Source organism: Streptomyces sp. NPDC050448, assembly GCF_040655295.1.
Lineage (GTDB): Bacteria > Actinomycetota > Actinomycetes > Streptomycetales > Streptomycetaceae > Streptomyces.
In genome coordinates this window covers 1-51,486 of sequence record NZ_JBFAJR010000047.1, presented here as the reverse complement: position 1 = coordinate 51,486, position 51,486 = coordinate 1, and the positions used below count along the sequence as shown (strand labels likewise).

Below are 51,486 nucleotides of genomic sequence, written 5' to 3'. Positions count from 1 at the left end.
CGCCAACCAGGCAGCGACCGAACCAGTGAACCTGAAACCACGTCAACCCGCCCCGACCAGCTAGTCAACACCTCCCGCGCAACGGGGGAACCTCACTCGCACCTGACGAATGAAGGTAGCGCCTACAAAACCGCGCTGTCAGCAAGACAATCAAAGAGACGCCCAGGACCCAGAAACAGTCGGGTCACAGGGCGTATGCACCCCAACGAACAAGTGCCAGCCCCAGATGATTGGGCAGGCGCCTTCGGCGACGCGACCGTCGCCGCAATGCTCGACCGACTCCTTCACCGCGCCGCCGTAGTCGGAATCGACGGACCTTCCTACCGGCTCCGCTCGCACCAGTCCCACTCCGACAACCTCCGCAAAGGGGTGACCGGACGTGCTGGTTGAGCTCCGGGCCTGCCCCATCTGCTGGACCCAGTTCCAGGTCAACCCCCAGGCAACCCGACACACCTACTGCACCCCGCGCTGCAAAGCCGAAGCAGCCAGGCGACGACGCCGTGAACGCGACGAAGCCATCAATACAGCGGAAACCGCGGTGGTCACGCGGCAGTCACCCGCACCCACATTCTTGGCGCCCACTGCCATCCGCAACTGCCCGCACTGCGACAAACCCGTCACCATCGTCGCGCTTCTCGCTACCCCCGAGGCCGCGCGGCCCACCATCCCCGCAGCAAGTCCCGACGTCATCCCCATGCGTCGCAGCTGAGCGCCTGCACGTCACTGACCTTGTCGGCCCCAGGCGGCGGCAGGGTCAGTCGGCGATTCCGAACGAGGCACCGATGTTGTTCCACATGAAGGCGTCCTTCCAATCCGGGCGCCCCTTGGCCCAGCCGCTCAGGGCGACGATCACCTTCTCCTGGGAGATCGTCCGGGTCTGGTAGTGCTCTGCCGCCGTCCCGTCACGGAACTCCAGCCGATAGGTGTTGTCATCCCTCAGCCACACCTGCACATACCAATCGCCGGTCGCCTCATCGTCGACTCGCTCGACGATCACGAAGGCGTTGCCCCGGCCGAGGTTCGCCACCAGCCGGCTCAAGGCAGTGGGCCCCGGACTCCTCACCTGACGACCGTGCTCGTCTCTCGCTTGCAGCATGGCCCGATCATCCCCCACAGCTCTGACACCACTCGAAGAGCAGCCACGTCACGCCGGCTCTCCGCTCCCCACGTTCCCCAGTTGGTTCACTCCGTGAACCAACTGGGGCGAAGAGTAGCTCTGAGGAAAATTCGGGATCGGCATCAAGGCTGAGAGCAGGGCACGGTCGCGGTTGTACTTCAACGCGGCGAACAGCGCGTTGAACATCTCGTCCGGGATGTGACGCGGGAGCTGCTTGGACACGCGCGGCCGGTAGCGGCCCTTCCCTTCATGCCTGAACGGTTCCATCGGGTTGTGGTGGGCATTGGCCCGGCCTCGCCGGAAGCGGTCCAACGGGAAGGGGTTGATGATCGGCCCGGTGCCCTCTTCGAGGTGGAATTCGTAGAAGGACCGCAGCACGGTCTCGCTGTGTGCGCGGGTGGTCGGTGCGTACTTCCGGCCCGGCGTCGGCTTGCCCGTCACCGGATTCGGTGCCCCTGGCTCGGCCCGCTTCGCTCCGCTCGGCCTGGGGATGGTGGTGCCCTGGCGTTGGTGGCGCCAGTGGATCCGGACCGGCTTGTCCGCGAGTTGCAGCCAGCGGGAGAAGTCCCGGGCCTCGCTGCGGGTCGCCCGGTCCCAGGCGACGTCGACCGCCCACAGGAAGCGGTACCACCTGAGCAGATCCATGCCGTACGACCGGACCGTGGTCACCGGCCTGCTGGCCGCCTGCAACTCAGCGAAGAACGACGTGACCGGCACGACCGGTAGACCAGCCCGATCAAGCAGCCGGTAGGGCTCCTGCGGTTCGCCGGTCTCGACTAACCGGCCTACTTCGGGCAGCAGGAAACGTGTCAGATCCCGCCCGGGATCGTTCAGATCAACCATGGCGGGAAGCTAGCAGAAACAGGCTCTGACCTGCTAAAACGCAAGAGTTAGTTCAGTCAATGGACCCCTGACCTTGGCGATGTTCTGGTGGACGATGCCCTGTTCGTCCTCGGTCAGCTGGCGGTCCCGGAGGCCCGGGACGGCCCGGCCGGCGGCGGCGGCGACGAAGGAGTGGCAGGCGGTGACCAGGTCCAGGAACTCGACGGTGCGGTTGATCTGTTTGACCGCCGGTGCGACGGGGCTGGTCCGTTCGAAGTGCTCGCGGGCCTGGCGGCCGCGTTCGACTTGGGCGTGGTTGACCTGGTGGCGGGCGGTGTCGTCGCTCATGGCCCTGAACGCGACATCGGGGCGTCGCAGCAGGCCGGTGGTCACGGTGGCGGCGATGGTCTCGTCGCGGGTGAACTCCTCGACCACCCTGACCCGGTCCTCGGCGGTGACGTGCGCCGAGACCGCGGGCCGGCGGAGCAGGTCGGTGGTGACCACCGCGGCGACTTCCTCGTCCTGGGCCAGGGCGTGGATCGCGCTGATCTTCTCCTGCTTGGAGACCGGGTTCTCGACCTGCCAGCCGAGCACGCGGCTCGCGTCGTCAGCGGTCCACCGGGGCTTGCCGGCCGGGGGCTGTTTCACGAGCGTGAATCGCTCGGTCTCGTTCTCGATGCTCGCCAGGATCCGGTAGACGGTGAAGGGGACGCCCTTCTGGCGGTGCTCCTCGGGCCAGCGGGCGGCGACCCAGCGGGCGTTGTTGACGGTGCTGTACTTGAGGCCGATGTCCTCGGCGAGCCGGGTCAACGACTCCTTGACGGTCCATCCGGCCTCGGGCCGGGCCCCGTCGCGGAGCCGGGAGGGTTCGATCTCCAGGGCGCGGTCACCGATCGTGAACTGGCCGCGGGAGTGCTGGTCGACGACTTCGCGGAGCTCGGCCACGATCTGTTCGTATCGTGACGGGCTGACGCTTCCGATCTTCTCGTTGTCCTCGGGCATGGTGTGTCACCACCCAGCGCGGGCCCTGGCACGGCCGTCTTCCTGCCGTGACGGTACAAAGCCCGCTCGTTACCGAGAGTCAGACCGCAAAGAGGGAGATCACAATGAAAGACCGCAAATGTCCGGCAACTGGCCAATCTTGGACAACTGATGCGTTCGCGCTGCGGTTACTGTGACCGGTCCGCGAACGGATCGTTCCGCCGCCGCCAAGCCCTCACCTTGCACTTCGGCGAGCAATACACGGCCGCGAATCGCCGGTCCACCCCCGCGATCCAGCGGGCCCCGCACTCGCGGCATTCGCCCTCACCGACCCCGCCCTGCACCGCGGCAAGACGCCGGCGCAACCGACGCTCCACCCGCCACTGCCTGGAACGACAGGCCGCCGAGCAGAACACCGCCTCCGGCCTGGCATCCGGCCGAAGCCGGTCACCACAAGCCCGACAGGCCCTCTCCGCAGCTTTCTCGGAGCCCTTCGACACCGGCCCAGCCTAGGCCCTCCGCCCACCCCACGGAGGGGATACGAAACAGGCAGTGAGCTTGTCGTTTATGGTCTGCCGTCGAACGAGACTCGAACTTGGTCGACATTTCCCCGGTTCATCGGACGTGTGGGAGGCCGTGGTCCGATCCTGTGCTCAGCGACAACGCAGCACGGAGGCCGGGATCGTGGGACTGGTCGAGCACAGCGTTCAACGAGACGCGCTCGCGGTGATGGCGGAGTTCCGGTCGGAGTTGTACGCGTGCCTGGTCTCCAGAAGCGACGTCCTGTTCGAGCTGTGTGACGCGCTGCTGTGCACCGACGGGCCGGTCCGCACACTGGTGGACCTGGCCCTCGCGCCTGAGCACCGGAGGAGCCATGGTGCCTTGTACTCCGGGATCAACCAGGGTCGGATCGATGTTGCCCGGCTACGGCGGGCACTGGCCGGCGTTCCACTGCCCCGGGCCGGCGATGGCCGACTGGTGTTGGCCGTGGACGTCTCACCGTGGCTGCGGCCGGACGCCGACACCTCGTCGGACCGCTCCTTCTGTCACACCTTCGGCCGGGGCCTGGGCAAGCACCAGATGGTGCCCGGCTGGCCGTACTCGATCATCGCCGCTCTGGAGACCGGCCGGACTTCGTGGACCGCGCTGTTGGACGCCATCCGGTTGGAGCCTGGCGCCGATGTGGCTGCGGTCACCGCCGAACAGGTCCGCGACGTCGTCCGACGCCTGCTGGACGCCGGACAGTGGAGGGCCGGCGACCCAAGCATCCTGGTCGTGCTGGACGCGGGCTACGATGCGCCCCGCATCGCCCACCTCCTGGCCGACCTGCCCGTGGAGGTTCTGGGGCGGCTCCGCTCGGACCGGGTGATGCGCAAGCCTGTGCCGGTGCCGTGGATCTGCCCGCCGCAGGGCGGCCGTCCGCCCAAGCACGGCGGCGAGTTCGTCTTCGGCGATCCCAGCACCTGGGGTGAGGTGGGCTTGCTCCGCTTTGACGGACATCCGAGATCAGGGGCTTGGGCCCCGGAAGGATGATGTTCATCATGGAGAGCATGGGGAAGAAGAAGGTGCGTCCTCGGCGCTCGTTCACGGCGGAGTTCAAGGCCGAGATCGTCGGTCTGTGCCGGCGTGGTGACCGTTCGGTCGGTCAGGTCGCCAAGGACTTCGATCTGACCGAGACCGCGGTGCGGGGCTGGGTGAGGCAGGCCGAGGTCGACGCGGGCGACCGGGACGGCCTGACCAGCAGCGAGCGCGAGGAGCTGGCCGCGCTCCGGCGCGAGAACCGCAGGCTGCGGGAGGACGTAGAGGTCCTCAAGCGTGCGACGGCTTTCTTCGCGACGGAGACCCGGTGAACGTGGACGCGTTCATCGAGGCGGAGAAAACTGCAGGTCACAGCGTCAAACGGGCGTGTGAACTCTTGAAGGTCTCCCGAACCGCCTACTACGACCGCCGTGCCGGCGCCCTCGGTCCCCGCGCGGCGCGAGACGCTGAGCTGACCGAGCGGATCACCACCGTGCACCGGCAATCACGCGGAACCTACGGGTCTCCGCGCGTCCATGCCGTCCTCAAACGCGAGGGTGCCGACTGCGGTCGCAGGCGGGTGGCCCGCCTGATGCGGCAAGCCGGCCTCGCCGGCCGGCACCGCAGGCGACGCCATCGCACCACCATCACCGACCCGCACGCGGCAACCCGTCCTGACCTGGTCCTTCGCGACTTCCGGCCCGACCCGGCAGCGGTCGACACCCGCTGGTGCGGCGACATCACTTACATTGCCACCGACGAGGGCTGGCTCTATCTGGCCACTGTCATCGACATCGCTTCGCGGCGCGTCGTCGGCTGGGCCACCGCCGACCACCTGCGAACCGAACTGGTCGCCGACGCCCTCAAGGCCGCCTGCCGAACCCGTCGACCGTCCAGCCCGGTGATCTTTCACTCGGACCGCGGCTGCCAATACACGAGCCGCGAACTCGCGATCCTGGCAGTGGAGTTCAACGTCCGGCTGTCAGTCGGCCGGACCGGTCAGTGCTGGGACAACGCCCTCGCGGAATCATTCTTCTCCACCCTGAAGAACGAACTGGGCGACACCCGCCCCTGGCCCAGCCGGGCCGCCGCCCACACCGCGATATTCGACTGGATCGAGAGCTGGTACAACTTGCACCGGCTCCACAGCAGCCTCGGCTACCGCAGTCCCGCCGAATACGAGACCGACTTGGCGGCCTGACCACCACACCACAGGTGTCCGTCAAAGCGGAACAAGCTCACTGTACGGCTGCAACGCCACACCGGCCCAGCGGTGGAGCATCCCCACGGTGACCACGGCCAACCTGCCGTTCTCCCCGTAACCCTGCAACACGAACCAACTCAGAGCGCTCGGCCGGGCAACCCCGGCCGAGCGCTCTGCGTTTTGCCACGAACGACAACCGGGGCCAGGACATCGACCACGACACCACCTGCTGCAGCCGGCGCCGTAGCCGCTACGGGAACCTCTTCTGGTCCCCCGGCACCGGCGGAACCGGAACGAGCACCGTCGGCAATCCGGTCCTGATCAGCAATAACTGAAACACGCACAGCACACTACGCTTCGCCCACCTCAACGGTGACGGCAGCAGCGACACCATCGGTCGCTCACCCCTACTGCCGAACCTTGAGGTTTCCCGGCTATTCATCGCCGGGCGGACGTGTCAGAGCAGCGCCGACCGCCACGGCCCGGATCGCCTCGGAGCCGTCCCTGCGGGCGCGGGGGGCAGCATCGGAGCGCTTTGTCTCAGCCGCAGAGCTGGGGTTCATACTCGCAGGCGCGGGAATCAGCGGCCATCTGCCGAAGGCGAACTGGAATCGAAAGGGTTCAGGAACCCGGTCAGGCGTGGACTTCGAGGAGGAGTTCGGGGAGGTCGACGGTGGGGCTGCGGGCGTCGACCGCTTCACGCAGGTCTTGAGGCTGGCCGGTTCGGTGAGCCTGTCCAGGCCGGTGAGGACGAGGTGGTCGCGCAGCTTGCCGTTCTCCGTGCGCTGCTCGATGCGTACGTGCGGGTTGTCGGCGAGCCCGGCGGCCAGGCGCCTGTAGTCGTCGAGTTCGCTGCACCAGCGGGCCAGGTCGACCCCGGGCTTCTGGGACAGGCCGAGGCTTCGGCACACCCGGGTGCGCGCGTTTTGCACCAACCCGGTGGGGCGGTCGGCGGTAACGACAGCATCCGGGACCTGTCGGCTTCGAGCCGGCCCGGTCGGCCGCACCGCCCGCCCCGGCCTGGTCGCGGGGCGCGGGGCGCGGGGCGCGGGGCGGCCAACGACCGGGATCCGTCGGCCAGGGGCCGACAGTCGGCATGGTGAGGGGTCAGCGGGCGCTGCCGATGTTGCGGTCGGCGTCGGAGCCGCTCAGCATCAGGGTGGTTTCCTCGATGCGGTGGAAGCGGCCGTCGGGGGCGAGGTCCGCGAAGACGTAGACCTCCATGGTGACGGTGGTGCCGTCGTTCTTGGTGATGTGGCAGGTGTGCCGGTCGGCGTACTTGTTGCCGTCGTACAGCTCGTCGTGGACCTCGACCGTGCCGCCTGCGACGATGCCGCGCAGGTGGCTGATGTGGTCGAGGAACTCGGCGCGGTCGGCCCACTCGCCGTCCGTGCGCTGGCGGTACCCGGGGGTGAAGTGGCGTTCGGCGGCCTCCTCCAGGGTGATGTCGTGGTTGAAGAGCAGGTCGTTGAGGGCGGTTTCGATACCGGTGCGGTTCATGACGGCTTCCTTCGGGTGTGGGTCGGGGCGGGTCTGCTCGGGTCCGGTCGGGGGTGTGCCGGGGCGTCAGGCGACGGTGGCGAGGGTGGTGTCGAGCCAGTCGTAGATGCGGGCGAGAGCCAGGCGCATGGCACCAGGGTGGCAGTGAGCACCGGCGCCTTCCTCAGCGGTGAACAGCAGCAGGGTCTTGGAGCAGGTCAGGTGCTCGTAGAGTTGCTCGGGCTGGCCCTTGAAGAACTCGTCCTCGGCGGCGTCGCACACGAGGGTGGGGCACTGGATCAGCTCGGCGATGCCGCCGTCGAGGGTGTAGTCGAGGTAGGCGGCGCTGAAGGCCCGGGGAGTTTCGACGCCCATCACGTACATGCCGTGGTTGATCGCCCAACGCGCGGTGGCGTCCTGGGCGGTGATCTGCTCGAAGCGTGCGTCGAGTTCGGGAGCGGAATCCGCGCGCAGGAGCCGTTCGGCCTGGTCGCGGTCGCCGGGGATGTGGCGGGTGGATATCTGGCCGAGGTCGTAGACGCCGTCGACGGCGATCAGGGCGGCGAGGCGGTGCTCGAAGGCTGCTGCCCTGGGGGCGAGTACGCCGCCCATGCTGCTCCCGAGGAGCGCGATGCGGCTGTTGTCGACCTCGGGCAGCGTTTCGGCGAAGTCGACGACCGGGGTGATGACGTTCTCCCAGTCCGGGCGGAAGACCAGGCCCTGGTGGTGGCGGGGGCCGGGCTGCCCTGGGCCGTCGAAGGTCAGGACGGTGTATCCGCGCTCCACGGCGGCCAGCGCGCCGCTGAAGTGGAGTTCCTCGGCGGTGCCGTCGAAACCGCTGTGCATGATCAGGGTGGGGCGGGGCGTGCCGGTGTCGTCGGCCCGGTAGAGGTAGCCGGGCAGGGTGGTGCCCTCGTAGGGGATGCGGACCGGCTCGATGCGGGGGGCGTAGAGCGCGGCCGCGGCCTGGAAGCAGGCCACGCTGCGGTTGTAGGTGTGGTCGTGGCGGGGGTCGCACGGGTGGCCGTGCTGGAAGAACTCCGCCGACCGGTAGTAGTTCGAGGCGCGCAGGAACCCGTCCCGGGCGCTGACGGTGTGGCCCGCGTCCAGGGCCCGCTGGGCCTCGGCGGCCACTCGGTCGGCGGTCGCCGTCCACTCCTCGTGCCAGCTGTCGTAGTCGCCTTCCTTGATGCGCGCGCTGGTGGAGACGACCTCGCCGAAGTCGGCGCCCCCGTACGCGATGTGGCTCATCGAGCGCAGGGTCTCGTACCAGAACTGGGGGTTGTCGGGGAACAGCAGCGACTTCATCACACTCTCCTTAAGCACAGATCTGTGCGTATGGCAGGACTGTAGACCCCTCGGGCACCAGTAAGCAAATAGATGTGCTTACGATGTGTGGGTGACTTCGAAACAACCGGCCCCGCGCCTGCGCAAGAGCCCCGAGCAGGTCCGCTCGGCCGTCCACCAGGCCGTCATCGACCTGCTGTCCGACCCCGAGGGCGCGGACCTCACCATCCCCGCGGTCGCGCAGCGCGCCGGGGTGAACCACACCAGCGTCTACCGGCGCTGGGGCAGCCGGGAGGCACTCCTGGCCGACGTGGTCGTCACCCGCCTCGAACGGGACTGGCCGCTGGCCGACACCGGAACCCTGCGCGGCGACCTGACGGCATGGGCCGAAGCCGGCGTCGCGAGCATCCGCACCCCTGAAGGGCGACTGCTCGTCCGCGCCGTCGCCCTGTCCATGCCGGGCAGCGCCACAGCTCAGGGGGAGCGCGCGCAGCAGTTCGAGCGCCGCATCGGCGCCATCGAGCGCATCCGGGACCGCGCCATCGCCCGCGGAGAGGTCCCCCCACCCCTCGACCAGATCCTCGACCAGCTCGTCGCGCCGCTCTACCTGCGGGCGATCTTCGGCATCGACCCGCCGGCCTCCGGCTACCCAGAACTCCTCGTGGACCGTCTCCTCGGCAGCACGGCCACGCCGCAGCCGACCTGAGCGCGGACCACGCCTGCATCCCCAGCCCCCGGGGACCGCGCCGTCGCGGCACGGGCGGCGCATCCGCCAAGTCCACCGTTCCTCGGGGTGTGGATCGACCCCGCGGGCGCGCGCGGCGGGGCCTAGATGCCAAGGAGGCGGCGCGCCGCACGCGACGGTACCCAGGCAGCGAGGAGGTCGTCGCCCCGGCCACCCACACCATCAGCTCCACGCACCACCCGTCGGCGGACCTCCTCGAGGACGGTGCCCCGGCGGCCACCGTCGCCGTGAACCTCACCGTGCTCCTACCACCCCGGCGCTCCCGCTGCCCCCGGGGGACGGCCATGCCTGCGAGCAGCGCGCCGCCCGCCCCGAGGTCCGACCAGGCGCCCTGCCAACTCAGTCGGGCGGTGCGGATGAGCTTCCGCGACAGGCGGAGGAAGGCGCCCGGGTGCGGGTTGAGCGAGGTCGAGAAGGAGAGTGCAGGAGCGAAGGCCTCACGTGCTGGACAGCCGGTTCCGAAACCCCCTTGCCCAATGGTCAAGAATCGTTGACCATTGGGCCATGCCTACCGATGATCTTCCCGAGACGTTCCACGTCACCACTGACGAGCAGCTGCGCGCCGTCTCCAATCTCACGCGCCACCGGATCATGGCCGTGCTCCGCTTCGAGCCCGCGACGATCACGCAGATCGCCGAGCGGGTGGGCCTTGCGAAGGGGAGTTCCAGCTACCACGTACGGCTGCTCGAGCGGGCCGGCCTGGTGAAGGTGGTACGAACGCGGAAGGTCCGGGGGGTCACCGAGCGGTACTACGCAATGGCCGCGCGGGCGATCGTGCTGCCGGATCCGGGCGAGGGAGGGCCGGCTGTGCTGATGCGGCATGCGGTGGCGGACCTGGAGGCAGCGCCGGTGGATGGCGAGCGGCACGTACGGATGGCGCATCTGCGGCTCACCGAGGAGCAGTTCGCGGAGCTGGGGGCTCGGCTGCACGCACTGGCGGACGAGTACCGGGAGCTGTCCGATCCGTCGCTGCCGGACGCGTCACTCGTCTTCGCACTGTTCCACCCGGCATCGCGCGAGCAGGCCGAAGGGGACGCCAAGTGACCTCAGGCGTTCGGAAGTTGCCGACCGGGTTCGGACGGCTGTGGACTGCACAGACGGTGTCCTCGCTCGGTGACGGGGTGACGCATGCCGCGCTGCCGCTGCTCGCGTTGGCCTTGACGCGGGATCCGATGGCGCTCGCCGTCGTCACGGCCGCCGGAACGCTGCCGTGGCTGCTCTTCGGGGTGCTCGGCGGTGCTCTGGTGGACCGCTGGGACCGTCGGCGCACGATGTGGATCACGGACGCGGCGCGTGCGGTGCTGCTCGCGATACCGGCGGCAGCGGCCGCGCTCGACGTGCTGAGCATTCCACTGCTCGCGGCCGTCGCCTTCCTGCTCGGCCTTGGCGGACTCTTCTTCGACACGGCCGCCACGGCCTATCTGCCGGATCTGCTCGGCCGCGACCCCGCGCTCCTGGAGCGCGCCAACTCCCGCCTGCGCGGCGCCCAGACCGCCGCGTCCGGCTTCGCGGGGCCGCCTGCGGGCAGTGCCCTGCTCGTGCTCGGACGGGCGGTTCCGCTGCTCGCCGACGCGGTGTCGTTCGCGCTCTCCGCACTGCTCGTACGGTCGCTGCCTGCCGCACCCCGGCCCGTACCGCAGGCCCGTGAGTCGCTGCTGCGGCAGGCGCGGGCCGGCGCCTCGTACGTATTCCAGGATCAGTTGCTGCTCGGGCTCGCGCTGCGGCCGGCGGTCGGGAACATCGCCTTCCTCGCCGTGGAGACCGTACTCGCCCTCTTCGCGCACGATCGTCTCGGCATCGGCACCTTCGGCTTCGGCCTGCTCCTCACGGCGGAGGCCACCGGTGGTCTGCTCGGCGCGGGCATCGCCTCCTACCTTGGGCGACGACTCGGCACCGGCACCGCACTGACCTGCACGGCCGCAGTCGAGGGACTCGCCGTCCTGGGCCTTGCCGCCGCCCCGAACCCGTACGTCGCCGGCCTCGCGCTCGCCGTCTGCGGAGCGGGCATGGGCGCCACGATGGTGCTCGGCCCCTCCCTCCGGCAGGCGATCGTCCCCGCCCACCTGATGGGCCGGGTCGCCTCCACCTCCCGCATGCTCGCCATGTGCGCCGCCCCGTTCGGCGCCTTCCTCGGCGGCTGGCTGGCGACCACCTACGACGTACGCACCCCGCTCTACACTGCCGCCGGCCTCCTCCTCACCATGACCGCCGTCACGTCGACCATGACCAGCAACCGCCGGGTTGAGGCGGCGCTGCGTGCCGCCGCCCCGGCCGGTGATCCAGATCACCCGGAATCCTGGGATCCCGTTCAGGAGGGTGCCATTGAGGCTCCGCGAGGTCGTTGAGGCCAGCTCGGCGTTCCTCGCCTCGGCCCGGAGCGTCGGGCGCCTGGCCTTCACGGGATGCAACGAGTGGCCCAGCGGGCCGGGTGCGCCGCCGTCACTCCTCGTCGTCCTCGACGGCCTCCGGGTCCAGGACCTCGCGAACGCCGGATCGTCGCGGCGCCAGGCGCGGTCAGTGATGCCGGCGGCGCCGGGTTCCTCGGGATCGGTCCCCGCCAGGAGCAGCGCGAGGGCCGTATCGGTGCGGGCGGCGGTGAAAACCGTCCGGCTGGAAGCGGTGAACACCGGGTGTGGGCTCCAAGTCGCGGGCGTACGGCTGCCTGCGGCAGCGCCCGTGCCTCTCGGTGTGCTCCAGGTGCGCGCGGACCGCCTCCCCCGAACAGCGGTTGACCCGCCGTCCGACACGTCCCTAGATTCACCGGACACGCACTGTGCGTAACCAACTGTGACGTACGGTCACGGTTGCGCACACCGACCCCGTCCCAACGTCTGTGGGAGTCGCCATGTCCTGCACGTCCATGCTGCTGCTCAAAGGAGCCTTCCGAGCGGCAGCCTCCGAACCGGATGGTGACACCATCCTCTTCCTCCCGGACAACGTCGCCGACTGGAAGCTCGTACCCGGGTCCAACAAGGTCCTGCCGAGGAGCGACGGCCGCGCCCCCATCCGGCTGGAAGCCATCGACGCGCTGGAAACCCACTACGGGAACGATGACTCGGCCTCAGGAAAGCAGCACCAGCCGCTGGCCCTGGCGCACCAGGCCCGGGACGAGCTGCTGAAGTTTCTCGGCTTCACCAACGTCGTCCGCGACGGCGACGAATTCGTCAAGAGCACCACCCCCGACAGCGTGCCCGGTTTCATCCTCACCCGCGGCGCCGACATCTTCGGCCGGTGCATCGCCCTGATCGGCACCGCCAAACAGCCGGCCTTCAACGGCTACGAGATCGACGTCGACGAGAGACTGCTGAAGAAGACCGCCAACTACCACCTGGTCGACTTCGGGCTGGCCTACCCGACCTACTACGTCGGCTTCCCCAACCACCTGCGCGACTCCCTCACCGCCGCCGCCCAGGCGGCAAAGGACTCCGTGCCCAAGAAGGGCGTGTGGGAGAAGGACGCGACCACCAAGGGGGCGGAGGTCACCGGGATGGACTCGCTCACCGCCGACACCGGGGCCGTGATCCTCCCGAAGCTGTTCCGCCGGCTGAAGGACTACCTGGACGTCAACCCGGCGGACCCCTCTCTGGCCTGCCTCCCCGCCTACCTGGCCGGAGCCGGGGACAAGTTCTACATCCAGGGGAATCCGAAGCAGTTCAACGGCATGCACAACATCGTCGAGGTCAACGGCAAGACCGTGAAGATGCTCCACCCCGCCGAGGACATCACCTTCGACGAGAAGTGAGCGGGAGCCGACCGGCCATGACCCACGCCGCAGACTTCCTCGCCCTGTCCGAACTGCTCACCGCCGAACCCATCCTGGACCCCGCGATGGCCGACGCCTACCGGCAGCGGCTCACCAGCGCGTTCCCACCGGCCTGCCCCGCCTGATCGACGCGTACCACCAGGCGGCCACGCAGGCCGATCCGGCCGCCGCCCTGCAGCCCGCGCCCGACGACGCCGACACCGCGCTGGCTCGTACCGCCAGGGAGACGATCGCCGTCTGGTACACCTCCGAGTTCGCCTCGCCCGACGGCCGGACGGACCCGCCCGACGCGGCGCAGCACTTCCGCGCCGGTCTGATCCGGAAGGTGATCAAGGCTCACCCGATCTCCGCTGCCCCCTGCCGCCCGAGCCGAGCGGCTACGGCCACTGGACCCAGCCCTGAGCCGAGGGCACGCAGACGGACACCCAGTACGACGTCGTGATCACCGGCGCCGGCGTCGCGGGAGCGCGGGAGCGCTGTGCGCCTGCGAGCTCAAGCAGCAGGGCTTCAGCCTGGACGAGATCAATGCCGCGGCCAGGGGCGGCATGATCTACGGCGGGGCGTTCGGTGCCGCCGGCGGCGTGACGCAGGCCCGCGTTGAGGGCAGCCTGTTCCCCAAGGCCGAAGTGCCGCTGATGCTGCGGCCGCCGTCGCTCCGTCCCGACCTGGTCGAACTCGGGCCGGCGGCCCGGCCGTGCAAGAGCACTGCATGTGTCGGAGAGCCGATCGACGTGGCGACCGGCGCCCTGCTGATGACGCAGACCGACCTGACGCTCCCGGCCGGCCTCCCCCTGGTCTTCGAGCGCACGCATCTGTCGTCGTACCGCGGCGGAGTGCGCTTCGGCCCCACCTGGGTCTCCACCCTGGACGAGTGCATTCAGCGGATTTGGTCGGCCGCCCAGGCGGCCCACTCGCGGCGCATCGCGTTGAAGCGGAGGCCGTACTCGAGGGCGATCTTGCCGTTCACCGACAGCGGGTCGTCGCCCCAGCCGATGGAGTCGGCCAGCCGGCGCAGGCCCTCGTATTCGTGCTCCGACATTTCCATGAGCTCCGTGAGGTAGCCCCGCGCCCGGTCGGGGGTGATCACGTTCAGGAAGAAGACCCGCAGGAGGATCTCGTTGCGGGTGTTGCGCTGGGGCTTGATCTCGGTCAGCCAGTGGCGTAGTTCCGTCAGGCCCTCGTCGGTGAGGGTGTACTCCTTGCGGCCGCGCGGGCCCTGCGCCGAGACGCTGATCAACTCGGCTTCGGCGAGCTTGCACAGCTCTGCGTACATCTGGCTCTGGGTGGTGGGCCAGACGTTGGCCAGCGAAGTCTCGAAGCGTTTCAGCAGGTCGTAGCCACTGGCCGGGTGCTCTGACAGGAGTCCGAGGAGGGCGTGTCGAAGGCTCATGCCTCCACCATATATTCCAGTCTTGACATGTCGAGGATGGACCTTCTAATTTTGACATGTCAGAGCAGGGGTAAAAGCAACCCGGGGGTCCCGATGTCGTACGTCCGCACCTTTCTTCCGTGGATCGTCTTCGCGGTGTTCCCGTCCGCCCAATGGCAGTGGGGTGCGCTCGCCGGTCTGCTGGTGGCGGTGGCGGTGACCGTCCAGCAGCGCCGGGCCGGGGCCGGCTTCGACGCGTTGATCATGGAGACCGGCTCAGCGGCCTTCTTCGCCGCCTTGACGGCCATCGCCTACGCCGACCCCCACTCGGCCGTGCACGCCTACTCGGCGGCCCTCTCCTCGGCCACCCTGGCCCTCATCGCCGGGGCCTCACTGCTCGTGCGCAAACCGTTCACGCTGGGCATCGCCAAGCGCACCACCCCCCGCGAGGTCTGGGGCCTCAAGCCTTTCGTCCGGATCAACGTCGTCATCACCGCCGCGTGGACCGCTGCCTTCGCCGTAACGGCGGGCGCACTCGCGGCCCTCGCCCACGCCGGGCACGGCCACTCCACGGCGGCGACACTCGTCCAGGCCGCGGGGTTCGCCATCCCGATGCTCTTCACCGTCCGCTACGTCGCCGCCGCCCAGGCCAAAGCCCAAGCCGGTACCCGGTGAGCACCCCCGCCCCCGGCACCTCCCGGACAACTCGTTCCGCCCGGCGAGGAGATCACCGCACACGACCTCGCCGCCACCGGGCAGGGCCCGGACGGGCCGAGCGGCTGGTACCTGCGTAACCGGCCCCACCCGGCCGCCGCCACCCACCGGAATCTCGGCGGCCCGGCGGTACTCGTCGGTGCGAGCAGGCGAGGGCGCAGAGCGCACCGATCAAGTGGGGAAGGCGTTGCCGTGGCTGCCGCGGGCTTCCTCGGCGAGGGCGCGGAGCTTCTCGGCGGGTATCCGCGAGAACTCATGCGCCCCGAGCTCGATCAGGCTCTCGGCCTGAGTGCGAACGGCGTCGCGAACGCCGTTCTGCTCGCGCCCGCCTACTGGTGGGGAGCCACCTGGGGGAAACGCGGGCTCGCCCTGGTCGGGGAGCGGCGGGGGCGGAGACGGAGGTGGTTGGGTGCATGGATGAGGTACTTCGTGACGGTCCTGGCGAGTCAGGCGGACTACGACGCGATGGCGGGGAAGGCCTCGCCCGCCTTCCCGCTGTGGAGCCGCGACGAGCTCACGGCCATGGTCGCCTTCATGAGCGCACTGAACGCGGAACTCAGCGCCTCCGGGGAGCTCCTGGACGCCCAGGGGTTCACCGCGCCCGCAGAGGCCCGGTTCGTCACCGGCTCCCCCGGCCGCGAGCCGGTCGTCACCGACCACCCGTACGGTCACACCGAGGTGCTGACCGCGGGCTACTGGCTGCTGGAGTGCTCCGGCCTCGACCGTGTCACCGAGATCGCGGCCCGGATCACCCAGTGCCCGGTGCCGGAGGGTTCCCCCGAGTACCCGGTGGTGATCCGGCCGATCGGTGCGGACCCGTCGCTCTGAGCCTTCAGCGGTGGACAGTCCCTGAGCGGTGCCCGGGGGTGCGGAGCCCTCGTGTCCCTCCCTCCGCACCCCCCTCCCCTGCGCAGGGGCTGAAGCGCCGTTTGGACCCTTCGGTCCCTGACCCTTCAGTCACTGAATAAACCTGCAGGTCAGGGGCTCGGGCTCGCGGGAACAGGGACTGAAGGGACCCAACTTTCTAGTTATAAGCCAGATATGAACATGGGTACCTCTACCTGCTCTTTCTTGCGCTCGCGCATACACGCACGCACGTAAAGAGTGGAAGTAGTGATTCTGAGTCCCTTCAGTCCCTGAGATCGTGGACGCAAGGCTCTGACCTGCTGTTTTATCGAGGGACTGAATCGGCAGGGACTGAACAGGGACTGAGGTCGTTCAGTACCTGGGAGGCCGGTCCCGGGCTGGGGCCGGCGGGTGGGGTCCAGGGTTGCCACGTGAGGGGCGGACATACGCAGGGACCCTCGAGTCCCGGTGGAGGCGGGGCTGAACGGCGCCGTCCACGGGCAGGCTCGGGCCACGACACGCCCGGGCGTGCACCGGGATGGATCGGGGAACTTTTGCGGACGAACTGGGGTAGAACTTCAAGGACCAGAGGGACTGAAGGGACTGAACTCTCGATACAGCGCTTCTGGCGGGAGGAGCCTGCGCGATGTCTGCTGTACGCTCCGCGATAGCGAATCTTCAGTCCCTCTGGTCCCTGAAGTGCAGGTTGAACGAGCACCTCGGAGAGCAGCCCGGGACAGGAGAGACCGTCCCTGAATACCCGTCAAGGAAGAGCCAGTGCCCGTCTATTCCCAGAACCTGCCTCAGGGCGTGAGTGGCGGGACAGCACTGGACGTGGCGACCTGGATGGCCCTGCGCGGGTATCCGGTCCATCCCTTGGCCCCCGGGACCAAGACGCCCGCCCCGAACTGCCCCGACTGCCGGGGCGGCCTGCATTCCCCGCAGGACTGCACTTGCCGTTCCCAGGGACGTTGGTGCCACGGGTTCCATGCGGCCACCACGGACCTGCGTACGGTGCGGGAGTGGTGGGGAGCCGAGCCCGATTTCGGGATCGGGGTCTCGTGCGGGCCTGCCGGACTGGTGGTCATCGATGTGGATGCCCACGGTGCCTCCTTGCCGGGCCGGGAGCGGCTGCTGCCCGGGATCCCCGTCGATGAGCGGGTCGACCTGACCGGACTCGGCAGCGGATACGACACCTTGGCGCTGCTGGCCGCGTACCGCTCCCGGCCCGATCCGTGTGCGGACACCTCGACCCTCCGCGTCCGTACGCCTTCGGGAGGGATGCACATCTGGTACCGGGTGCCCAAGGGCGGCCCGCGCTTGCGGTGCTCCAGCGGATCGAGCTCGAAGGTCGCGCTGGCCTGGCAGGTCGACGTACGCGCCGTCGGCGGTTACATCGTGGCACCCACGACGCGCACGGCCGCCGGCGTGTACGAGGCGCTGCCCGGCGCGCGGTTGCCCGCGGCCCTGCCGCTGTGGCTGACCGCCGAACTCGTCAGGACCGGCCACGGCGTCGACACGGTCCCTGTGGCGCCCGTAGAGGCTGTTACGGGCCCTGTGGCGGGTCCGCGCGGCCGTGCGCCCCGACGGGGTGGGCAGCCGGTGCTGGCGGGGCTCCTGGAGGAGGTGCGGGCCTGCGGGGCCAGCCCGGCCGGAACGGCCTTCAGCGAGAAGCTCAACCGCGCGGCCTTCACCGCCGGAGGGTTCGTCGCGGGGGGCCACCTCAGCGCCGGGGAATGCCGCCGGCTGCTCCTCGAAGCCGCGGATCACGCACGACCCCACCAGGCGCGCCGCAACGTCCTCATCGTCGAAGCGGGACTGCGTGCCGGAAGCGACCGACCGATCCATCCCAAGGAACGCCCATGAGCAGCGCCGGAAGCACGGGGTTCAACGCCCAGGCAGCGGCGGATCAGCTTGCCGCGTTCAGCATGGAGAGCGCCGCGCCGCCCGCGCCGCCGAGCAGGCGGCTGCCCGCACAGCAGAGCGGAGCCGTGGAGGCCGGCGGCGCCGGGGACTTCGTCTCGATGGGTCTGCTGCAGAACCTCAGCGACCGCGGCAACGCCAAGCTGTTCGCGCACCTCCACCACAACCGGTTCCGGCACGTGGAGGGACTGGGCTGGTACGTGTGGGACGAGTACCGGTGGAAGCGCACCGGCGGCGAGAAGGCCGCGATCTGGGCCGCCGGGGACATGGCGGAGGAACTGCCGACCCACGACGCCCGGGGTGTCTTCACCGACCGGGAGCTGTCGCAGCACCGCAAGCGCGCCATGTCCACCTCGGGCGTGAAGGCGATGCTCACCCAGGCCAAGGCGTCGCCCGAACTCGCCCTGGACCCGGACATCCTGGACGGCGACAAATACGCGCTGTGCACCCCCGCGGGTGTCGTGGACCTGCGTACCGGTGACCTGCACAAACCGGACCCGACCCGGGATCTGCACTCGCGCGCCACCTACCTGGCCCCCGAGGCCATGCCCACGCCCCGGTTCCACGACTTCCTGAACCAGACCTTCGGCGACGACGACAAGGGCAAGGAGATGATCAACTTTCTTCATCTCCTGCTCGGCTACTCCATCACCGGTGACGTCGGCGGCCAGGTGCTGCCCTTCCTCTACGGCGTCGGTGCCAACGGCAAGTCGGCCCTCCTCGATGTCGTGATCAAGATCCTCGGCGACTACGCGGACGTGGCCCCGCCCGGCTTCCTGATGGAGCGCGGCAAGTTCAACGAGCACTCCACCGAGCTGACGGAACTGCACGGGCGGCGCCTGTTCGTCTGCAGCGAGCTCAAGCCCCACGACAAGTTCGACGAGGCCCGGGTCAAACTGCTGACCGGCGGCGACCGGCTCAAGGCCCGGCGGATGCGGCAGGACTTCTTCAGCTTCGAGCCCACTCACAAACTCTGGCTGCTCGGCAACCACCGCCCGGAGGTCGGGACCGGTGGACACGCCTTCTGGCGCCGGATCCGGCTGATCCCGTTCGAGAAGGTCGTCCCCGATCACCGCAAGATCGACAACCTGGCGGAGGCGCTCGTACAGGAAGAGGGGCCGGGCATCCTCCACTGGATGATCCAGGGGGCCAAGGCCTATCTCGCCACCAAGCCGGCCCTGACCGGGCCGAGCGTGGTCCGTACCGCCACGCAGGCCTACGCCACCACCGAGGACCACATCGGCCGGTTCCTGGCCGAGTGCTGCACCACCGGAGCGGATCTGCCCGATCCGCGCGATCTGAAGGTGGAGCAGGGAGCCCTGTACCGCGCGTACAGTGCTTGGTGTCTTGATGGGGAAGGCCTGCGTCCGGCCACCACCCGCGCGTTCGCCACCCGGATTCGCGCCGAGGTCGGGGTCGCCTCGCCCAGCGAGATGCTCCGCTCGAATGGGCAGAAGTTCTACCCCGGACTGGCCCTCCTGGCCGACGAAGTGCAGACCCCGCGCGACGCGAACAGGGCAAGCACGACGTGACCGGCCGACGTGTGCCGCCGCCCCGGGGCAGGCACGCCTACGATGGACAAGGACGATGAACAGACCCACCAGCCGACGGTGGCCCGCACGGGCCTGCCGGATATCGGCTTCGGCGCCGCTCGCGGCGTGGAGGAACCAGGGGCCTGGAAGGGCCGACGTGAACGAGGAAGGATCCAGGCCATGAGCTCGCTACTGACTTCAAGCGATCTCGCCCACGAGGACAAAGTGGTGTGGCTGGAGGACCCTGAAGAGCTCGATTACGTGCGCCAGGCCCTGGACAAGACCCCCCGCCGCCGGGGAAAGCCGCGCTATCACCGCGACGGGCGCATGATCGGCTTCACCGAGCTCGGCGACACCGCTGAGGCGGATCCCGACAGCGGCCTGCAGAAGCGACGCGTCTTCTACCTGCTGCCGCACGACCGGGACGCCGAGCCCGACGGCCTCTACCGGGAGGGCGCGCCGGGGGAAGCCGTGGACCCCCGGACGATCGAGCCCCGGGAGGTCGGCCGGAAGACCGTACGGTCGCAGCGGGGCCTGTCCACGCCCACGGTTGCCTGACTCGGTCCTTCAGTCCCTTGGGTCCCTGCCCGGTTCCGTACGAGCCGTACGAACTTTGAGGTCGCGCGCGAACGCAATGCCGAGTCTCGGTCACTTCAGACCCTGTGGGTTCAGGGTCGGAGTCGGCCGGTACGGGAAGGATTGCGGCGGGTGGGAGTCCTCCTGCGCCAGGCCTCTTACGAGGCCCAGGGCAGGATGCGGGTGCCTTCGGTCCCGGGGACGGAGGCCACGCCGTCCGAGCGCATGGCGACGTGGGCCTCGGCCGGCTGCGTGGCGTGGACCTGGCGGACCACGTCCGGCGGGAGGACGAAGATCTGGCCGGCTGCACCGACGACCGGATCGAGGCCACGCTGATTCCGGAAGCCGACCACCTCCGCGCCCTGCTCGGCGCCGCCCTGGGCACCCACCCCACCGCCGCGGCCTCGTGACCTCGCTGCCGTCCGAGAGCGCGTGACGGGGAACGACCCGGCCGGAGAACCGGGCTGGGTCAGAAGGCGAAGTCGACGTAGTCGATGTCGGTGAACTCGACCAGGAGGCCCGTGGCGCGGGAGCCGTTGTCCTTGAAGTACATCTCTTGGAGGGCTTCGGCCGCGATCTGCTGGAGCCGGGACTCGGCGGCGCCGGCCGCCTGGGCGCTGAAGAGACGGGCCGCGTACTCCGGGGGCAGGTGCTGGGTGATGCGGCGCATGCGGCCGTCGTCGGTGGTGCCGGGGGCGGCGGTGAAGCCGAAGCGGGCGCGGGTCTCGATGACCAGGCCGGTGGTCGAGGCGGCCCTGTCGCGGGCGCGCTTGCGGACCAGGGGCTGCCAGCGGCGGCGGACCTCGGACTCGAGACGGGCGGCGAGGGCCGGCTTGGGCTGCCTGATCTGGTCCTTGACGTAGCGCTCGACGGTGCGCTGGGAGATGCCGAGCAGGCGGGCCGCTTCGCGGGTGGACTTGAGCTGCTTGACGAGGAAGCGCATCTGGGCGCCCGCCGACTTGGGGACGGAGCGGGTGAAGTGCAGTTCGTCCGCGCGGGTCAGGCTGTCGTCGATCTGGGTCATGGGGGACTACTCTCCGTCGGCTGCCGCGTCGTGGCCCTTGATGTGGCGCGCGGGGTTGTGGTTCTCGTCGAGCATCTGCACGGCCCAGAGGAGGGGCTGGGTGCCCTCGTGCTTGACCATGCCAGGGCTGACGCCGAGGCGGAAGCCGCCGGGCAAGGGCTTGCCTTCGGGGGTGCGGGGGAGGAAGTCGAGGGGGCTGGGGCCGTCGGAGAGGTACACCGCGCAGTCGGAGAGGACGGCGATGGGGTACTGGCCGGCGGCCGTGGCGAGCTTGTTCATCTTGCGGTGCATGTTGACGCGGGCCGTGGAGATGACGGCGGCGCGGATGTCGGGGCGCCAGGTGGGGCGTTCGAGGGCGGGCCAGGGTTCGCCCGGGCGGTAGCCGGCGCCCTGGGGGCGTTCGCGGAGCTTGCCGATGCCGCCTTTGACAGTGGACTTGATGGCCGAGAGGACCGGCTTCAGGACGGGGTCGGAGTGCTGTTGAAGCTCTGCCATCGCCGTCAGGAACTCGGGCTCGGGGAGCGTCGAGGTGATGCCGAGGTCCGCCATCGTGGCCATGTAGGCGTCGCGGAGGCGGGTGTACCAGGCGTCGAGGTACGGACCGTGGTCGAGGCGGAGCCAGGCCTCGGTGGGGTGGACGGCGTGGCCGAGCTCCTGGGCGTAGGCGAGGGTCGGGGTCGCGTACCAGGCGGGGCCGGTGGGGGGTCGGCCGTGCGGGGTGAACGGGCTGGGGAGGCGGGGGTCGAGGGCGATGGACGAGAGGTCCGCCAGCCAGCAGCCGGGGAGCTTCGGGTCGAAGCGGGGGCCGGTGCGGTGGGTGGCGGGGCCGAGGCCGACGGGGAGCCGGTTGGCCGCCGCGGCGAAGGCCATGTTCACGTCGATGCCGACGGCGTGGGTGCGGGTGCACTCGGCGTCGGTGAGGAGCTGGGGGTCGCGGATCCAGTCGTACGCCTCCTCGTCGAGGACCTCGTCCGGGGTGCGCTGGTGGGAGCGGGGGTAGAGGGCGGCGACCACCGGGTGCTCGTCGGGGGCCTCCGGGGGGGCCGGGTCGACGGGGCGGGTGAGCGAGCCGGGGACCGGGGCCGAGACCCAGGTGTTGGTCGCTTCGTCCTTCGCGGCACGGGTGGGCGGGCGCAGGGCCGTCATGAGTTCGAGGCCCGTGACGGCGGTGGATCCGCGGGGGGTGAGGACGCGGGAAGCGTAGGTGGTGAGGAGCTCCGCGAGCTCCGGGGCGGGGAGGCCGGGGGTGTCCTCGCCCCAGGCGCGGGGGTCGAGGGCGCCCCACGGGAGGATCGCGAGCTGGACGCACTGGCGGCCGGCGGAGGGGGTGGCGGGGCGGTAGATGCGGGGCCAGGGACCGAAACCGCGGCGGGTCAGCTGCCACTTGGCCTTGGTGAGCTGCTTGATGACCGGGTGGTTGTCCGGGAGGCGCAGGCCGCGGCGGTCTTCGAGTTCGAGAGGGAGGCCGAGGAGCTCCAGCGCGGGGGCGGTGAGGACGAGGAGGGGGTCGCCGTCCTTGCCGTTGCGGTGAAGGCGGGGGGAGCGGAGGCCGGCGTCGGGACCGAGGGCCCAGGTGAGGAGGGCCGGGAGGCCGCCGGTGGTGGGGTGGTCGAGGACGAGACCGGCGGTGGTGTGGGCCTGGCCGGTGCCGGTGAGGACGGCGAGGGGGCCGTTCCCTTCCAGGGGGGTGGAGTGGGGCCGGCGGCGGGGCCGTTGGTGTGGGGCCGGGGGGTGGGCGTTAACGCCGTTAACGGTCGGGGCCGGGGCCGCCGCCGGGGGCTCGGCCGGGGGCTCGGCGTTAACGGCGTTAACGCCGTTAACGGTCGGGGGCGTCGGAGTGGGGCCCTGCGGGGCTGTTCCCGTACCCGCCCCTTCCCGAGACCGGGGCTCCGCGTCAGACCCCGGGGAGGTGGGGACCGCGGCGGCTGCGGTGCGCGGGGCGGCCGGTGTGGTTCGGGGCTCGGCGTCGGAGGGGGCGTTAACGCCGTTAACGCCGTTAACGCGTGAGGTCGGGGGGGCGGTGGCGTCGACGGTAGGCGGAGTGGCGTTAACGCCGTTAATGGCCGATGCCGGGGGCGGGGCGGTGTCAACGGTGGGTGCCGCGGGCTGGGCGCCGTTAACGGTCGGGGCCGGGGCCGCCGCCGGGGCCGCCGCCGGGGGCTCGGCCAGGGGCTCGGCGTTAACGGCGTTAACGCCGTTAACGGGGTGGAGGGTGGAGAGGCCCTCCAGGAGGCGGGCGTACGCGGCTCGTTTGGGAGGGCGGGGGGCCGTGCGGCCCGTTTCCCAGGAGGTGACGGTTTCGCGGCGGACGGAGAGGGCTTTGGCGATCTGGTCCTGGCTCAGGCCGGCGGCTTCGCGCAGGCGCTTGCGCTCGTCCGGGTGCGGGAGCGGGTCCTGGGCGGCTGCTTCTTCGAGCAGGGCGTCGACCGCTGCGAAGAGGCTCTCTTGTTCGTTGGGCATCGGTACCTCCAAGGGCAGCCTATGCGAAACGCACGACAGAACGCACATGAAACGCACGTGGGGGCGTTAACGGCGTTAATGCCGTCAGCGCCCCCGTCGTGGGTGTCGCCTCGAATGCCCGCTCAGAGCCGCAGCAGCAGGAGCTCGGTGACGGCCTTGAGGTCGTCCGGGGTGAGGTGGGCCGTCAGGGCGTCCGCGATCGTTTCCGGAGTGTCCGTCGCGATCGTGATCCGGGGCGTGGGGGGAGCGGGGGGCGAGGGGGGAGACGGGGGAGCGTTAACGGCGTTAACGCCGTTAACGGTCGGCGCCGGGTGAGCGCGTTGGCGGGGAGGGGTGACGGTGTTGAGGGTCTCGTCTGCCGCCGCCTCCTGGTGCTCCTGGGGGAGGCGGCCGATGCGGCGGGCCGGTTCGACCTTGAGCTCGCCCGTGTCGACCTTCTCCTGGAGGCTCGGGGTGAGGTTCAGGAGGGTGAGGCGCTGGGAGACCCAGGCCGCCGTCTTGCCCAGGCGCTTGGCGACCTGGGCCTGGGAGCCGTGGACGTCGACGAGTTCCTGGAGGGCGCGGGCCTGGTCCATGGGAGCGACGTCCACGCGGTGGACGTTGGCGATCAGCGCGGATTCGAGGATGTCCGCCGCGGAGGCGGACAGGGCGTCGTTCACGTGGATGTGCATGGTCTTCAGGCCGGCCAGCTGGGCCGCCGCGAGGCGGCGGTTGCCGTCGATGACCACGTACGGGGCGCGCCCCAGCCCGTCGGTCTGGCCCGGGTGGGCTTCCATGAAGGCCATGCGGGTGGCGACTGCGAGGGGCTGGAGCTGGCCTCGGGAGATGAGGGACTGGGCCAGCTCCTCGAGCTCGGTGAGGTCCTCGCGGAGGTTGAACGGGTTGTGGGCGAGGGCCTCGATGGGGACCTCGGACGGGGGGACCACGCCCGAGGTGGGGGCGCCGGTGGCCTCCGCGATCGCCGCGCGGCGGGAGCTGACGCCGACGGGCTGGGCCCGCGCGAAGGATGCCGAGACTCCGAGTTTGTCGGCCTTGCTCATGAGATCTCCCTAGCGAGGGCGCGCAGTGCGACCGCCTGCTCGCCCTTGGGCGAGTACACGAACAGGGGCTGCTTCACGCGGACGGCTTCGCGCTGTTCCTTGAGGTCCGGTACGACGGCGACGACGCGCGGATCCTTTATGTCCCTCCAGGCCTGGAGGGAGGAGGTCGCGATGTAGCCGCGGCGGCCGTCGTAGAGGTTGACGACGAGGCCGAGGTAGTCGATGTCGAGGCTGAGGTCGTCGCGCAGGTCGTTGATCTGTGAGGTGAGGAGGTCGTACGCGTCGGCCGACGAGTCCTCCGCCTGTACGACGATCAGGGCGCCCGAGGCTCCCGGCTGTTCGGCGTCGCGGCGGCGCCCGTAGTAGATGGCGGCGTCCATGCTGAGGCCGAGACTCGGCGGGCAGTCGATGAGGATGACGTCGTAGTCGGATTCGACGGGGGCCAGGGCGCGTTCGAGGGCGGCCTCGCGGGCGCGGACGGTGGAGAGGCGGACGTCGAGGAGGAAGGCGTCCGTGCAGGCGGGCAGGATGTGGAGGCGGTTGCCGAAACGCTCGTCCGGGATAGGGACGATCAGATCGGCGAGGGGGCCCTTGGCCTCGCCGGCCATGTGGCAGGTGAGGCTGTCGCCGCCGATGGGCAGCGGCTGCTGGCCGAGCTGCTTGGTGAGGTGGCCCTGCGGGTCGAAGTCGACCAGCAGGACGCGCATGCCGAGGCCCGGGAGGTCTTCCAGGTCCAGAGGGGTGGTCTCGGGGTGGGGCCGCTCGCTCTCCTTGCCGTCCCCGGCCGCCCCGGACGCCTCGGAAGCCGAGAGGCGGGCCGGTTGGCGGGCGATGCGGACCGGGTGGAGGGACTCGGTGTCCTCGGCGAGGGCCTCGGCGGTGCCGGCGGTGATGGCGGTCTTGCCGACGCCGCCCTTCTGGTTGCACACGACGATGCGGCGTACGACGGAGGGCCGCTTGACCGTGGGCGCCGGGTTCATCTCCAGCCAGAGGCGGACCGCTTGGGCGAGGCCCTGGATCAGGGAGACGCCGCGGTCCTTGGAGTCGACGCGGAAGGCCCCCCACTGGCCGGCGGGCAGCCAGGTGGAGAACGATTCGGCGCCCGAGGTGTCGACGGGGGAGGGGGCGGAGGCGAGAGCGCTCCAGTGGGCGATGCCCTGGTGGACGGCGTCCTGGATGTCCACCCGCAGCTGGGCTGTGCGGATTTTCAACTCCTGGCGGAGCCACGGGGGGAGCTTGGAGACGACCTTCTCTCGGTCGCTCGGAGAAGAGGGCGAAGTCATGAGAGGGACTTTACTAACGTTCGTGGACTGATGTGGACGCCACGCTTGAGTTTTGCTAACGAAATGGGGTGGGTGCTGGCTCCGGGTACGCGACAGGGCGGCCTCGCACACGCCGTAGCGAGCACCCCCGTGGTTCGCCACGGCGTGTGCGAGGCCGCCCTGGATACGTCGTCAGCCGACCGGAACCGCCGCGGAGTCCGGGGCGGCCAGACCGAGTTCGGCCCGGCACTCGGGCGATCCCGCCGGGTCGAAGGCGGGGATGCGGTCCGCGGGCACGATGCCCGGGAGGAGGAAGTTCCACAGATCGATGACCCGGGTGTGCAGGTCGTCGCGGCCGGTGCGGACGTGCGAGGTGACCTGGATTCCGGTGAACGAGCCGACGAGGAGCGTCGAGAGGTCGTACGCGTCGAGCGACGGGACGATGTCACCGCGCTCCTGGGCCGGCTTCAGGCAGCCGTGGGCGGTCTCGATCCAGGCGTCGTACGGTGTCGGGTCCGGGTTGGTGAAGGAGCCGGACTCGATGACCAGGCGGATGCCGGCGCGGATCCGGACGTTGGCGCGCAGCCCGTATGCCATCTGGTGCGTGAGGTCGATGACCGTCTGCAGGCCCGGTTCCTCGATGGCGGGTACGCCTTCGGAGACCTGGAACTGCTCGTCCATCAAGGCGCGGGCGAGGGCTTCCTTGGACTGGAAGTGGAAGTACAGGGCGCCCTTCGTGACTCCGGCGTACTTGACCACGTCGCTGAGGCTGGCGCCGCCGAAGCCGAAGCGGTCGAAGGCGATGGCCGCGCCGTCGAGGATCGCCTGCCGCGTGATCTCGGCGCGTTCCTGACGGGCCCTTGCCATGTAGTGATCTCCTGCCGCTTGCCGCTTGCTGTTGAGCCCTTGGTGTTCGCCGTTTGTTCAAGGGTCAATCTACTGGGGCGGCTCCAAAGAAAACCAGTCGACAAGTATTTTTAAACGAGGGGATGCTGATGGTTTGTGGGGGGCTGGGATGATTTTGGCTATTACTTTTTGGGAGGGTGGGGCCAGCTTCGGGCCGTCTCGGACCGTTAACGACGTTAACGCCGTTAACGGTCGACGGGGTGTTCCCCCACCCCGTCCCGGGCAAGGGCGGCGCGCTCGTCGGTCTCGCCGAGCTTCTTCGCGATCTCGGGGTGCATGTCGAGGCAGACGCCGCTGGCGTTGATCTGGCTGGCGCGCTTGTGGGCGAGCTCGAGGGTGCGCTCGTATGGTTGCTGTTCGCTTCGTTGCCTTCGCTGCTCTGACGGATGGGCCGGCGTTAACGGCGTTAACGCCGCGACCCCTGGAAGTGTGGGGCGGTTCGTTGCCGGGGTCGGGGCTTCAGCGGAAGCCTGTGGTGGGTGGGAGCGTCACGTGATCCGCTCGAAGCCGTGCTGATTGCCGTGCCCGTCGTCGTTCTCGCGTGCGGCGTGGCCACTGCCGTGATGCGCAGGCTCGGACAACCGGCCGTGGTCGGGGAGATCCTGGTGGGGATTCTGCTCGGTCCGTCGTTGCTGGGTTGGCTCTGGCCGGTAGGGAGCCGCTGGCTGCTGCCGGGCGAGGTCCTTCCGTACCTCGCGGTACTGGGGAACCTGGGGCTGCTGGTGTTCATGTTCCTGGTGGGCCTGGAGCTTGATCTCGGGCTGCTGCGGGGGCGCGGGCGGGCCGTGGTGGTGGTGAGTCAGGCGAGCGTGTGGATCCCGCTGGGGCTCGGGAGCCTGCTGGCGCTGGCGATGTACGGGGCCTTCGCGCCGGAGGGGGTCGGTCGAGCCGAGTTCGTGCTGTTCGTGTCCGTCGCGATGAGCGTGACCGCGTTCCCGGTGCTGGCGCGGATCCTGAAGGACCAGGGGCTGTACGGGACGCCGGTGGGGGCAGTGGCGATGGCGTGTGCGGCGGTGGCCGACGTGGTGGCGTGGTGCCTGCTCGCGTTGGTGGTGGCCATGGCGCATCCGCTGGGGGGAGGGGGCGGGTGGGGGATCGTCGGGACGGGGGTGTCGGCCGGGGTGTTCCTCGCGGGGATGTGGTGGGGGGTGCGGCCCGTGCTCGATTGGGGCGTGAAGCGGTGGGGCCCCGATTCCGCCTGCGATTCCGCCTCCGGTGCCGGTGCCGGTGCGGTGGTGGGGTTGTGCAGTGGGCTCTGCCTGGCGGCGTACGCCACGAGTGCGATGGGGGTGCACGCGCTGTTCGGGGCGTTCGTGTTCGGGGCGGTGGTGCCGAGGACTGCGGTGGTGGAGGGGGCGGCGGAGCGGATGCGGGAGTTCGCGGTGCCGGTGCTGCTGCCGCTGTTCTTCGTCGGGAGCGGGCTGAAGACGGATGTGGGGCTGTTGGGCGGTGGCACGGCGTGGTGGTGGGCGGGGGCAGTACTGGCCGTGGCGGTCGCCGGGAAGTGGGGCGGGGGAACCGGGGCCGCGCTGCTGGCGGGGCACTCGGTGCGGGACGCGGTGACGCTGGGGGCGCTGATGAACTGCCGGGGGGTGACGGAGCTGGTGGTGCTGAATGTGGGGCTCGGGCTCGGGGTGATCGGGGCGGGGCTGTTCACAGCACTGGTGCTGATGGCGTTGGTGACCACAGCGGTGACCGGGCCGGTAGTACGGGCGTTGCGGGAGCGGGAGCCCAAGGGGGCGGTCAGCCTCCGGCGTTAACGGCGTTAATGGTCCGCTGCCCCGCGTCTGCCGTCCGGCGTTAACGGTTCGCCCTTCGGTGGGCTTGGGGGGGCGCGGGCGTTAACGGCGTTAACGGTCCGTCGGGCTGGGTGCTCGGCGTTAACGGCGTTAACGGTTCGCCCTTCGGTGGGCTTGGGTGGGGGCGCGGGCGTTAACGGCGTTAACGGTGGGCGGGCCTAGCATGCGGGGCATGAGTGATCTTGGGGAGTGGGCGCAGGGGTTTCGGGTGGATGTGGCCGAGCGGGAGCTCGAGGAGCTGGCGGAGCGGTTGGATCGGGTGCGGTGGCCCGATGAGCTGCCGGGGGTGGGGCGGGCGTACGGGATGCCGCTCGGGGAAGTGCGGGAGCTCGTGCGGTACTGGCGCACCGGGTACGACTGGCGGGCGGCCGAGGCGCGGTTGAACGAGTGGCCGCAGTACACCACCGTCATCGACGGGGCTCAGGTGCACTTCGCGCACATTCGGTCGCCCGAGACGGATGCCACGCCGCTGTTGATGACCCATGGCTGGCCCGGGTCCTTCGTGGAGTTCCAGCGGGTGGCCGGGCCGCTGACCGACCCGCGGGCGCACGGCGGGGATCCCGCCGATGCCTTTCATCTGGTGCTGCCCCACATCCCGGGCTTCGGCCTGTCCGGGCCGACCCGGGAGACCGGCTGGGAGTTCAAGCGGGTCGCGCGGGCCTTCGGGGTGCTGATGGAGCGGCTCGGGTACGCGGCGTACGGGGTGCAGGGCGGGGACTGGGGAGCCGCCGTTTCACGGGAGCTCGGGAGGATCAGGCCCGGGAACGTGGTGGGGGTGCATCTGAACCTGTTGCCCGGGGGCGGGGCGACCGAGGAGCCCCGGGCCGAGGAGCTGGCCGCGCTGAGTGCGGCCGAGCGGGAGCGGACGCTGGCTTCGTGGGAGCGGTACCGGGTCTGGGCGCGGGAGCGGCAGGGGTACGCCGACATCCAGGCGACCCGGCCGCAGACCCTCGCGTACGGGTTGAACGACTCGCCGGTCGGGCTGCTCGCCTGGATCGGGGAGAAGTTCGGCGAGTGGAGTGATCCCGGGTGCCCGATCGACCGGGACCAGATGCTGACCAATGTGATGCTGTACTGGCTGACCGGGACCGCCGGGTCTGCCGCACGGATCTACTACGAGCGCGCGCATGCCGACTACTACGGTCTGCCGCCCGAGGTGTCGACGACGCCGACCGCGCTTGCCGACTTCCCGTGGGACAACTTCGTTCCGCTGCGGCACATCGCCGCGCGCACCGACTCCGTCGTGCGCTGGACCTCGTACGACCGGGGCGGGCACTTCCCCGCGATGGAGGTTCCGGAGCTGCTGGTCGGGGACATCCGGGCCTTCTTCCGGCAGCTGGGGTCCGGGATGTGAAACGGCGCGCACGGGCCGCCGTACGGCTGTGATGATCACCCGACGATCGATGAGCAGCGGACCCGGCCCGTACTGGTGGGCGACGAACGCGCCACCCTGACCAGCCTTCTGCAGTGGCAGCGGGACACCCTGATGATGAAGTGCGCGGGGCTGACGGACGAGCAGGTGCGGCGCAAGGCGGTCGCGCCGTCCGGGCTGTCCTTGCTCGGGCTGGTGCGGCACGTGGCGGAGTTCGAGCCGTGCTGGTTCCGCAACGTCCTGAACGACGAGGACGTACGGGGCTGCTTCCCGAAGAACGAGGCCGGGGAGTGGACGGAATTCCACGTCGAGGACGCGGATCCGGCCGAGGCGTTCAAGATCTGGGAGGACTCCTGCGCACGGTCCCGGGCGATCGTGGACGCCGCCGAGTCGCTGGATGTGACGGGGCACTACGGCGATGAGGCGTACTCGCTGCGCTACGTCCTGGCCCACATGATCGAGGAGTACGCCCTCCACAACGGGCATGCGGATCTGCTGCGCGAGGCGATCGACGGGGTGACCGGGGAGTAGCCGTCGTCCTCACGGGGTGTGCGGGGTGGTCACGGAGTCCAGGGCGGTGAGGGCCACCGGCCACGGGAAGTGGGTCGGGGCGTCGGGGCCGGCCGGGCCGGGGGCGAAGCCGTCCTCGCCGTAGAGGACGGTGACGCCGGCGCCGCGCAGGATGGTCAGGGACTGGTCGAACTGCGGGTGGGCGGCGAGGGCGGCATTCGTGCAGGGCATCGTGACGACGGGGGTGCCCTTGCCGATCGCCTCGGCGGCGACGCCTACGGCGAAGCGGTCGGTGAGGCCGAGGGCCCAGGAGTTGAGGGAGTTGAAGGTGGCCGGGGCGAAGAGCAGGGCGTCGGCGGGCGGCCATACGTCGGGCTCGCCGGGGAGTTTGTACTGCCAGCGCACGGGGTGGCCGGTCAGGGCGGCCAGGCCGTCGAGGCTTCCTGCGACCCAGTGCGCGGCGGTGGGGGTCAGGCCGAGACAGACGTCCCAGCCGCGGGCCTGGGCGTCTTCGATCACGTGGGCCACGTCGAAGACCGGCGGGGCGGCGGAGCAGAGCAGGTAGAGAGTCCTCGTGGGGGTCATACCGCCATGTGATCACATTGGTTGATCTCGACCATAGTTGAGGGAGCCTGATGTGCCATATGTGAGCGAACTGCTCGCTCTTGCCGAGCACATGGAGCTCGTCTCCTGGCTCAAGGCCGAGCACGGAGCGGGTCACGGCCACGCCAACGCCCTCGTCGCCCACACCCTCGGCGAGGACGCGGGGCGGGCCTGAGGGACAGGGCCTGGACGCACGCGTATGGAGCTGAGCTTTTCGGCGATGTTCCGTCTGGTGGTGCCGGGCTTGACTGGAGGCATGACACAGGCAGAGACACAGACACAGAAGAACGCGCAGCCCGCCGCCCCACCGCCCTCGTCATCGGGGGCAACGGCAAGACCGGCCGGCGCGTCGCCGAGAAGCTCCTGCTCCAGGACCGTCCGGTCCGGATCGGCTCGCGTACCGGTGCCCCCGCCTTCGACTGGAACGCCCCCGTCACCTGGGGACCGGCGCTGGAAGGCGTCGACCGGGTGTACGTGACCTACTACCCCGACCTCGCCTCTCCGGGGGCGGCCGAGCAGATCGGCGCGTTCTCGAGGGCGGCCGTGGCCGCCGGGGCGCGCCGCCTGGTCCTGCTGTCCGGCCGGGGCGAGGAGGCAGCGCGGCTCGCCGAGGAGAGCCTGAAGGCGTCCGGGGCCGACTGGACGATCGTCAGGTCGCCCGGCGGGTGGGCTACGGCTCCGCGTTCGCGCTGTCGACGGCCTTCAAACGGGTCCGCGGGGTGAGCCCGCAGGAGTTCCGTACGGGGGCCGGCCCGGCCTCCGTACCGGCGGCCGGCGGGCCCTCGCGCACGGTGGTCCTGCCAGGGGCGTGAGGGTGTCGTGAGGGCGTGGTGTGCCGGCGTCAGGCCGACAGATCAAGTACGCCGACGGTCTGGCCGCCGCTCACCTCGCCGGTGAGGCGGAAGCCGAGGCCCAGGTAGAACGGCTCGGGGGTGCCGGGGCCGGGCTCCCAGGTGACGTACGCGCGGTCGGCGCCGCGGCGCCGGAGCTCGGCGGTGACGGCCTGGACCGCGAAGCGGCCGAGTGAGGCGAGCCTTGCGATGTCCACGTCCGTTTCCCCCTGCTGATGGTCTACTCGTGCGCATGTACGGGTCATCGAATCGTCAAGGCTGCCGATCGCAGGGGCAGTAGAACCCCGTGTCGCGCGGGATTCACGGGGATGTCCCCCCGTCCGGGGAACGGAAGCCCTCCCCGGAGCGACTCTCTGAGCGGTAGCCTCCGCGGGGGCCTCATTCCGGAAATACTTTTCCGAAAACGGGCCCGCGGGCACCATGCACCTGCCGTCGCCACGCACCGCGCACTCCCTGGAGGGACACACGTGAAGGACTCGAAGGACAGGCTGGAAACACTGCGGGCCGACATCGAGCGCCGCAACCCCGCGCAGCCCGAGTTCCACCAAGCGGTACGGGAGGTCCTCGAGACCCTGGCCCCCGTCTTCGCAGCCCGCCCCGAGTACGCCGACCCGGCCGTGGCCCTGGTGGAACGGCTCACGGAGCCCGAGCGGCAGATCCTCTTCCGCGTCCCGTGGCAGGACGACCGGGGCCGGGTCCACGTCAACCGCGGCTACCGCGTCGAGTTCAACAGTGCGCTCGGCCCGTACAAGGGCGGCCTGCGCTTCCACCCGTCGGTGGACATCGGCGTGGTGAAGTTCCTCGGCTTCGAGCAGATCTTCAAGAACGCCCTGACCGGCCTCGGCATCGGCGGCGGCAAGGGCGGCAGCGACTTCGACCCGCACGGCAGGTCGGACGCCGAGGTCATGCGCTTCTGCCAGTCCTTCATGACCGAGCTGCACCGCCACATCGGCGAGCACACCGACGTGCCCGCCGGGGACATCGGTGTCGGCGGCCGCGAGATCGGCTACCTGTTCGGCCAGTACCGGCGCATCACCAACCGCTGGGAGGCCGGCGTCCTGACCGGCAAGGGCCAGGGCTGGGGCGGCTCCGCGATCCGGCCGCAGGCGACCGGCTACGGCAGCGTGCTGTTCGCCGCCGAGATGCTGAAGGTCCGGGGTGAGTCGCTGGACGGGCTGACCGCGGTGGTCTCCGGCTCCGGCAATGTCGCGCTGTACACGATCGAGAAGCTCCAGCAGCTCGGCGCGAACCCGCTGACCTGCTCGGACTCCAAGGGCTACGTCGTCGACGACAAGGGCATCGACCTCGCGCTGCTCAAGCAGATCAAGGAGGTCGAGCGCGGGCGCGTGAGCGAGTACGCGGCGCGGCGCGGGTCCTCGGCGCGGTTCGTGCCCGGCGGCCGGGTCTGGGAGGTGCCGGCGGACGTCGCGTTCCCCTCCGCCACGCAGAACGAACTGGAGGCGCAGGACGCCCGTACGCTCGTCGCGGGCGGGGTGAAGGCGGTCTCCGAGGGCGCCAACATGCCGACCACTCCCGAGGCCGTACGGATCCTGCGGGAGGCCGGGGTCGCGTTCGGGCCCGGGAAGGCCGCCAATGCGGGCGGAGTCGCGGTCAGCGCCCTCGAGATGAGCCAGAACGCCGGCCGGGTGGCCTGGAGCGCACAGCGGGTCGAGGACGAGCTCGCCGGCATCATGCGCTCGATCCACGCGGTCGCATACGAGACGGCCGAGCGGTACGGGGCTCCGGGCGACTACGTCACCGGCGCGAACATCGCCGGCTTCGAGCGGGTCGCGGACGCGATGCTGGCGCAGGGCGTTGTCTGAGCGGTCGTAGGGGCCGGTCGTCCGGCCGGGCCGTGAGCCCGGCCGGGGGCGCTGCGGATGCACGGCAGGTGCGGCGCCGCTGCGCGAGCGGCCCCGGGCTTCGACCCTGCCTCGAGCGCCGACGGGCCGGTGGTGCCCGGTGGGAGGGGCCCGGGCCGTAGCCTGGGGCCGACCAGGCCGAAGGAACACCGAGGGGGACGTGACCGTGCTGACCGCTTTGGACGGGGTGTACGGCGACCGGAAGGACGCGATCGTCGTCGCGGGGCGGACCGCCTCGTACGAGGAACTGCTGGGCGCGGCGCGCGCGGTGGCCGCAGACGTGGCCGGGGCGAAGGCCTTCGCGGTGACCGCGACGGCCTCCCTGGAGACCGTCGCCGCCGTGGTCGGGGGGCTGCTGGCCGGGGTGCCCTTCGTACCGCTGCCGCCCGACGCGGGGCCCGCCGAGCGAGAGCACATCCTGCGGGACTCCGGGGCGGAGGTCGTGGAGGTGGACTTCGCCCGGCGCTCGTCCGGCTCCTCTGCCTCGTCGGGGGCGGGAGCGGGGGCCGGGGCGGGGCCCGAGGACCCGGCGCTGGTGCTGTACACCTCCGGGACCACGGGCGCGCCCAAGGGCGTGGTGCTGACCGGCGCGGCGCTGGCCGCCGACCTGGACGCGCTCGCCGAAGCCTGGCAATGGAGCGCCGAGGACACCCTCGTGCACGGGCTGCCGCTGTTCCACGTGCACGGGCTCGTGCTCGGAGTGCTCGGGGCCCTGCGCACCGGCAGCCGCCTCGTGCACACTGGGCGGCCGACACCCGAGGCTTATGCGGCGGCGGGCGGGAGCCTGTACTTCGGGGTGCCGACCGTGTGGTCCCGTATGGCCGGGGCTCCGCAGGCCGCGGCCGCGCTGTCCGGGGCCCGGCTGCTGGTCTCGGGCAGCGCCGCGCTGCCCGCGCCCGTCTTCCGGGACCTGGAGCGGCTGACCGGGCTGCGGCCCGTGGAGCGGTACGGGATGACGGAGACGCTGATCACCGTCAGCGGCCGCGCGGGCGGCGAGGTCCGCCCCGGTACGGTCGGCACCCCGCTGCCGGGGATCCGTACCCGGATCGCGGCCGAGCCGGGCGCCGAGATCGGTGAACTCCAGCTGACCGGGCCCACGTTGTTCGCCGGTTACCTGGGCCGTCCGGAGGCCACGGCGGCTGCGTACACCGAGGACGGGTGGTTCCGTACGGGCGACATCGCGGCCGTCGACGCGGAGGACGGGGTCCACCGGATCGTGGGGCGGGCCTCCATCGACATGATCAAGTCGGGCGGTTACCGGATCGGCGCCGGGGAGATCGAGAACGCGCTGCTGGACCACCCCAACGTCAGCGAGGCGGCGGTGGTGGGGGTCCCGGACGCGGACCTGGGGCAGCGGATCGTGGCTTTCGTGGTCGCGGAGGGGGTGACGGGCGCCGAGCTCTCGGACTTCGTCGCAGCGCACTTGTCCGTCCACAAGCGGCCGCGCGAGGTCCGCTTCGTGCCGGCGGTGCCGCGCAACGCGATGGGCAAGCCGCAGAAGAAGCTGTTGCTGACGGGGGAGTTCGGCCCGCAGGCGGGCTGAGGATCGGAGGCGGGGCGCTGGGGCCGGGGCCTGCGGGCTCGGGGCCCTGGGGCCGCCTTGCGGGCTTCCCGGACCAGGTGGCGGGCGAGGAGCTCCAGGGCCTCGGTCACCTCCGGGAAGATGGGCGCGACCACCTACGCGGTGCCCGCCGTCGTGGTGCTCATCGCCTGGATCGTCCTGGACGAGGTACCCGGCCCGCCGACCCTGCTGGGCGGGGCCATCTGCCTGGCCGGCGTCGCCGTTTCCCGCAGGCGAAGGCGCCCGGTGCCGGCCGGGGACTGACGCGTTGCCCGAAGTTGCTTGCTTCCCGCTAGAACCCCGGCCCAGGGGGGCTTGAACGGCCCGGAGTGGGCGGGCGAGGGGGCAGCGACTGAACGGGAGCGACTGAACAATCGCTGGGTAGCTGGGAGCGGTTGGGAAAACGTGCAGGTCAGAGGCCTGGAATGCAGAGGACAGCGACTGAAGCGACTCAAGGTTCAGGTATATGGAGACATTCGCGTGCGTGCGCGTGTGTGCGCGTGTGCGTCATATATAGGGGTCTTGAGTCGCTTCAGTCGCTGTTTCTCCTTGCACAGGCCTGTGACCTGGTGTTCTGTGAGCTACTCGGCGAGCGACTGAAAGAGATTCGGTAGCTGTCCGGTCAGTCGCTCGGTCGCTGGGGCTCCTTGTGGACGCGTACATCTGTTCTGGCTCATACGCCTCTCGTTCCCCAGCGATTTCGCTAATCTGTTTTGGGCGTTGAGTCGCTTCAGTCGCTGATGGGGGAAGTGAATGGCAGCTGAGCTGCGGGTTTCGCGCAGCGACCCATGGCAGTTCACCAGAGCTGCACCGGTCGCATCGCAGCCTCTGACGACTGCCAGGTGGTGTGCGCGCCAGGGGTGGCCGGTTCACCCCCTCGCCCCGGGTCGCAAGACGCCGGTGGGCAACTGCGACGCGTGCCGCGTCCCGGGACACGACCGGGGGGTCTGCGACTGCCTCCGGGCGGGCCGCTGGTGCCACGGATTCCATGCAGCCACGCTCGACTTCGAAAAGATCGAGCAGTGGTGGGGTGCCCGCCCCGACCTCGGGGTCGGCGTCGCCACGGGCCCCGCAGGCCTGGTCGTCATCGACATCGACGCGCACCCGCGCGAACTCCCCGACCGGGAACGCCTGCTGCCCGGTGTCGGGATCTCCGACGCGGTCGACCTGACCGGGCTGGCCAACGGCTTCCACACCCTGGGCGTGCTGGCGGCCCTGCGTGGCGCGGCCAGCCCGGCGGACGACGAGTCGACCCTGCGCGTGCGCACGCCCTCCGGGGGCCTGCACGTGTGGTACCGCAACGTCGGCGGCCACCGGTGGCAGTGCTCCGCGGGATCGGGCGGCAGCCGGGCCCTGGCCTGGCAGGTCGACGTACGGGCGCACGGCGGGTACATCGTGGCACCGGGGACCGTGACCCCCGCGGGTGTCTACCGGCCCGTGGGGGCCCCGCGGGTGCCCGCGCCGCTGCCGGCCTGGCTCGCCCGGGAACTGGAGCGGACCGGACACCTGCCCGTCGCACCGGTGCCCGGGCCCAGGCCGGTGCCGCCCCGGGGCCGGCAGGCCGTCATCGCCGCGGGCGGGGGGCGCGGGGGCCGGGCCCGGGTCCTGGCAGGGGTTCTCGCCGAAGTCGCCGCATGCGCCGCCATACCCGAAGGGGCCGCGTTCTCGGAGAAGTTGAACCGGGCCGCCTACACCGCGGGCGGACTGGTCGCCGCGGGGCACATGAGCGAGGCCGAGGCCCTGTGGGCCCTTGAGGACGCGGCCGGACAGGCCCGTCCCGGGCAGGAGCGCCGCTGCCGTGCCATCATCCGCGGCGGGCTCAGTGCGGGTCTGGCGCGCCCGCTGGCCCTCGGGGGTCACGCGTGAGCGTGGACAACGAGAGTGTGCTGTCTTCCTTCGACGTCCAGGCCGTCGCCGCGCAGATCCTCGCGCAGCCCGTTCCGGCGCCCCGGCAGAGCGGCGAATCCACCGTGCAGGACGGGGTGGCCGCCGCGGTTTCGGACGGCGAGGCGACGGCGGACGGACTGCTGCCCGACACGCTCACGGACCGGGGCAACGCCAAGCTCTTCGTGAAGCTGTACCGCAACGACTACCGGCACGTCCCCGGGATCGGCTGGTTCCGCTGGGACGGCACCCGCTGGCAGATCGACGAGGACGACGCCGTGATGTGGTCCGCGGGCGACCTGGCGGAGTCCATCGCCACCACCGACCCCCGCGGCGTCTACACCCCGGTCGCGCTGCAGCAGCACCGCCGCCGCACGCTCAGCACCAGCGGGATCAACGCGATGCTGACGCAGGCGAAGTCCGCCCCGGGCATGGTGCTCAACGCGGCGCGGCTGGACGCCGATCCGTACGCGCTGTGCACGCCTGCGGGCGTCGTGGACCTGCGGACCGGGCACATCCGTCCTGCCGAGCCCACGAAGGACTTCCACTCGCGCTCCACGTCGGCGGCGCCGCAGCCGATGGCCACGCCCCGCTGGAACAGCTTCCTGACCGATACCTTCGGCGCGGGGCCGGAGGGCGCGGAGATGATCGACTTCTTGCAGCTGCTGCTCGGCTACTCCGTCACCGGGGACGTCGGAGCCCAGGTCATGCCGTTCCTGTTCGGGTCCGGCAAGAACGGCAAGTCCGTGCTGCTGGACGTCCTGATGAAGCTGCTCGGGGACTACGCGGACGCGGCGCCCCCCGGGTTCCTGATGTCACGGCCGTACGAAGGGCACCCGACCGACCTCGCGGAGCTGCACGGCCGACGTGTGATCGTGTGCAGTGAGGTCAAACCGGGCGACCGCTTCGACGAGGCGCGCGTCAAACTGCTCACCGGCGGCGACCGCATCAAGGCGCGCAGGATGCGCCAGGACTTCTTCAGCTTCGAGCCGACGCACAAGATGTGGCTGCTGGGCAACCACCGGCCCGAGGTGGGCACCGGCGGGTTCGCGTTCTGGCGGCGTATGCGGCTGATCCCGTTCGAGCGGGTCGTCTCCGACGACCGCAAGATCGACAACCTGGCGGGCATCCTCGTCACCCAGGAGGGTCCTGGCATCCTCAACTGGCTCATCGAGGGCGCCCGTCGCTACCTCGGCGGCGACAAGGACCTCACGGGCCCCGAGCGGGTCCGCATCGCGACCACGGCGTACGCGGAGACCGAGGACCACACCGGGCGCTTCATCGGCGAGACCTGCCGCCTCGAGGCCGAGCTGCGGGCGGAGCAAGCACAGCTCTACGCTGCCTACAGAGGCTGGTGCCAGAATGAGGGGGCCCCGGCGATCTCTTCCCGGGCCTTCGCGGCACGCGTCCGCGAGGTGGTGGGACTGGCCTCGCCGAAGGAAATGATCCTGTCCAACCAGCGCAAGTACTACCCGGGCATCGGCCTGCTCGCGGACGAGGAGACAGCATGAGCGCCCTCATCGCAGAGGACGAGATAGTCCACGAAGTGGACCTCGTCTGGCTCGAGGACATCAGCCGGCTCGACTACGTCCGCCAGAGCCTGGACCGGCTGCCGACCCGGCGCGGCAGGCCCGCGTACCACCGTGACGGCCGGATGGTCGGCTACGCCCTGCTGGGGCCGAAGGCCAAGCCGTCGCGCTCCTCCGGCACGTTCCGGCGGCGGGTGTTCTGGCTGCTTCCGCACGACCGGGACACTGCCCCCGACGGGCTGTACGCGACGGGGGCGCCGGCCGAGGCCGTGGACGCCCGGACCCTGGCGCCGGGCGTCAAGGGTTGCAAGACCGAACGCTCGGAGGGCGGCCCGATGTCCTCGGCGATGCGCGAGCTCCTGCCCTGACTCCCGCCAGGGCGTCCCCTTTCTCCCCGGACCCTCCCCCGAGCGGCCGAACGACGGATCCGGCGTGCGTGGAGACGAGATCGATTTCGGGACGCCCCGGCCGTGGCAAGAAACAGGACGGCCGGTATATTTTTGATGCCAGTACGGGCATAGACCAAGGGGAGGGCACCGCTGTGCAGGGGGAACGTCGGATACAGGCGCAGGTGGCGGTGGTCGGCGGCGGGCCCGTCGGGATGCTTGTGGCCGCAGAGTTGGCGGCGTACGGAGTCGACACCGTCGTCCTCGAATTCAGGGCCGACGTGTCCGAGCGCCCCAAGGCGACCACGCTGCACGCCCGGGCGGTGCAGTGCCTGGCCCGGCGCGGGCACCTGCCGGCGCCGGCGGCCCCGTACACCCGTGCCGCGGCCGCCAGCCCCTTCCACTTCGCCGGCATGCCCGGCCTTTTCATCACGGCTCCCGAGAACGAGCCGGAGCCGATCCTCAAATGCCCGCAGGCGCAGCTCGAGCGCCTCTTCGAGGGGCGGGCCCGTGCCGCGGGCGCACGGATCCTGCGCGAGCACCGGGTGACCGGGGTGTCCCAGGAGCGGGACGGGGTGCGGATCACGGCCGAGGGGCCGGCCGGGCCGGCCGTCTGCACCGCCCGGTACGTGGTGGGGGCCGACGGGGCCCGCAGTACGGTCCGCGAACAGGCGGGCATCGACTCCGACACCCATCCGGCGACGGTCTCGGCCCTGATGGGGGCGGTCACGCTCGCCGACCCGGACGCACTGGCGCAGGGCTGGCACCGTACGCCCCGCGGCTGGATCGTGGTCAAGCGCGACCCGGAGGGCAGGACGCACATCCGCACGCTCAACTGCACCGGGGCGCACGCCGACCGGCACCTGCCGCCCACCCTGGACGAGCTGCGCCGGGAGGTGTCCTGGATCGCCGGACGCGAGATCGCGATGGAAGAGCCGCGCTGGCTCAGCAGGTTCAGCGACTTCACCCGGCTGGCCAGGACCTTCCGTGCGGGACGGGTCTTCCTTGTGGGGGACGCGGCGCACGTGCACTTCCCGATCGGCGGTCAGGGCCTGAGCACCGGGGTGCTGGACGCCCTCAACCTGGGCTGGAAGCTGGCGCTCGCCGTGCGCGGGGAGGCGGGTCCGGACCTGCTCGGCACCTACGATCCGGAGCGCCGCCCGGTCGCCCGGCGGGTCATCGACAACACGCGGGCCCAGCTCGCGCTGATGCGGCCGGGGCCCGAGGCCGACGCCTTGCGCGGGGTGTTCACCGGGCTGCTGGCGACGGACCGGGCCCACGGGCACCTCAGCGGCATCATCAGTGCCCAGGACACGGTGCTCCCGGAGCACGCGGGGCGGGCCGCCCCCGGTGCAGGAAGGTTCCTGCACAACGTCGCGCTCGCCACCGCGACCGGCGAGACCGATGTGATCGGGCTCCTGCAGGACGGCCGGCCGCTGCTGCTGCTCTTCGGCGAGAAGGGCAGCGGCTACCGCGACGAAGCGCGGGGCCGGGAGGGGATCCTGCGCGTGGTGCGCACCCGGCCCACCCCCGACGTGCCGTACGAGGCACTGCTGGTGCGGCCCGACGGCTACATCGCGTGGGCACCGGGCGGTGACGACCTGGCCGTCGCGCTGTCGGTGTACTTCGCCGAGGGGGCCCGTGCGGGGCGCCCGTGACGGAGCCGGGGCCGGGTGCGACTGCGACCGGCTGCTCAGGCGCTGGCGCCCGCGTTCTCCAGCTCGTCCGCCGCCTTGAGGGCCTCGGCGTAGACCGTGGCTCCCCGGGTCTCGGCGAGGTCGAGCGAGGCCAGGACGGAGGGCACGGTGATGCTGGGCAGCAGGTGGCGCATCAGTGCGGATGCTCTGACGGCCAGGTCGCGGTAGTCGCAGACGGCCTGGGACATCGACTGGACGCCGGCGAACGAGCCCACGATGATGTCGGAGGTCTCGGCCGGTACGACGTGCGGCAGCAGCTCGCCCTGTTCCTGGGCCTTCTGGAGCGATGCGGTGACGACCTCGGCCCAGCGCACGAACGGGCCACTGCGGTCGAGGCCCTGCGCAAGCTGGTCCATGGTCAGCCGTACGCCGGCGCGCACCATGCGATCCGTCTGCAGGCGGTAGGCGTGCAGCATCACCATGTCCAGGATCTCCTGCACCTTGGAGGTGCGGTCGGGGACCATGATCCGCTGATCCTGTTCGGCGAGTACGCCTTGCGCCAGGTCTTCCTTCGACTGGAAGTGGAAGTACAGCGCTCCCTTGGTCACCCCGGCCTCGGTGAGGATCTGGGAGATCGTGGCCGCCTGGTACCCGGAGTCCTCGAAGATCTTGGCCGCCGCAGAAAGGATCGCCTGCCGTGTGCGGATGGCCCGGACTTGCTCAGCCACTCTGGCTCCTCCCTGCTTTGATGGTTGGGGTGTCAGTAAAAAAACCGCTCAGTTCGTATCTTACAGCGGGTAACCATCTTCGGCCGATAGGGGCGGAGGAAATAGTCAGGTCAGGGAGGAAACATGCTTCTTGTCACCGGCGCCACGGGGACGGTCGGGCGGGAGGTGGTCCGGCGGCTCCCCGCCGAGCTGCCGGTGCGCGTCATGGCCAGGGACCCGGAACGCGTCACGGGCGCGTCCGCGACGGCCGAGCTCGTCCGCGGCGACTACCGGGATCCGGCGTCGCTCGTACGAGCCCTGCGCGGGGTGGGCACCGCCTTCCTGGTGACCAGCCGCGTCGGGGGGGACGACGATGCGGGCTTCGTCCACGCCGCGCGGTCGGCCGGCGTACGGCGCGTGGTGAAGCTCTCCGCCGCGGCCGTCGAGGACTCCGGGGCGGATGACCTGATCACCCGGTGGCAGCGCGGGAACGAGGAGCTGCTGCGCCGCTCCGGGATGGAATGGACGCTGCTGCGTCCGCGCGCGTTCATGTCCAATGCCCTGTCCTGGGCGGCGTCCGTCCGCTCGGACCACGTGGTGCGGGCCCTGTGCGGGGCGTCGGGCAACGCCTGCATTGATCCGCGTGACATCGCGGACGTGGCGGTGCACGCCCTCACGGGGGGAGGGCATGCGGGCCGGGCCTACACCCTGACCGGGCCCGAGGCGATCACTGCGGCCGAGCAGACCGCCCAGCTCTCCGAGCTGCTGGGCCGTCCGCTGCGCTTCGAGGAACTGGGTCCCGAGCAGGCACGTACCGCACTGGGCGAGCGCTATCCGCGCGACCTCGTGGAGGCGCTCCTGGCCGGCGCGGAGCGGCAGCGCGCCGGAGCGAAGGCCCGGGTGGACCCGACGGTCCCCGCGCTGCTCGGCCGGCCTGCCCGTTGTTTCCGCGGGTGGGCGAGGGATCACCTGAGCGCTTTCGTGTCAACGTGATGCCGACGTCCCGTCAGAGGTCGCACGACCCTGCGGTCACGACGGAGCTGAAGACGCGACGGCCGTTCTGATGGCCGGTCACCCGGATGGCCTCCCGTCCTTCGGGGACCACCCCTTTGGGGAGTTCGTGCGTCTCGATGACGCAGGGAACGTCCAGTTCGGTGTACCGCTCGAAGGTGCTGTCCAGGCTGAGAGGAAGGAAGGAGCAGCGTCCCAGCACGGCGGAAGTGGCCTGCCGGGCGGCCTCGAGCAGCACCATGCCGGGTATGTGGTCGACAGGGTGGTCGAAGAGCACGGGGTGGCGGGTGTCCGCTCGCAGATACCAGCGGTCCGGCCTGTCGGTGGGGGACAGGACGACGTCCATGGGCGACAGGCGTCCGACGCTCTGCGGGGCCGCCGGGGCGGTGAGCGGCAGCTGCCGCCGTTCGCCGCTCAGGGCGCGGTCGCCGCGCAGCCGTCGGTAGACGGTAGGCGAGATGCACGTGTAGGAGGCAGCCGCCGTCGCGGCCAGTCGACCGTCGCGGCGGATCACGGCCTCGTAGCGCAGGCTCGCCAGCTGGTTGCCACGCCGTCTGACGTCGGTGCAGGTGACAGCGATGTCGACCGAGGCGGGCGCCCAGTCCATCTCGAGCTGCTGAGGCTCCACCGCGATGCTGAGGTTCCTGAGCAGGAACTGGTGCCCGAACGGGACGCCGAACTCGGCATGGCCCAGCAGGGCGCCGACCTGGCGGAACGTCTCGACGGCTATGAGCGGGTCGTGATGGCTGCCGTGGACCGGGGTGTAGAAGCCGTGACTGCGAGGCCACTGCGCCGTCACCGTGAAGTGGGTGTCGTCCAGGCGCTCCCAGCCGGTCAGCATGACCTCGGCGACGGCGGCGCGGTGCACCAACTCCTTGGGAACGGTCGTGGTCCAGGTGGTGGGGTGGAGGACGCCGGGTCTGTTCGTGGAAGTCCAGCCGTCCCGTCCCGTCGCATCTCCGTTGAACGGCGTTCGTTCAACGTGAAACGTGCTCGCAGACATTGCTCCCCCTGGGCTCCGTTGGCGAGTAGGGCGTGATGTGCCTCTGGCCGGGAAAGATACATACCAACCGGTTTAATTTCTAGCGGTAGCTGAGCCTCCGTTACCGCCAGCCGCGGAGGACGCCCTTCCGATTGAGGCGTTTTCCCTGGTCGGGGCCATTCACACAGCCTCCGGTCCACTCCGGCCGCGGCTACTGCGGCAGTTTCCGCTTCCGGGCGAGTCGAGCGCGGCGCCAGTGATTCTCGAGTGGTGTGGCTGAACGTGGTCGAGTGTGCCCGAACGTCACCGGTGACTTGGTCCCGTTTTCGGTCATTGCGCCGAATGTGGCGAGTCGGTGGCCAAAAACCGCGCAAGCGGTTTGTTAAGGTGGGTATGCGGAGCGAGGTCGCCTCTTGTGGGAGAGGCCTGTCGCGACTGTGCGGGGTGGCGCCCGGGGGCGCCGTCAGGAAGCAGCTCCCGCGCGAAGCTCCGCATCAAGCAGGCGCCGCCTGCCCTTGGCAGACGTGGCAACCCCTCGCAGTGACGGAGCAGTCGATGGTCAAACAGGAGCGCGCGGCACGCACGCGTGAAAGCCTGATCCGGTCCGCAGCCGAGATCTTCGACCGGGAGGGCTTCGCGGTGGCCTCGCTCACCGTGATCAGTTCGCTGGCCGGGGTGAGCAACGGGGCGCTCCACTTCCACTTCTCGAGCAAGGCCGCACTGGCGGACGCCGTCCAGGAAGAGGCCCTCACCCGGCTGCTGGCCGTCACCGACGCCGTGCCCCCGCTCGGCACGAGCCGTGTGCAGCTTCTCGTCGACGTGACCCACGGGCTCGCCGCGGCGCTGCGCACCGATGCGGTGCTGCGGGCCGGCTTCGAGCTGTGCGGGGAGGCGTCCCGCGCCTCGCAGTTCGATCTGCGCGAGCGCTGGCAGAGGTGGGTCGAGGAGACGCTGAAGCAGGCTGACGCCGAGGGCGAGTTGCGCCCGGAGGTGGCGGCCCAGGACGTGGTGACCGCCGTGGTCGCCGCGACCGTGGGCTTCGAGGTGCTCGGCGCCCGGGACGCGGTGTGGCTCTCGGCGTCCACGGTCACCCGGTTCTGGCGCCTCCTGTTGCCGCTGCTCGTACGGGCTTCCCTCGTTGCGGAGCTCGAGGCCGAGGGCACCCGCGTGCCGTAGGGGACGCGGGTGACTGCGCCCCGGTGCCCCGGCCCTTCCCGTGTCCGCGCGGAGAGCCGGGGCGTTTGTGTGCCGGCCCCGGCCGCCAACGGAGACTGTGCGGTCTGTTTCTGCCGCCTCGGTCCGTTCTGGAGGGGATACGGAGCGGAGTCGAAGGGGCCTCCATGGCCCTCGCTGAAGATAAAGTCCCAGGTCAGAGCGATTTGCGGAGGGTTATTAGGTGGGCTAAGAAATAAAAACAGCACGGTCGGTTTCGTATTGACAAACCGCCGGTCCTGTTTTTTACTGAGTCACGGCTCATCCACGGACAGGGGAGTACGCGTGGACATCGAAGTACTGGGCACACTGGCCGTTCGGGAACAGGGAGTTTCCGTAACGCCGACAGCCCCCAAGCCGCGACAGGTGCTGGCGCTGCTGGCGCTCCATGCCGACCAGGTCGTCCCGGTGTCGGCTTTGATCGAAGAGCTGTGGGCGGGTGCACCGCCGCGCAGCGCACGTACCACGCTGCAGACCTACGTGCTGCAGCTGCGGGCCCTCATTGCGAGCGCACTGGAGCAGGGCGCGGCCGCCGGAGAAGGCGGCGAAGGTGCCGAGGGCGCTGCGGAGCGGCGCACCGCCAAGGACGTGCTCGTCACGCTGCCCGGCGGCTATCTGCTCAACAGCGGCGGCGGCACCAGCGACGTCCGCGAGTTCGACCGGCTCGCCGGCATGGGCTACCGGGCCATGGACGCGGGTGACTTCCCGGGCGCGGCCCGGCTGCTGCGCGAGGCGCTGTCCCTGTGGTCCGGACCGGCCTTCGCGGACGTGCACGGCGGCATCCAGCTGGACATGGAGACCCAGCGGCTGGAGGAGACCCGGCTGTGCGCGCTCGACCAGCGCATCGAGGCCGATCTGCGGATCGGGCGGCACCGCGAGCTGCTCGCCGAACTGACCGTGCTGGCCAGCCGGTACCGAACCCACGAGAACCTGCACGGCCAGTTCATGCTGGCCCTGCACCGCTCCGGCCGCCGGGGCGAGGCCCTCGACGTCTACCAGCGGCTGCGCGCCACCCTGGTGCGCGAACTCGGGCTCGAACCCTCGGCCGCCCTGCGCCGGCTGCAGCGCTCGATCCTGATGGCCAGCCCCGAGAGTCCGGTGGCGGCGGAGACGACCAGTGAGCGACTCGTACGCGTGGGCTGAGATGGCCGTACGCGATACCAGGAGCGCAGCCGCAATCGGCTTGCCGGGGCGGACGCGCACCCGGACCGGGGGCCGAGGAGGCAAAGCGATGCAAGAGAGGTCGGAGCGGACCCGCAGGAAGCTCGTGCACGCGGGGGCCGAGATGTTCCACCGTAACGGCTATGCGAACGCGACGCTCGGAGAGATCGCCGCGTTCGCCGGAGTGACCAAGGGGGCGCTGTACTTCCACTTCGCCTCCAAAGACCAACTGGCGGAAGCGGTCCAGCTGCGAGGCTGTGAGCTGCTGCACGAGTCGGTGCGCGAACGGCGCGCATCCGGACTCTCGCCGCTCCAGACCCTGGTCGATACGACGCACTGGCTCGCGCTCAACCTGCGCGAGGAGCCGGCGATCCCGGCCAGCTTCCGGATCACCAAGGAGTGCGTGGGGCTTCCCGCGCTCGGCACCGACTTCCACCGGATCTGGCTCGCGGAGGTCTGCGGGCTGCTGCGCCAGGCCCGGGACGCGGGGGAACTCCGCGCCGAGGTCCGCTGGGAGAGCATCGAATCGCTGGTCGCCGCGGCGGCCTGCGGCATCGAGGCGCTGGCCGCCACGGGCATGCCGTGCGCCGAGCTGCAGCGCCGGGTCGCGGGGCTGTGGTCGCTGCTGCTGCCGAGCCTGGTGCCCGAGGGCGCGGAGAAGGGCTTCCGGGTCGAGATGCCGGGGACCGGTCCCGCGCCCCGCCTCGTGGGCGACGCCTTGGACGACCCCGCGGACGGCCGGTCCCGGCCGGTGTTCTCGGGCAGCACCGCGTGACCGTGTGCCACCGACGGCTTGGAGGAGCCTGCGATGACGAATGAATATCCTGCGGACGTACTCACGGACCTCATCGGGGTGCTCGGCGACGTCCTGCGGGTCAAGCCGGAGAAGATCGACCCCGAGCAGACCTTCCAGTCCATGGGTCTCGACTCCCTGCTGGTCGTGGAGTTCGTGGCCGTCGTCAACACCCGGTACGGGCTGCGGGTGCTGGCGACCGACCTGTACGACTTCCCGACGCCGGCGTCCTTCGCGCGGGAGGTCGCGCGGGAGGTCGCGCGGGCGGCGAGCAGCGCGGCCGCCGCACCCGTCTCCGCACCCGTCTCCGCGCCCGTCTCCGCACCGGCGCCGGCCGCCGCCGCCACCGTCCCCGCGTCGGCCGCGGGCCTCGAGCCGCAGGTGCCGGCGGCCGCTGCGGCGACCCGGATCGCGGAGGTGCTGCGGGAACGGCTCGCCGGGATCCTGTGCTGCGACCCCTGGGACATCAACACCACCGCCGCGTTCAACGTGCTGGGGGTGGACTCCATCGTGGGCGCGGAGTTCATCGCGGCCGTCAACCGCACCTTCGGTCTCCAGGAGCGGTCGGTGCTGCTCTACGAGCACCCCAACCTCGCCTCCATGGCCGCCTACATCGCGACGCGCACGGGGGCGGCCGCGCAGGACCTCGCCTCTGCTCCGGCGGGCGTCGGGAGCTTCGCTCCCCAGGCGCCCGAGGCGGCGTTCCGCTTTGCCGCCGGGCCGGCCCCCGCTCCCGCCCCCGCAACCGCCGCTGCCCCTGCCCCTGCCGCACGGCCGCTCCCGGGCGGCGATCTCGACGTCCTGCTGGACGCGATCCGCGACGACCGGCTCACCGTGGACGAGGCACTCGTGCTGCTCGCCCGGCGCGGCTGAAGCTGTTTCCACCCTGAGAAGGAGCGCGTCCAGATGGACGAGAAGGAAGTCCTGACCCGGTTCAAGAACGGCCATCTGGACCGGGCCCAGGTGGCCGCGCTGCTGACCGGCGCCGCCGGTGCCGCCGGCACCGCCACCGGTTCGGGACCCGTTGTCTTCCGACTGCCGGACGCCTGGCCGGAGCGGGACGCCGACGATCCGTCCCCCGCCGCAGCACACCCGGCTCCCGGCCGCAGCGCGGATTCCGCGCCCGGTGAGCCTGCCACTGCTGCGCCCGCCCGGCCGGGCGCCGAGCCGATCGCGGTCGTCGGGATGGCCGGCCGCTACCCGGGTGCGCCCGACCTCGCCTCGTTCTGGCGGCAGGCGCGCAGCGGGCATGACAGCGCCTCCGCGCCGCCGTCCGGCCGGACCGGCGACGAGCGGGGCCACTACCTGGAGCGCGTACAGGACTTCGACCCCGAGTTCTTCGGGATCGACGCGCACGAGGCCGCCCTGATCGACCCCCAGGAGCGGCTGTTCCTGGAGACCGCCTGGGAGGCCCTCGAGGACGCCGGCTGCACCGGCGGCCGCCTGGACGCCCTGACCGCCGGTGACGGGACGCCGCGCAGCGTCGGGGTGTTCACCGGAGCCGGGCCCGGCGACTACGTGCTGCTCGCGGCCCGGACGTGGCGGCGCGAGCGGCCCTCACCGATGCCGCGGGGCGGCCAGTGGAGCCTGCCCAACCGGCTCTCGGCCCTGCTCGGCCTCACCGGCCCCAGCCAGTCGGTCGACACCGCGGAGTCCTCCGTCCTCGTCGCGCTCCACCTCGCCGTCGCGGCCCTGCACCGCGGCGAATGCGCCGCCGCGCTCGTCGGAGGGGTCCGGCTGCTGCTGCACCCCTCCAGCCGGCGCCCCGGCGCGGGGGAAGGCGTCGGCGCGTTGCTGCTCAAGCCCCTGGGACGGGCCCTGGCCGATGGAGACAGCGTCCACTGCGTGGTCCGCGGCAGCGCGGTCGGCCACACCGCACCCGACCCCACGGCGGCCGGGCCCGGCCGCAGGTCCCGGGCCGTCGGCGGGCGTACGGAGGCCGCCGCGCGAGCCGCCAGGTCCCTGCGCGAGTCCTGCGCCGCAGCCGGTACGCAGCCCGCCGGCCCGGCCCGGCCGGACCCGGCGGACGCCCCGGCACCACGGGTGCTGCGCGAGGCCCTGCGCGCGGCCGGGGTGGACGCTTCGGCCGTTGCCGTCCGCGAGGACGCCGGATCCGTACGCGCGCTCGTCGGCGACGCGGGCCCCGCGACCGGAGCCGCGGCCCTGACCCGGGCCGCCCTCCAACTGCGCCACCGGGTCCTGGCGCCCGGGCCCGGGCGCGCCGAGGCGCAGCCCTGGGAGATCGGGGAGAGCGGGGCGAACGCGCCCCGCCGGATCTGCGTCGGCGTGCGCGGCTCCGGCGGCGCGGACGCGCACGTGGTCCTGGAGGAGTACCTGCCCGACGCCACCGCGCAGGCCCCGGACCGGGCAGCCGCGGCCGGTGAGCTGTTCGTGCTGTCCGCCCCCACACCCGCCCATCTGGCCGCCACCGCACGGCGGTTCGCCGAGCTGCTCGGCGGGCCCGGCCCGGTGCCCCCGCTCGAGGATCTCGCCCGCGCCCTGCGCACCGGCCGGGCCGCAATGGACTGCCGGTTCGCGGCCGTCGTCGGTGACACCGGCGAACTGGTGCGGGCCCTGGAGCAGTTCGTACGGGACGGTGCTCCCTGCGCCGATCTGCGGGACGGCGGCGCCGACCCGCTGGGACTGGGCGGCGTACCGGAGACGGACGGGTACCTCGCGGCGCTCTGGCAGGCCGGGCACCTGCACCAGCTCCGCGGCCTGTGGCTGTCCGGACTGGACGTCGACTGGACCGCGCTGGAGCCGGCCCACGGGGCGGCCACCGTGGCCGTGCCGCTGCCCGCATCCGCGTTCCTGCGCATTCCGCTGTGGCTGGGCGGCGAGGAGGGGTCGGCATGACCACGCTGTCTTTCGACGCGGCGGGGCCGGGGGAGCACGAGCCGGACCCGGTCAACCTGTGGTTCTGCCCCAACGAGGAACTCGCGCCCGGGATCGCCGCGACCTTGGCCTCGCACTGGCTGGACGAGAACGAGCAGGAGGTGGCCGGCCGCTTCCTCTTCGAACGCGACCGCCGCCAGTACCTGGTCGCCCACGCGCTGGTGCGCCGGGTCCTGGCGCTGGAGACCGGCATCCCCGAGGCCGAGGCGATCATCTGGCGCTCCTCGCGCGGGCGGCCGTTCCTCCAGACGCCCGCCGGAGGCCTGCCGCGGGGCGCCGACACGCTGGACTTCAACCTCTCGCACGCCAGGGCGTACAACCTGCTGGGCGTCTCCCGGGGCCTGCGCATCGGAGTCGACGTCGAGCGGCTCGACCGCGGTGAGCGCGGACTGGAGAGCATCATCGCGACGTTCTCCCCCGAGGAGCAGGGCTGGATCGCCAGTGCCGCCCCCGGGCGGCCGCGCGACCGGCGCGTCCTGCGCCTGTGGACGCTGAAGGAGGCGTACTCCAAGGCCCGCGGGCTGGGACTCGGCCTGCCCTTCGACTCCTTCGCGTTCACCCTGGCCGAGGACCGGGGCGTTCTCTCCTTCCGGCCTCCCGCCGACGACTTGGCGGCGCGCTGGCGGTTCCTGGAGGTCGAGCCGGTGCCCGAGGTGCTGGCGGCGGTGGCGGTCGAGGTCGATGACGCGCGGCCGCCGGCGGTCCATCTGCACCACGGATTCCCGTGGGGGCGCGCCGCGCCGCGCCGCCTGGTCCTGCCGGAGCCCGCCGGAGTCTGACGGCCCTGCCCCTGGGCGGCCGCCCATCGGTCGCCGGTCTTTCAAGTCCGGCCCGAACTCGAGCGGGCGCAGCCGCCGAAATCCCGTCCGGGTGACCCTGTCGGACGATGGTGAAAACAGGCTGATTGGATAACCGCTCGACAATCGATCGAGAATGCAGAAGAAATAGGCATGGGTCCGGTTGCCGGGCACGGCCGAAATCCGGAAATCAGCGGGAAATCGACGGGAAATCGACCGGAACGACGGCGCGGACCCGGAGAATTCAGTTCCTGCATCGTCAAGGGGCCCGGCCGCGGGCCCGCCGTGAACAGAAAGAGGTCTCCCGTGCACGCCACGACCGCCATGGGGCCGGCCGGCGCCGTCGTCACCGAGGTCGCCGAGGGAGTCCACGCGTACGTCCAGCCCGAAGGCGGCTGGTGCCTGAACAACGCGGGCATCCTCACCGACGGCGGCCACAGCGCGCTCGTCGACACCGCCGCCACCGAGAGCCGGGCCCGGCAGCTACGCCGGGCCGCACTGAGCCTGGCGCCGCGGCCACCGCGCGCCGTCGTCAACACGCACTTCCACGGCGACCACACCTACGGCAACTTCGTCTTCCCCGAGGCCCTGACCATCGGCCACGAGCGGACCCGCGCCATGGTCCAGGCGGCAGGGCTGCACATGGCGGGGCTGTGGCCGGACGTCTGCTGGGGCGACATCGAGATCACCCCGCCCGAACTGACGTTCCGCGACCGCACGACGCTCCACGTGGGCGCCATCCGGGCCGAGCTCGTCCACATCGGCCCGGCGGCCCACACCACGGACGACACGATCGTCTGGCTGCCCGACCAGGGTGTGCTGTTCACCGGCGACCTCGTGATGAACGGGGTGACGCCGTTCTGCGTCATGGGCTCCGTGGCGGGCTCCCTGCGGGCGCTGGACCAACTGCGCGCCCTGGGCGCCACCACGGTCGTCCCCGGCCACGGGCCGGTCGGCGGACCTGAGCTCCTCGACGCCAACGAGGCCTATCTGCGCTGGGTCCAGCGCCTGGCCAAGGAAGGCGCCGCGGCAGGCGCGACCCCGCTCGAGCTGGCCCGTGCCACCGACCTCGGCCCGTACGCCGACCTGCTGGACACCGAGCGCCTGCTGCCCAACCTCCACCGCGGATACGCCGAGGAACAAGGCCTGCCCGAGGGATCGCCACTGGACGTCGGAGCCCTCTTCCGGGAGATGGCCGTGTACCACGGCCGCCCCTCGCAATGCCTCGCCTGAGCCTGAGCCGACGCGCGAGAAGACCCCCTGCCGCAGACGGCCGGTTCTACTGATCCCCGCAACACCCTGGAGTTCAGGGAGTTGCGGGGATCATGGGTTTTGAGGTGCTGAAGGCGAGGTTCTTCGAGGCGCT

At 70.9% G+C, this 51,486-nt stretch carries 46 protein-coding genes and 9 pseudogenes; 38 read left to right on the top strand and 17 right to left on the bottom strand.

Annotation, left to right across the window (positions count from 1 at the left end):
* Positions 1-228: 228 nt before the first annotated feature.
* Positions 229-390, top strand: a pseudogene (locus AB0I68_RS35055) (ATP-binding protein); the annotation flags it as partial.
* Complete coding sequence (locus AB0I68_RS35050) at positions 380-709, top strand: hypothetical protein (protein ID WP_363181443.1); 330 nt, start codon at positions 380-382, stop codon at positions 707-709. The pseudogene AB0I68_RS35055 and the gene AB0I68_RS35050, both read left to right, overlap by 11 nt.
* 45 nt (positions 710-754) lie before the next feature.
* Here AB0I68_RS35050 and AB0I68_RS35045 read toward each other — a convergent pair whose 3' ends face one another.
* The 3 genes from AB0I68_RS35045 to AB0I68_RS35035 all read right to left on the bottom strand — a co-directional run bounded on the left by AB0I68_RS35045 (position 755) and on the right by AB0I68_RS35035 (position 2,941).
* Positions 755-1,027, bottom strand: a complete 273-nt coding sequence (locus tag AB0I68_RS35045) for a hypothetical protein (RefSeq protein ID WP_363181442.1) — start codon at positions 1,025-1,027, stop codon at positions 755-757.
* Between the two features lie 117 nt (positions 1,028-1,144).
* A complete protein-coding gene (locus AB0I68_RS35040) occupies positions 1,145-1,960 on the bottom strand; it encodes a hypothetical protein (RefSeq protein ID WP_363181441.1) in 816 nt (271 codons plus the stop codon).
* A gap of 33 nt (positions 1,961-1,993) precedes the next feature.
* Complete coding sequence (locus AB0I68_RS35035) at positions 1,994-2,941, bottom strand: DUF6192 family protein (RefSeq protein ID WP_363181440.1); 948 nt, start codon at positions 2,939-2,941, stop codon at positions 1,994-1,996.
* Between the two features lie 708 nt (positions 2,942-3,649).
* Between AB0I68_RS35035 and AB0I68_RS35030 the strand changes: the two are divergent.
* The 3 genes and pseudogenes from AB0I68_RS35030 to AB0I68_RS35020 form a co-directional block, all read left to right on the top strand.
* Positions 3,650-4,390 (top strand): annotated as a pseudogene (locus tag AB0I68_RS35030) (transposase); the annotation flags it as partial.
* Between the two features lie 59 nt (positions 4,391-4,449).
* Positions 4,450-4,749: pseudogene (locus AB0I68_RS35025) on the top strand (transposase); the annotation flags it as partial.
* A gap of 17 nt (positions 4,750-4,766) precedes the next feature.
* On the top strand, positions 4,767-5,639 hold the full coding sequence (locus AB0I68_RS35020) for an IS3 family transposase (protein WP_363181439.1): 873 nt from the start codon (positions 4,767-4,769) through the stop codon (positions 5,637-5,639).
* A 437-nt stretch (positions 5,640-6,076) separates the two neighbouring features.
* On the opposite strand, the gene AB0I68_RS35015 is transcribed toward AB0I68_RS35020, so the two are convergent.
* The 3 genes from AB0I68_RS35015 to AB0I68_RS35005 form a co-directional block, all read right to left on the bottom strand.
* Positions 6,077-6,574, bottom strand: a complete 498-nt coding sequence (locus AB0I68_RS35015) for a hypothetical protein (protein WP_363181438.1) — start codon at positions 6,572-6,574, stop codon at positions 6,077-6,079.
* Positions 6,575-6,749: 175 nt separating this feature from the next.
* Positions 6,750-7,142, bottom strand: a complete 393-nt coding sequence (locus tag AB0I68_RS35010) for a nuclear transport factor 2 family protein (protein ID WP_363181437.1) — start codon at positions 7,140-7,142, stop codon at positions 6,750-6,752.
* A gap of 66 nt (positions 7,143-7,208) precedes the next feature.
* Positions 7,209-8,429, bottom strand: coding sequence for an alpha/beta fold hydrolase (locus AB0I68_RS35005; RefSeq protein WP_363181436.1), 1,221 nt, complete (start codon positions 8,427-8,429; stop codon positions 7,209-7,211).
* A gap of 91 nt (positions 8,430-8,520) precedes the next feature.
* On the opposite strand from AB0I68_RS35005, the gene AB0I68_RS35000 reads away from it, so the two are divergent.
* The 6 genes and pseudogenes from AB0I68_RS35000 to AB0I68_RS34975 all read left to right on the top strand — a co-directional run.
* Entirely contained in the window at positions 8,521-9,114 is a 594-nt protein-coding gene (locus tag AB0I68_RS35000; protein WP_363181435.1) for a TetR/AcrR family transcriptional regulator, read from the top strand.
* A gap of 543 nt (positions 9,115-9,657) precedes the next feature.
* Positions 9,658-10,197 carry a winged helix-turn-helix domain-containing protein gene (locus AB0I68_RS34995; RefSeq protein ID WP_363181434.1) on the top strand — a complete coding sequence of 180 codons (540 nt, stop codon included), beginning with the start codon at positions 9,658-9,660 and terminating at the stop codon, positions 10,195-10,197.
* Positions 10,194-11,498, top strand: coding sequence for an MFS transporter (locus AB0I68_RS34990; RefSeq protein ID WP_363181433.1), 1,305 nt, complete (start codon positions 10,194-10,196; stop codon positions 11,496-11,498). Before AB0I68_RS34995 ends, AB0I68_RS34990 begins: the two co-directional genes overlap by 4 nt.
* A 500-nt stretch (positions 11,499-11,998) precedes the next feature.
* Positions 11,999-12,895, top strand: a complete 897-nt coding sequence (locus tag AB0I68_RS34985; RefSeq protein WP_363181432.1) for a nuclease — start codon at positions 11,999-12,001, stop codon at positions 12,893-12,895.
* 17 nt (positions 12,896-12,912) lie between these two features.
* Entirely contained in the window at positions 12,913-13,041 is a 129-nt protein-coding gene (locus AB0I68_RS34980) for a hypothetical protein (RefSeq protein ID WP_363181431.1), read from the top strand.
* Between the two features lie 420 nt (positions 13,042-13,461).
* Positions 13,462-13,737 (top strand): annotated as a pseudogene (locus AB0I68_RS34975) (DUF6531 domain-containing protein); the annotation flags it as partial.
* Between the two features lie 56 nt (positions 13,738-13,793).
* On the opposite strand, the gene AB0I68_RS34970 reads toward AB0I68_RS34975, so the two are convergent.
* Positions 13,794-14,306 (bottom strand): PadR family transcriptional regulator, encoded by a 513-nt coding sequence (locus tag AB0I68_RS34970; protein WP_363181430.1) that lies wholly within the window; start codon positions 14,304-14,306, stop codon positions 13,794-13,796.
* A 93-nt stretch (positions 14,307-14,399) separates the two neighbouring features.
* Between AB0I68_RS34970 and AB0I68_RS34965 the strand changes: the two genes are divergently transcribed.
* From AB0I68_RS34965 to AB0I68_RS34940, 6 genes are all read left to right on the top strand, one after another.
* Positions 14,400-14,960 carry a hypothetical protein gene (locus AB0I68_RS34965; protein ID WP_363181429.1) on the top strand — a complete coding sequence of 187 codons (561 nt, stop codon included), beginning with the start codon at positions 14,400-14,402 and terminating at the stop codon, positions 14,958-14,960.
* Between the two features lie 231 nt (positions 14,961-15,191).
* On the top strand, positions 15,192-15,827 hold the full coding sequence (locus AB0I68_RS34960) for a hypothetical protein (protein ID WP_363181428.1): 636 nt from the start codon (positions 15,192-15,194) through the stop codon (positions 15,825-15,827).
* Between the two features lie 852 nt (positions 15,828-16,679).
* Entirely contained in the window at positions 16,680-17,711 is a 1,032-nt protein-coding gene (locus tag AB0I68_RS34955; RefSeq protein WP_363181446.1) for a bifunctional DNA primase/polymerase, read from the top strand.
* Positions 17,708-19,300 (top strand): phage/plasmid primase, P4 family, encoded by a 1,593-nt coding sequence (locus tag AB0I68_RS34950; protein ID WP_363181427.1) that lies wholly within the window; start codon positions 17,708-17,710, stop codon positions 19,298-19,300. Before AB0I68_RS34955 ends, AB0I68_RS34950 begins: the two co-directional genes overlap by 4 nt.
* Positions 19,301-19,480: 180 nt before the next feature.
* Positions 19,481-19,858, top strand: a complete 378-nt coding sequence (locus AB0I68_RS34945) for a DUF6009 family protein (RefSeq protein WP_363181426.1) — start codon at positions 19,481-19,483, stop codon at positions 19,856-19,858.
* A gap of 251 nt (positions 19,859-20,109) precedes the next feature.
* Complete coding sequence (locus AB0I68_RS34940) at positions 20,110-20,286, top strand: hypothetical protein (RefSeq protein ID WP_363181425.1); 177 nt, start codon at positions 20,110-20,112, stop codon at positions 20,284-20,286.
* Positions 20,287-20,345: 59 nt separating this feature from the next.
* Here AB0I68_RS34940 and AB0I68_RS34935 read toward each other — a convergent pair whose 3' ends face one another.
* From AB0I68_RS34935 to AB0I68_RS34910, 6 genes are all read right to left on the bottom strand, one after another.
* Positions 20,346-20,900, bottom strand: a complete 555-nt coding sequence (locus tag AB0I68_RS34935) for an XRE family transcriptional regulator (protein WP_363181424.1) — start codon at positions 20,898-20,900, stop codon at positions 20,346-20,348.
* Positions 20,901-20,906: 6 nt separating this feature from the next.
* On the bottom strand, positions 20,907-23,360 hold the full coding sequence (locus AB0I68_RS34930; protein WP_363181423.1) for a helix-turn-helix transcriptional regulator: 2,454 nt from the start codon (positions 23,358-23,360) through the stop codon (positions 20,907-20,909).
* A 122-nt stretch (positions 23,361-23,482) separates the two neighbouring features.
* Positions 23,483-24,400 carry a ParB/RepB/Spo0J family partition protein gene (locus AB0I68_RS34925; RefSeq protein ID WP_363181422.1) on the bottom strand — a complete coding sequence of 306 codons (918 nt, stop codon included), beginning with the start codon at positions 24,398-24,400 and terminating at the stop codon, positions 23,483-23,485.
* The gene (locus AB0I68_RS34920; RefSeq protein ID WP_363181421.1) at positions 24,397-25,683 is read right to left on the bottom strand and encodes a ParA family protein; all 1,287 of its coding nucleotides are present in this window, start codon (positions 25,681-25,683) and stop codon (positions 24,397-24,399) included. Before AB0I68_RS34920 ends, AB0I68_RS34925 begins: the two co-directional genes overlap by 4 nt.
* 171 nt (positions 25,684-25,854) lie before the next feature.
* Positions 25,855-26,529 (bottom strand): ScbR family autoregulator-binding transcription factor, encoded by a 675-nt coding sequence (locus tag AB0I68_RS34915; RefSeq protein ID WP_363181420.1) that lies wholly within the window; start codon positions 26,527-26,529, stop codon positions 25,855-25,857.
* A 224-nt stretch (positions 26,530-26,753) separates the two neighbouring features.
* On the bottom strand, positions 26,754-26,873 hold the full coding sequence (locus AB0I68_RS34910) for a hypothetical protein (protein ID WP_363181445.1): 120 nt from the start codon (positions 26,871-26,873) through the stop codon (positions 26,754-26,756).
* 204 nt (positions 26,874-27,077) lie between these two features.
* Here AB0I68_RS34910 and AB0I68_RS34905 point away from each other — a divergent pair, with 204 nt between their 5' ends.
* The 3 genes from AB0I68_RS34905 (at position 27,078) to AB0I68_RS34895 (ending at position 30,270) form a co-directional block, all read left to right on the top strand.
* On the top strand, positions 27,078-28,328 hold the full coding sequence (locus tag AB0I68_RS34905) for a cation:proton antiporter (RefSeq protein WP_363181419.1): 1,251 nt from the start codon (positions 27,078-27,080) through the stop codon (positions 28,326-28,328).
* A 211-nt stretch (positions 28,329-28,539) separates the two neighbouring features.
* Positions 28,540-29,721: an epoxide hydrolase family protein gene (locus AB0I68_RS34900; RefSeq protein ID WP_363181418.1), complete on the top strand. Its 1,182-nt coding sequence runs from the start codon at positions 28,540-28,542 to the stop codon at positions 29,719-29,721.
* A 75-nt stretch (positions 29,722-29,796) separates the two neighbouring features.
* Entirely contained in the window at positions 29,797-30,270 is a 474-nt protein-coding gene (locus AB0I68_RS34895) for a DinB family protein (protein WP_363181417.1), read from the top strand.
* A 9-nt stretch (positions 30,271-30,279) separates the two neighbouring features.
* On the opposite strand, the gene AB0I68_RS34890 is transcribed toward AB0I68_RS34895, so the two are convergent.
* Positions 30,280-30,834 carry a flavoprotein gene (locus AB0I68_RS34890; RefSeq protein ID WP_363181416.1) on the bottom strand — a complete coding sequence of 185 codons (555 nt, stop codon included), beginning with the start codon at positions 30,832-30,834 and terminating at the stop codon, positions 30,280-30,282.
* 79 nt (positions 30,835-30,913) lie between these two features.
* Between AB0I68_RS34890 and AB0I68_RS34885 the strand changes: the two are divergent.
* From AB0I68_RS34885 to AB0I68_RS34875, 3 pseudogenes are all read left to right on the top strand, one after another.
* Positions 30,914-31,027: pseudogene (locus AB0I68_RS34885) on the top strand (DUF4287 domain-containing protein); the annotation flags it as partial.
* 143 nt (positions 31,028-31,170) lie between these two features.
* Positions 31,171-31,509, top strand: a pseudogene (locus AB0I68_RS34880) (NAD(P)H-binding protein); the annotation flags it as partial.
* Positions 31,506-31,664 (top strand): annotated as a pseudogene (locus AB0I68_RS34875) (AraC family transcriptional regulator); the annotation flags it as partial. The pseudogenes AB0I68_RS34880 and AB0I68_RS34875, both read left to right, overlap by 4 nt.
* Before the next feature lie 29 nt (positions 31,665-31,693).
* Here AB0I68_RS34875 and AB0I68_RS34870 read toward each other — a convergent pair.
* Positions 31,694-31,873, bottom strand: a pseudogene (locus AB0I68_RS34870) (GNAT family N-acetyltransferase); the annotation flags it as partial.
* Positions 31,874-32,170: 297 nt separating this feature from the next.
* Here AB0I68_RS34870 and gdhA point away from each other — a divergent pair.
* From gdhA to AB0I68_RS34835, 7 genes and pseudogenes are all read left to right on the top strand, one after another.
* Positions 32,171-33,526, top strand: coding sequence for an NADP-specific glutamate dehydrogenase (gdhA, locus tag AB0I68_RS34865; protein WP_363181415.1), 1,356 nt, complete (start codon positions 32,171-32,173; stop codon positions 33,524-33,526).
* Positions 33,527-33,731: 205 nt separating this feature from the next.
* Positions 33,732-35,108 (top strand): AMP-binding protein, encoded by a 1,377-nt coding sequence (locus AB0I68_RS34860; protein ID WP_363181444.1) that lies wholly within the window; start codon positions 33,732-33,734, stop codon positions 35,106-35,108.
* Positions 35,109-35,216: 108 nt separating this feature from the next.
* Positions 35,217-35,390: pseudogene (locus tag AB0I68_RS34855) on the top strand (EamA family transporter); the annotation flags it as partial.
* A gap of 489 nt (positions 35,391-35,879) precedes the next feature.
* Positions 35,880-36,992: a bifunctional DNA primase/polymerase gene (locus AB0I68_RS34850; protein WP_363181414.1), complete on the top strand. Its 1,113-nt coding sequence runs from the start codon at positions 35,880-35,882 to the stop codon at positions 36,990-36,992.
* Positions 36,989-38,521, top strand: a complete 1,533-nt coding sequence (locus AB0I68_RS34845) for a phage/plasmid primase, P4 family (RefSeq protein WP_363181413.1) — start codon at positions 36,989-36,991, stop codon at positions 38,519-38,521. The genes AB0I68_RS34850 and AB0I68_RS34845 overlap by 4 nt, the downstream gene beginning before the upstream one ends.
* Entirely contained in the window at positions 38,518-38,907 is a 390-nt protein-coding gene (locus tag AB0I68_RS34840) for a DUF6009 family protein (RefSeq protein ID WP_363181412.1), read from the top strand. The genes AB0I68_RS34845 and AB0I68_RS34840 overlap by 4 nt, the downstream gene beginning before the upstream one ends.
* A gap of 173 nt (positions 38,908-39,080) precedes the next feature.
* A complete protein-coding gene (locus AB0I68_RS34835) occupies positions 39,081-40,583 on the top strand; it encodes an FAD-dependent monooxygenase (protein ID WP_363181411.1) in 1,503 nt (500 codons plus the stop codon).
* A 35-nt stretch (positions 40,584-40,618) separates the two neighbouring features.
* On the opposite strand, the gene AB0I68_RS34830 is transcribed toward AB0I68_RS34835, so the two are convergent.
* The gene (locus AB0I68_RS34830) at positions 40,619-41,290 is read right to left on the bottom strand and encodes a ScbR family autoregulator-binding transcription factor (RefSeq protein WP_363181410.1); all 672 of its coding nucleotides are present in this window, start codon (positions 41,288-41,290) and stop codon (positions 40,619-40,621) included.
* A gap of 123 nt (positions 41,291-41,413) precedes the next feature.
* On the opposite strand from AB0I68_RS34830, the gene AB0I68_RS34825 reads away from it, so the two are divergent.
* Complete coding sequence (locus AB0I68_RS34825) at positions 41,414-42,262, top strand: SDR family oxidoreductase (protein WP_363181409.1); 849 nt, start codon at positions 41,414-41,416, stop codon at positions 42,260-42,262.
* A gap of 13 nt (positions 42,263-42,275) precedes the next feature.
* Here AB0I68_RS34825 and AB0I68_RS34820 read toward each other — a convergent pair whose 3' ends face one another.
* The gene (locus AB0I68_RS34820) at positions 42,276-43,283 is read right to left on the bottom strand and encodes a ScbA/BarX family gamma-butyrolactone biosynthesis protein (RefSeq protein WP_363181408.1); all 1,008 of its coding nucleotides are present in this window, start codon (positions 43,281-43,283) and stop codon (positions 42,276-42,278) included.
* A 519-nt stretch (positions 43,284-43,802) separates the two neighbouring features.
* Here AB0I68_RS34820 and AB0I68_RS34815 point away from each other — a divergent pair.
* The 7 genes from AB0I68_RS34815 to AB0I68_RS34785 all read left to right on the top strand — a co-directional run bounded on the left by AB0I68_RS34815 (position 43,803) and on the right by AB0I68_RS34785 (position 51,353).
* Entirely contained in the window at positions 43,803-44,438 is a 636-nt protein-coding gene (locus tag AB0I68_RS34815) for a ScbR family autoregulator-binding transcription factor (protein ID WP_363181407.1), read from the top strand.
* Between the two features lie 321 nt (positions 44,439-44,759).
* The gene (locus AB0I68_RS34810) at positions 44,760-45,617 is read left to right on the top strand and encodes an AfsR/SARP family transcriptional regulator (protein ID WP_363181406.1); all 858 of its coding nucleotides are present in this window, start codon (positions 44,760-44,762) and stop codon (positions 45,615-45,617) included.
* 88 nt (positions 45,618-45,705) lie between these two features.
* Complete coding sequence (locus AB0I68_RS34805; RefSeq protein ID WP_363181405.1) at positions 45,706-46,410, top strand: ScbR family autoregulator-binding transcription factor; 705 nt, start codon at positions 45,706-45,708, stop codon at positions 46,408-46,410.
* 33 nt (positions 46,411-46,443) lie between these two features.
* Complete coding sequence (locus AB0I68_RS34800; RefSeq protein WP_363181404.1) at positions 46,444-47,301, top strand: acyl carrier protein; 858 nt, start codon at positions 46,444-46,446, stop codon at positions 47,299-47,301.
* A 33-nt stretch (positions 47,302-47,334) separates the two neighbouring features.
* Positions 47,335-49,284, top strand: coding sequence for a polyketide synthase (locus AB0I68_RS34795; RefSeq protein WP_363181403.1), 1,950 nt, complete (start codon positions 47,335-47,337; stop codon positions 49,282-49,284).
* Complete coding sequence (locus AB0I68_RS34790; RefSeq protein ID WP_363181402.1) at positions 49,281-50,102, top strand: 4'-phosphopantetheinyl transferase superfamily protein; 822 nt, start codon at positions 49,281-49,283, stop codon at positions 50,100-50,102. Before AB0I68_RS34795 ends, AB0I68_RS34790 begins: the two co-directional genes overlap by 4 nt.
* A gap of 324 nt (positions 50,103-50,426) precedes the next feature.
* Entirely contained in the window at positions 50,427-51,353 is a 927-nt protein-coding gene (locus tag AB0I68_RS34785) for an MBL fold metallo-hydrolase (RefSeq protein ID WP_363181401.1), read from the top strand.
* Positions 51,354-51,486: the final 133 nt, after the last annotated feature.

Bases quoted from the DNA above. Each gene is read 5' to 3' on its own strand.
- AB0I68_RS34820 (WP_363181408.1), bottom strand. From the start codon at position 43,283: ATGTCTGCGAGCACGTTTCACGTTGAACGAACGCCGTTCAACGGAGAT.
- AB0I68_RS34980 (WP_363181431.1), top strand. From the start codon at position 12,913: ATGACCCACGCCGCAGACTTCCTCGCCCTGTCCGAACTGCTCACCGCC.
- AB0I68_RS34915 (WP_363181420.1), bottom strand. From the start codon at position 26,529: ATGGCAAGGGCCCGTCAGGAACGCGCCGAGATCACGCGGCAGGCGATC.
- AB0I68_RS35035 (WP_363181440.1), bottom strand. From the start codon at position 2,941: ATGCCCGAGGACAACGAGAAGATCGGAAGCGTCAGCCCGTCACGATAC.
- AB0I68_RS34995 (WP_363181434.1), top strand. From the start codon at position 9,658: ATGCCTACCGATGATCTTCCCGAGACGTTCCACGTCACCACTGACGAG.
- AB0I68_RS34900 (WP_363181418.1), top strand. From the start codon at position 28,540: ATGAGTGATCTTGGGGAGTGGGCGCAGGGGTTTCGGGTGGATGTGGCC.
- AB0I68_RS34825 (WP_363181409.1), top strand. From the start codon at position 41,414: ATGCTTCTTGTCACCGGCGCCACGGGGACGGTCGGGCGGGAGGTGGTC.
- AB0I68_RS34970 (WP_363181430.1), bottom strand. From the start codon at position 14,306: ATGAGCCTTCGACACGCCCTCCTCGGACTCCTGTCAGAGCACCCGGCC.
- AB0I68_RS34945 (WP_363181426.1), top strand. From the start codon at position 19,481: ATGAGCTCGCTACTGACTTCAAGCGATCTCGCCCACGAGGACAAAGTG.
- AB0I68_RS34925 (WP_363181422.1), bottom strand. From the start codon at position 24,400: ATGAGCAAGGCCGACAAACTCGGAGTCTCGGCATCCTTCGCGCGGGCC.
- AB0I68_RS34795 (WP_363181403.1), top strand. From the start codon at position 47,335: ATGGACGAGAAGGAAGTCCTGACCCGGTTCAAGAACGGCCATCTGGAC.
- AB0I68_RS34800 (WP_363181404.1), top strand. From the start codon at position 46,444: ATGACGAATGAATATCCTGCGGACGTACTCACGGACCTCATCGGGGTG.
- AB0I68_RS34890 (WP_363181416.1), bottom strand. From the start codon at position 30,834: ATGACCCCCACGAGGACTCTCTACCTGCTCTGCTCCGCCGCCCCGCCG.
- AB0I68_RS34790 (WP_363181402.1), top strand. From the start codon at position 49,281: ATGACCACGCTGTCTTTCGACGCGGCGGGGCCGGGGGAGCACGAGCCG.
- AB0I68_RS35010 (WP_363181437.1), bottom strand. From the start codon at position 7,142: ATGAACCGCACCGGTATCGAAACCGCCCTCAACGACCTGCTCTTCAAC.
- AB0I68_RS35005 (WP_363181436.1), bottom strand. From the start codon at position 8,429: ATGAAGTCGCTGCTGTTCCCCGACAACCCCCAGTTCTGGTACGAGACC.
- AB0I68_RS34965 (WP_363181429.1), top strand. From the start codon at position 14,400: ATGTCGTACGTCCGCACCTTTCTTCCGTGGATCGTCTTCGCGGTGTTC.
- AB0I68_RS34930 (WP_363181423.1), bottom strand. From the start codon at position 23,360: ATGCCCAACGAACAAGAGAGCCTCTTCGCAGCGGTCGACGCCCTGCTC.
- AB0I68_RS34935 (WP_363181424.1), bottom strand. From the start codon at position 20,900: ATGACCCAGATCGACGACAGCCTGACCCGCGCGGACGAACTGCACTTC.
- AB0I68_RS34840 (WP_363181412.1), top strand. From the start codon at position 38,518: ATGAGCGCCCTCATCGCAGAGGACGAGATAGTCCACGAAGTGGACCTC.
- AB0I68_RS34805 (WP_363181405.1), top strand. From the start codon at position 45,706: ATGCAAGAGAGGTCGGAGCGGACCCGCAGGAAGCTCGTGCACGCGGGG.
- AB0I68_RS34920 (WP_363181421.1), bottom strand. From the start codon at position 25,683: ATGACTTCGCCCTCTTCTCCGAGCGACCGAGAGAAGGTCGTCTCCAAG.
- AB0I68_RS35040 (WP_363181441.1), bottom strand. From the start codon at position 1,960: ATGGTTGATCTGAACGATCCCGGGCGGGATCTGACACGTTTCCTGCTG.
- AB0I68_RS34985 (WP_363181432.1), top strand. From the start codon at position 11,999: ATGTCCTGCACGTCCATGCTGCTGCTCAAAGGAGCCTTCCGAGCGGCA.
- AB0I68_RS34850 (WP_363181414.1), top strand. From the start codon at position 35,880: ATGGCAGCTGAGCTGCGGGTTTCGCGCAGCGACCCATGGCAGTTCACC.
- AB0I68_RS34950 (WP_363181427.1), top strand. From the start codon at position 17,708: ATGAGCAGCGCCGGAAGCACGGGGTTCAACGCCCAGGCAGCGGCGGAT.